Raw genomic sequence first — 56,109 nt, forward strand, 5'->3', positions numbered from 1 at the left:
ATCGGCATCGGACTTCATCAACGCGTCGGCGGCGTAGATCCCGGCCGGTCCGGCGCCCACGATCGCAATGCGGAGCGGACGGGTCGCCGCGGTGTGAGCTTCAGGCCTCTGTTCGGTCATCTCTTACGCGCACCCTTATGGTCGAAACGTTCAATGGCGTCCGTCTTAGCTTAGGCTAAGTTGACGGACCGCTTGTTTGCACCCTGCGCCACGAGCGCTGGTGATGCTGGCTCGTGGCTCCACGGTCCCCAGGTCGCATACGACGGTGCACTGCCATATGGCTACGGCAGCAGATCTCAATCTCGCGATTCTATCGGTGCTACCCATGATCACCCGCGCCGGTGCGGTGAACCAGCCGGCCGCCCACCTGCGCGGGCGTCGCACCGGTTCGCTCTCTTCTCCACCATAGCGGCGTCGAGGGGGCCGCTACGAGGGCCGCGTGGCCCACGGCGGGGCCGGGCGTCGGATACCCGCGCCGACCAGGGATGATCGATCCATGACCGAGCAGCAGTCCCCCGACGAAGACGAACCGATCGTCGTCGATCAGACCGACAAGCGTTCCCTCGCGCCGTTCCTGGCCGCGGCCGTGCTCGCCGTCATCGTGTTGGTGGCCATCGGGCTCGGCGGCGTGCTCTCGCCCGCTGAGAAAAATGTCACAGAGGCCGAGAAGATCGCGGGCGCGGTCGGCAACTTCGTCGAGGGCGCCAACAACACCGATATGGTGCCGCCACCTGGTACCGGCTGCGCCGAATTCGACCCCGCCAAGTCGCCGTTGGCCGGGCAGGAAGGTGTCGGCAAGACAATCGAACTCATCGCCGTCACCGATCAGACCCTCAACGGCGATCGGGCCAAGGCCACGGTGACCACGAGGGTCGACGGCAAGGAGTACACCGCGACCTGGAACCTCACCAGGACCGACGGCAAATGGCTGGTCTGCAATGTTTGACACGGTGACCTCGGTGCAGGCAATCTCAGTCCCTAGGTCATGAGAACCAGCGCCAAGCCCCGGCTGGCTGGTCGGCAACCCTCCTCCGCGGTGGGGTGCTCCGGGTGACGACCTGGCCGCGCACCGAACCTGGTGCGGCAAGTGCGGATTCACAGGAGGTTCCAGATGAGTTATGCCGGTGACATCACCCCGCAGCAGGCGTGGGAAGTGTTGCGCGACAACCCCGCCGCCGTCCTGGTGGACGTGCGCACCGAAGCGGAGTGGCGCTTCGTCGGAGTGCCCGACACCAGTTCGATCGAGCGGCCCACCGTGCTGATCGAGTGGGTGGACGGCACCGGCACGCGCAATCCGCAGTTCACCGAGCAGCTGAGCAAGGCGCTGGAGAGCCGCGAGCCGGAGGCGCCCGTCGTCTTCTTGTGTCGCTCCGGCCAGCGTTCTGCGCACGCGGCCACCATCGCCACCCAGCTCGGCATCGGGCCGTCCTACAACGTGATCGAGGGCTTCGAGGGCTCGCTCGACGCGTCCGGACATCGCGGCGCGACCGGCTGGCGCGCCACCGGCCTGCCCTGGCGGCAGTCGTGATCACCGGCGGCGCGTTCGACAAGCCGCTGCCCGAGGGCGTCGGCCCCGCCACCCTCGGCGTGCGCGGCGGCCTGCGCCGCTCCGGCTTCGAGGAGACCTCCGAGGCGCTGTACCTCACCTCCGGCTTCGTCTACGAGAGCGCGGAAGCGGCCGAGGCCGCGTTCACCGGCGAGGTGGAGCACTTCGTCTACTCCCGCTACGGCAACCCGACCGTTGCCATGTTCGAGGAGCGGATCCGCCTGATCGACGGCGCCGAGGCGGCGTTCGCGACGGCCAGCGGCATGTCGGCGGTGTTCACCGCGCTCGGCGCGCTGCTGAAGGCAGGCGATCGGCTCGTCGCCGCGCGCAGCCTGTTCGGTTCCTGCTTCGTGGTGTGCAACGAGATCCTGCCGCGCTGGGGCGTGGAGACGGTGTTCGTCGACGGTGAAGACCTCGACCAGTGGGAGCAGGCGCTGTCGGTGCCGACCACCGCGGTGTTCTTCGAGACGCCTGCCAACCCCATGCAGACCCTCGTCGACGTGCGCCGGGTCACCGAGCTCGCGCATGCCGCAGGCGCGAAAGTGGTGCTGGACAACGTCTTCGCCACGCCGCTGCTGCAGAAGGGCTTCGAGCTCGGCGCCGACGTCGTCGTGTACTCGGGCACCAAGCACATCGACGGCCAGGGCCGTGTCCTCGGCGGCGCCATCCTCGGCTCCCAGGAGTACATCGACGGCCCGGTGAAGACGCTCATGCGCCACACCGGCCCCGCGCTCAGCCCGTTCAACGCGTGGACCCTGCTCAAGGGTCTGGAGACGATGCCGCTGCGGGTGCGTCACAGCACCGAGTCCGCGCTGCGGATCGCGCGTTTCCTGGAGGGCAACAAGTCGGTCAGCTGGGTGAAATACCCATTCCTGGAATCGCATCCGCAGTACGACCTGGCGCGCGGCCAGATGTCCGGCGGCGGCACGGTGGTCACGTTCGAGTTGAACGCACCCTCCGACGAGGGCAAGAAGCGCGCCTTCGAGGTGCTGAACCGGTTGCGCGTCATCGACATCTCCAACAACCTCGGCGACGCCAAGACCCTCATCACCCACCCGGCCACCACCACCCACCGCGCCATGGGCCCGGAGGGCCGCGCAGGCATCGGCCTCTCCGACGGCGTGGTTCGCATCTCCGTCGGCCTCGAGGACGTCGAAGACCTCCTCGCCGACCTCGACCACGCGCTGAGCTAGGCCCTCGCAGCGGCTTCACACGCTTCACAGGGGTTGTTGCGCCTGCGAAGCGTGTGGAAGGTCTGCGGGGTACCAGCTTCCGATACGGGAAGCGGTACGGAGGTCGGCGGCGCGCGTCAGGCGGGTCAGCCAGGGAGCGTTGGGGGCTTCGAGTTCGGCCCAGGTCCAGCGGACTACGAGCCAACCGAGGGCGCGCAGCGCGTCTTCGCGGGCTTTCTCGGCGATCACCACGTCTTCGGCGGTGCGCGGGCCTCGGTGTGCCGCGCGGTATTTCATGAGGCCGTCGAACTCGCCGACGACGCCGAGTCCGGGAAACAAGAAGTCGACTCGGGCGATACACGTACCCTCCGGTGTGGTGATTCGCGCCTGCAACTCCGGGTTCGGCAGGCCGGCCGCTCGTATGGCGACTCGGCTTCGTGACTCGCCCACGCTTTCGGAGCGGCCGTCCATGGAAGCGATCGCGCGACGGGCGGCGGAATTGCCCGGTCGCCCCTTCGAGCGGCCGAGCTGTTCGAGCAGATCGGCAGGGGTGACCGCACCGAGCCGTAATGCACTGTCGCCGACCACTACTGCCCGCTCGAAGGGGATCGTGCGAGCAAGGTCGACCACTGTTCGCGCCGCACTGGTCATCGTGAGACCGCCGCACCGCACGACCTCGTCGGCCTCGATTCGGGCGGCATGCAGAACGACCTGCCGTGATGTTCGAGCACCCGCCGAGCGGTCGCGGGTCAGGTGCACCCGGTGCGTCGGCACATCCCAATGCGAAAGCCCATGGGCCATCGCGGCCGAGATATGACTGACCACGGCCTTCGGACTGGAAACCTGACATACAGCACGGGCCAGCGCCAAATGCTTCTCCTCGGCCGACAACTCAGCCATCCGCCCGGCATTCAGATATGCGCCGCGCCGCACGCGCCGCCACTCGAGGCCGTGCAACTCCCGATCGGTGAACCCCTCGGCGATCGCCCGCCCCCGCTGTACCGGCACCGGTATGTCCATACCTCGGATCGTCCCGCACACCTACGACCCGAACACCCATCTCCGCCCCCACCTGTGCACAACCCGCCAATTGTGTACAACCCCTCCCAAATCGGGTCCTCGCAGAGACTTCACACACCTCGCAGCGGTTGCTGCTGCTGCGAGGTGTGTGGGCGAGCTGCGAGGACGGATCAGGTGAGGGTGATGCCGAGAATCCAGGTGGCGGTGGCCAGGAGGGCGCCGAGGAGTTCGATGAGCATGGAGAGGCCTACGCCCTTGAGGGCGTGTTTGGTTGCGTGCCAGGCGGGTTGGTTTTGGCCGAGGCGTTGGAGTTCGGAGAGGTAGACGCCGAGGACGAAGCCGACGAAGAGGCCGACGACCGGGATGACGAAGAAGCCGACGACGCCGAGCACCGCACCGAGGAACAGGGCGCGGTTGGAGACGCCGGCGTCCTTCATCTTGCGGCCCGGCCAGGTGTATTTGACGATCCCGGAGAGCACAAGGAAGACCGTGCTGATCGCGAAGACGGTCCACGCGGTGGCGCCACCGGTCATGATCGCCCAGGCCAGGATCGCGCCGAAGACCAGGATCACCCCGGGGAGGATCGGCACGATGATGCCGAGCAGGCCGACCAGGATCAGGAGGCCGATGACGACCTCGCCCCACACGCTCATGCTGGGATTCTCACCTACCGGGCCGCCCGGTGCACGACGGAGGGTTCCGATAGAAAGTGGCGGCGTTATTGTCATACTGTCAATACATCCGCGGGCGCTGCCCGGGGGACCGCACCGCCGGGCGGTGCGCAGGGATCAACGACGAACCGAGGTAGGGCGTGACCACACCATCCACCGCCACCAAGCAGGGCCCGCTCGCGGGCATCAAAGTTGTCGAGCTGGCCGGTATCGGCCCCGGTCCGCACGCCGCGCTGTTGCTGGCCGATCTCGGCGCCGACGTGGTGCGGGTGCAGCGGCCGAATCTGCTGCCCGGGTTCATGGAGCGTCCGCAGTGGCGCGGCCGGACCATCGTCGAGGCGAACCTGAAGGATCCGGCCGACATCGAGAAGGTGCTCGGGCTGATCGAGAAGGCCGACGTGCTCATCGAAGGCTTCCGTCCCGGCGTCACCGAGCGCATGGGCCTCGGCCCCGACGAGGCGCTGGCGCGCAATCCGCGACTGGTCTACGGACGGATGACCGGCTGGGGCCAGGACGGCCCGCTGGCCGACCGCGCGGGCCACGACATCAACTACATCTCGCTGACCGGCGTGCTGAACGCGATCGGCCGCAAGGGCGAGCGACCGGTGCCGCCGCTGAACATGGTCGGCGACTTCGGCGGCGGCTCGATGTTCCTGGTGTTCGGCATCCTCGCCGCACTGGTGGAACGGCAGAGCTCGGGCAAAGGCCAGGTGATCGATGCCGCGATGATCGATGGCGCGCTTGCCCTTTCGCACATGATCTGGGGCATGCGCGGAGTCGGCCTGTGGTCCGACGAGCGCGGCACCAACCTGCTCGACACCGGTATGGCCTTCTACGACACCTACGAGACCTCCGACGGCAAGTACATGGCCGTCGGCGCGATCGAGCCGCAGTTCTACGCCGAACTGCTGAAGGGTCTGGAGATCGACCCCGAGGGCCTCCCGATGCAGATCGACCCGAACGGCCAGGACCAGCTGAAGAAGCTGTTCGCGGAGAAGTTCAAGACCAAGACCCGCGACGAGTGGGCCGCGGTCTTCGACGGCACCGACGCCTGCACCACCCCGGTGCTGACGCTGACCGAGGCCACCGAGAACGCGCACATCGCCGCACGCAACGGTCTGGTCGACATCGACGGCGTGGTGCAGCACGCGCCCGCGCCGCGCTTCTCGCGCACCCCGGCCGCCATCCCGACCCCGCCGCCGACCGAGGCGACGCCGATCGAATCCGTTTGGGCGGACTGATATTTCCGCCGCGAACGCCCCGTGGCCGAACGGTCACGGGGCGTTCGCTTTCGGGTGCGGCCCGCGAAACTCAGTAGCAGGTGAGCGGATTCAGCGGATCGGCAGCGCGAGGGGTGAGCGCCCCGTAAGCGGAGGCGACGGCTTTCACCGCCAGCCGCAGATCGGCCTCCTGATGCGTGAACGGCAGCCGGAGGAACCGCTCGAAAGCTCCCTGAACGCCGAATCGCGGTCCGGCGGCGAGCAATACGCCGTGATTGGGCGCGGTGGCTGCGAGCGCGGTGGACACCGGGGCGGGCAGCTGAGCCCAGACCGACATCCCGCCCACTCCCGAGCTGATCCGCCAATCCGGCAGCTCTTCGGCCAGCGCTTCGCGCAAAGCGGCTCGCTGGCTGCGCAATTGATCGCGGCGGCGGTCGAGAATGGTGTCGGCGTGCTCCAGCAGGTGCACCGTGGCGAGCTGATCCATCACCGGGGTGCCGAGGTCGACAGTGGAACGAATGCCGAGCAGCTTGGTGATGAGTGTCTGGTTGGTGCGAATCCAGCCGACTCGCAGACCACCCCAGAACGACTTGGACGCCGAACCGATCGTGATGATCTCGGCGCCCTTGGCGAACGCGGCGACCGGCGGCGGCAGGGTGTCCACGTCCAGCCCGAGGTCCACCATCGACTCGTCGACGACGACCGTCATGCGGGTCTCGCGCGCGATGGCGGTCAGTTCCGCGCGACCTTCGGCGTCGAGCAGCATGCCGGTCGGGTTGTTGAAGTCCGGGACGAGGTAGGCCAAGGTGGCCGCGGTTTGCCTTGCGGCGCTGCGGATTCCGTCCAGATCCCAGCCCGAGTGCGGGCTCTCCGGCAGCAGCGGCACCGGGACGGGACGCGCACCGACATCGCGGATGGCCTCGATGGCGTTCGGATAGGTGGGGTGCTCGATCAAGACACGAGCGGCCGGTGCGGTGAGCACGTTGAGCAGCAGGCGCAGGCCGTGCTGGGCGCCGAGCGTGATGAGGATCTGCTCGGGCTCGGTGGGCAGTCCGCGCTCGGTGTAGCGGCGGGCCACCGCCTCGCGCAGCGCGAGCACGCCGACCGGATCCATGCCGTGGGTGCCGAGATAGGCCGGAAGTCCTTGCAGCGCGTCGGAATACGCGTCCTGCATCTCGCGCGGCGCGGCCATCGCGGCGTAGGTCATGTCGATGGTGGTCAGCTCGGGCTGCGCCATCAGCGCCAGGATGCTGCGCGCCGGTTTGGTGCCGTCGTGCGGCACCGCAGGGGGCAACGCCACGGTGCTGCGCGAGCCCTGGCGGCTGATCAGGTAGCCGTGCTCGCGCAGCAGCGCGTAGGTGGACGTGATGGTCGTCCGGCTGACGCCGAGCGTGCCCGCCAGGTCGCGTTCGCTGGGCAGGGCGACGCCGAGCGGCGCGCGGCCGTCGTGGATGAGCAGCCGAATGCCCTCCGCGAGGGCCAGGTACGCGGGACGAGCCGCGCGCCGCGCCGGGTCGTCGTCACCGGCGCTGCGCCAGCTGCCCAAATCGCGCGCCAGGCTGGCCGCGCCGATCACTCGTGTCGCCATAAGGTCCAGTATTGAGGGATTGGATATTTATTGGCAAGGCCAGTTGGCGGAACGTGTCCAGTATGACCGCCCTGCTCACCTTCCTCGTCGCCGCCGCGTTCTGCTACGCGATCTACCACTACGCGCCGAATCGCACCAAGGACCTGTTCGAGCTCGAGCGGTTCCGCCCGCTCGGCTCGCTCCTCGACGCCCGCCCCTCGCACTACGATGACCTGCGGCAATACTCGGATCTCGTGGCCATGCGCGGCCGTGACCACGAGCCGGAGCCGGAGTTTTCGCCGTTGCGGCCTTCGCTGGCCGCTGTGCTGCGGCGAAGCCATGACGCGAGCCGGAGCGCGGTTAAGGCCAGTTCTGAAAAACTGGCCTGATATCCGGCAACAACGGGTTTTGTCGGTGCCGGGGTGCACACTGACGGTATGAGTGAGTCCGCTCGCCCGGCCGTCGCGGCGCTGTTCGACACCGAGATCGGGGTGTGCGCGATCGCTTGGAGCGGTGACGCCGTGTTCCGGTTCCAGCTGCCCGAGGCGGACCGGGAGGCCACTCGCGCCCGCATCACCCGGCGGCGTGCGGGCGCCGAGGTGCCCGAAGACGCACCGACCCCCGTGATCGCCGAGGCCATCGCGGGCATCCGCGCCCACCTCGCGGGCGAGCTGGACGACCTGCGCTGGATCCCCCTGGACACCAGCGCGATCCCGGAATTCCACCGCGCCGTCTACGCGGTGACCCGCGCCATCGACCCCGGCCACACCCTCAGCTACGGCCAGGTCGCGAACCGCGTCGGCGCGCCGGGCGGCGCGCAGGCGGTGGGTCAAGCGTTGGGGCGCAACCCGATTCCGCTCATCATCCCGTGCCATCGGGTGCTCGCCGCAGACAACGCGCTGCACGGGTTCTCCGCGCCGGGCGGCATCTCCACCAAGGCACGACTGCTGGAGATCGAGCGGACGCCGGGGTTCGGGGAGCCGACGTTGTTCTGACGCTCGGAGGGTCCCGGCGGATACCGAAACCAGCGTTGATGCGTGGTCTTCGCACCGGGCGGCTTGCGCCGTTCTCGCCGACGACGGACTCCGGCGGCGTCGTACCCGCCCACGGCGGATAGCGTTGCTCATTGCGAATGATTCGGCGAGTTCGCGCCGTCCGACGACCGACCGAAAAGGAGCGCAGGCATGGAGACAGTCACTTCCGCGGACGGGACGACGATCGCGTTCGACCGCGTCGGCGACGGCACGGCAGGCACGGTGATCCTGATCGGCGGGGCGTTCGGGTATCGGACGTTCCCGAAGATGGTGCAGCTGTCCGAGGCGCTGGCCGAGGGGTACGGACTGACCGTGATCAACTACGACCGCCGGGGTCGCGGCGACAGCGGGGACACTCCCGGCGTGTACGACGTGGACAACGAGATCGACGACATCGCCGCGCTGGTGCGGGCGGCGGGCGGGTCGGCGGCGTTGTTCGGCTGGTCGTCGGGGGCGGTGCTGGCGCTGCGCGCGGCGAGCTCGGGACGGGTGCCCGGCATCACGAAGGTGGTGGCGTTCGAACCGCCGATCGTGGTGGATCGCTCCGAGCGCGTTCCGCCCGCCGACCTGGACGTCCGGCTGCACGAATTGATCGCGGACGACAAACGCGGCAAGACGGTGCGGTACTACATGACCAAGGCGATGGGCGTGCCGTGGACGATGGTGACGGCCATGCGGATGACGCCGTTCTGGAAGAGCCTGAAGGCGGTGGCGCCGTCGACCGCGCACGACTGGGCCGTCGTGCGCCAGTACATGCGCGGTGAGCGGCTGCGCGCGGCCGACTGGTCGGGCGTCACCGTGCCGACGTTGGTCGTCGCGGGCGCCGACAGCGCCGCGCTGCTGAAGAACGCGGCCAAGGCCGTCGCCGCGGCACTGCCCGACGCGAAGCACCGCGAGCTGGCCAAACTCGGCCACGACCCGAGGATCGACATCCTCGCCCCCGCGGCGGGGGAATTCCTCACCACAGCCCAGTGATGAAGTACCGCAGCGCAGCGACGAAGTACCCCAGCGCAGCGACGAAGTACCCCAGCGCAGCGATGAAGTACCCACGCAGCGATGAATTCGCATCCGCAGCGATGAAGACCTAGCGGAGCGATTAGTTCGCGGGCGGGGCGCCGTCTACACCCGTGACGGCCCGAAGCGGCCGATGACAACCCCGCCGAGGAGTACTCATGAAGACCGAAAAGCTTTTGGCCGCAGGCATTCTCGCCACCCCGATGTTCTTCGTCGTCGCGCTGGCCCAGGCGTTCACCAAGGACGGATTCGACCTGCGCGAGCACATGATCAGCCAGCTGGCGATCGGCTCGCTCGGCGGAATCCAGATCGCGAACTTCCTGGCGACGGGCGCGCTGTTCGCGCTGATGGCGGTCGGGCTGCGCCGCCGCCTCACCACCGGGATCGGAAGGGTGTGGGTGCCGCGCCTGGCCGGGGTGTTCGCCGCCGGGATGATCGGCGCGGGGGTCTTCGTCTGCGACCCGTACCAGGGTTACCCGGTGGGCGCCACCGAGGTGATGACCTGGCACGGCACGCTGCACGGGGTGTGCGCGGCCGTCGCCGGACTGTCGCTGGTCGCGGCCATCGTGATCCTGGCGCGGCGGTTCCGCAGCGAGCGGCGCACTGGGGCGGCCGTACTCGGCATCGTGATCGCGGTGGTCTACATCGTGCTTCCGGTGTCGATTCCGGCGCTCACCAGCATCACCTTCGCGATCGCCTCGTTCCTGGCCTGGGGTTGGGTCGCGGTGTTCGCGGCCGGGTTGCGCACCGAGCGGGTCGCGAACCCTGTCGTCCCGTCCCGTGGGTTGCAGCCCGCCTGAGTGCCGATGGACGAAGCCCCGGGCCCCTGATTTTCGAATCAGGGGCCCGGGGCTTTCCCGTTCACTGTTCCGGCGGATGCTGCCGGTAGAACTCGCACGCCTCGCCGGTGAGATAGCCGTCCATGCAGGCGAAATACGTCTGGATGCAGCTGTTGGTCGTACAACCGAGCTCGAGCAGTCGCTCGTGGATGCGCCGGTTGCGCTCCTGCTGGGGGTTGAGCGCGGGCGCGGTGCTCACCACGGCTGACGAGGGCACGGGCGTCCCCGACTGGGTGCACCCGGACAGCGCCGTGAGCGCGACCGCCGCCACACCCATCGCCACTGTCCACCGCACCATGCTCGACAACCCTTCTCGATCGCTTAGAGGTGACCGTACCCCGTCGGCCCCGGTCATTCGATCCGGTAGCCAGTAGGTGGCCAGAGATCCGACGCACGCCCGAACGCTCCGCGCTGTGGATGCCGCAGCTCGACGAACGCGGCTGCCCACGACCAGCTCGAAGCGCTATGCGGACGATTCCCCACGCATCAACGCCCCCAGCGACTCGCGGTCGGTGACGTCCATCTTGATGCACGCCCGATACAGATGCCCCTCGACGGTGCGGACGGAGACGGTGAGCCGGTCGGCGATCTGCCGGTTGGACAGACCGGCCGCGACCAGATTCGCGATCTCGCGTTCGCGGGCGGTGAGCGGCAGCGGTTGAGCGGCCTTGCGCAGGGCGGGGGTGGCGGCGCCGCCGCAGGCCGCGGCGAGTCGGTTTGCGGCCGCGGCGGATTCGAGGAGGCGGCGGCGGTCGCCCGCCCGCTCGTGCGCCGACGCGGCCTGCGCGGCGGAGTCGGCGGCCGAGAGCACCGCGCCGATGGACTCGAATTCTGTTGCGGCGGCGTCGAGTCCGGGGCCGTCGTGGGCGGCCAGCGCGACCGCGTGTTTGGCCTGAACCTGGACGAGCCGACCGTCCACCCGAGCCGCGAGGTCCGCGAGCCTGCCCGCCACCGAGTGGTCACCGAAGCGCGCTGCGGTGTGCAGCGCCATCGCCTCGATCGCGTGCTGGTGCGAACGCGCTGCCGCGTCGGCCGCGCCGATCGCCAGCCGGACGGCGGGGGTGACGGTGCCCTCGGCGCCCGCCACGCAAGCCTTGGCGATCTCCAGCTGCGGTTCGTAGACGGCGCTGTGCCTGCCGCCGCGCCGTACCGCCTCGGCCACCGATTCGGCGGCGTCGTGCGCCCGGCCCAATGCCGAATACGCTTCCGCCAGACGGATTCTCGCCGGGAACAACCACGCCGCCGCACCCTCGGTGGTCAGCGCGGCCAGTGCCTGCTCCAGATGTTCGATACCGTCGATGAAACGTCCCTGCGCCACATCGACGGTGCCCTGCAAGATCTTGGACATGCCCCACGCCAGATACTGACCGGGCGCGGTGTAACCGAAATACGGTGTGGCGCAACGCCTCGCGGCCTCGAACTCGCCGCTGTAGATCAGCGCCAGCACCTCGGCGTGGGTGGACATGAACCGGTTGAGCCCGTCGATCTCGAGCTCCACCTCGTGCCCGCGGGCGGCATACTGCCTGGCCGCCTCGGCCTTGCCCATCAGCGCCAAGGCCAGCCCGCCGCCGAAGGACGCCCACCAGACCGCCCAGTGCGGAGCGCCTTTGGTGGTCATCACCGACTCGGCCTCGGAGAACGCGTCCTCGATGCGGTTCTCGTTCACCGCGCACGCCGAGGCCAGCCCGGCGAACGTGGCGATGATCTTCGGATGCCGCACCCGCTCCCTGACCTGGGCGAGCACCTCGTCGGCGCGATCGGCATCGCCCATGGCCCATAACAGGTTCGACACCCGGGTGCTGCCCCAGCGGGCCAGCTGCACCTCGTTGAGGTTGTCGGCGTCGAAGCTGGCCAGCGTGCGTTCGGCCTCGATCCGATGCCCCTGCCACAGCAGCGCCCTGGCCAGCAGGTCGGCCGACTCGACACCGCCGCGCCGCTCCACCGCCGCCCTGGCGAACCGTTCGCCGAGCGGCAGGTTGGCCAACCCGATGGCGTCGGCGGCGGCCGCCTCGAAGAGCTCCAGATCGGCGGATTTGTCGCTGTCCAAGGCCAATTCGGCCAATCGGATGCGGTCGGCGGCCGAATTGATGCGGCGCTCCTTGAGCGAGGAGTACAGCCTGCCGCGCAGCCGCCGCGCCGACGCGATGCCGAGCCTGCGCCGGATCACCTCGCCGAACAGCGGATGGTTGTAGCGCACGATGAGCTGGTGAGCGTTCTCCACAACCCGGATCACACCGCGGGTTTCGGCGGCCTCCACCGCGTCCTCGCCCGCCAGCTCGGCGAGCACGTCGAGGTCGATCGGTTCGCAGAAGGTGAGCAGCTCGAGCACCCGAAGCACCTGCTCGGGCAACTGCTCGACCCGATCCTCGAGCAGCGCAGCCAATTCCGAGGTCACCGCGGCGCGGCCGCGCAGCTGCCAGACGCCGTTGACCTGGCGCAGGGTGCCCGCCTCCAGCGCGCCCTCCACCAAATGCCGCAGAAACAGTGCGTTTCCGCCGGAGGACTCCCACATCAGATTGGCGGTGAAGCCCTCGAGCTGACCGCCGAGCATCGACTCCACCAGGTCGACGCTCTGCGACTGCGTGAACGGGTTGAGGTCGACGCGCAGCAGGTGCCCATCCTTCCACAGCGAGGTCACCGCGTCGGGGACCTGCACCCCGCTACGCACGGTGGCGACGATATGGGCGGCTTTGTCGATGGCCAACTGCAGCAGCAAGGTTGCGGACAGTTGGTCCAGAAGATGCGCGTCATCGACGCCGATGATGGTGTGCCCGTCGGCGAGCAGGGCCTCCCGCGCCGCGGACATGAACGTGACCGGGTCGTGTGCGGTGTAGACGCCGACCATGTGCGCGAATACGCCCAGCGGAATACTGCGGGCCGACTCCGTGCCCGCTACCCACCGAATATTCCCGCCGACCGCCGCGGTCGCCTGTCTGGCCAGCGTCGTTTTGCCCACCCCGGCGTCACCGGTCAGGACCGCACCCACATACGCCGATCCGGTGAGCGCGGACCGAATCGCCTCGAACTCGGTCTCGCGCTCGATCATCGGCCAGTTCCGAGCCATGATCTAACTGTAGTTCTTCGCCGTTCATGATCGAAGGGAACTGCGAACGGCAACCGCTCTCAGCGCGTCGTGAGCGGAAAAACGCTGTGGTTCAGCCGAGGACGTCGTGTCGAACGATCGTTTGGTCGCGGCCGGGCCCGACGCCGATGCAGGAGATCCGCGCACCCGAGAGCTCCTCGAGCCGCCGCACGTACGCCTGCGCGTTGACGGGCAGGTCCTCGAAGGTTTTCGCGCCGGAAATATCCTCCCACCAGCCGGGCATTTCCTCGTAAATCGGCTTGGCGTGGTGGAACTCGGTCTGTGTGGTCGGCATCTGCTCGACGCGCTGACCGTCGATCTCGTACGCGACGCAGATCGGCACCCGGTCCAGGCTGGACAGCACGTCCAGCTTGGTGAGGAAGTAGTCGGTGATGCCGTTGACGCGCGTGGCGTAGCGGGCGATCACCGCGTCGAACCAGCCGCACCGGCGCGCACGGCCGGTGGTGACGCCGACCTCGCCGCCCTGCTTGGCGAGGAATTCGCCGTGCTGATCGAACAGTTCGGTCGGGAAAGGACCCGAGCCGACGCGGGTCGTGTAGCACTTCAGGATGCCGAGCACCGTGTTGATCTTGTTCGGTCCGATGCCGGAACCGACGGCCGCGCCGCCCGAGGTCGGGTTGGACGAGGTGACATACGGGTAAGTGCCGTGGTCGACGTCGAGCAGGGTGCCCTGAGAACCCTCGAGTAGCACGGTTTCTCCGCGCTCGAGCGCCTCGTTGAGCTGCAGCCTGGTGTCGGCGATGCGGTGCTTGAAGCTGTCCGCCATGGAGAGCACTTCGTCCACCACCTGCTGCGGGTCGAGCGCGCGGCGGTTGTAGATCTTCACCAGCACCTGGTTCTTGAACTCCAGGGCGGCCTCGACCTTCTGGGTGAGGATCTTCTCGTCGAGCACGTCCGCGACGCGCACGCCGACGCGGGCCACCTTGTCCTGGTAGCACGGGCCGATGCCGCGGCCGGTGGTGCCGATCTTCTTGTTGCCGAGGAAACGCTCGGTGACCTTATCGATGGCCACGTGGTACGGCATGATCAGGTGCGCGTCGGCCGAGAGCAGCAGGCCCGAGGTGTCGACGCCGCGATCCTCCAGCCCGGCCAGCTCGGCGAGCAGCACGGCGGGGTCGACCACGACACCGTTGCCGATGACATTGCGCACACCCGGAGTGAGGATGCCGGACGGGATGAGGTGTAGCGCGAACTTGTCGCCGTTGGGCAACACCACCGTGTGACCGGCGTTGTTGCCGCCCTGGTATCGGACCACCCATTGCAGCCTGCCGCCGAGCAGATCGGTTGCTTTGCCCTTACCCTCGTCGCCCCACTGGGCGCCGATGAGGACGATTGCCGGCATGGTCGTGTCTCCTACGGTTCGACGCGCAACACACTTGTGCTGCAGCTACCTGCCGTACTGAGGCGGTGGCCGGAAGCACAGTTTACCGAATGGCCTAGGGCACCCCGGTGGGAAGGCACCCTACGCCGGTCACAATGCCGACTCGGCCCGGGCACAACGGGTTGAACACGGCTATGGTTGCTGCGGGCGGACCGGGGCAGCGTGCCCGCCTGGATAGGTGCGAGGGAGCCGGCGGGGTGTGCCGGCAGGATCCAAGGAGGGTGTACGGCAGTTTGAGTACCCATGTTCTCCGCTGTGATGGCGCGCCCGTCCCGATCGCCCTCGCCGCACTGCCGACAACTCAGACGGCCGCAATCCCCGACACCGCGGTGATCGACGAGCTCCTCCCGGTGCTCGCCGCCGACAGCCTGCCGCGCCTGATCGTGCTCGGCGAAGACGCGGCGCTGGCCGCGGTGCTGACCCACCTGATGCGCACCGAGCGGCTGCACGTCGAGATCGGTTACGTGCCGATCGACAAGACCTACGGCTCGCGCGTCTACCAGACCGGCACCGGCAACGCCGCCGCCAAGCGGGCGATCGAGGGCAAGGCGACCGAGACTCCGCTGGTCCGCGACGACACCGGCAAGGTGCTGATCGGCCGGGCGACCATCACCGGCCCCGGGGGCGCGAAGCTGGAAGGCGAGGCCTACGTGGACGACACCCAGCTGTTCTCCGGCAAGGTCGCCGCGATGCACGTCTCCCCGACCCTGGACCTGCCCGGTGTCCGGGCGACCGTGCGGAAGGGTCTGCGCAAGCGCCGCTGGGTCGCGGGCCGGGCCGCGCAACTCGGGACGCCGGGTGCGGTGGTCACTCGTGACGGCATTCTCACCGAGCGCCCGGTGCCGCGCTCGACCTTCTACCGGCACAACGAATCCTGGCTGTTGGTGCGATGAATTACTCCTTCCCGCAACGCCGAACGGGTCTCGGCGCGGTTCGCCCGAGCCCGGTGTTCCTGCTCGTCGTCGCGATCACCATCGTGGGCGGCGTGCTGGCCTGGGCGTCGGACTACGGCTCGACGCGGGCCGACGTCGGCGTGTTCGTGCTCGTGGTGGCGGGCTGGATCGTGACGCTGTGCCTGCACGAGTTCGCGCACGCGTACATGGCTTGGCGCGCAGGCGATCACGAGGTGGAGCTGCGCGGATACCTCACGCTGAATCCGTTGAAGTACTCGCACCCGCTGCTGTCGATCGTGCTGCCAGTGGTTTTCATCGCGCTCGGCGGATTCGGTCTGCCCGGCGGCGCGGTGTACGTGCACACGCACAGCGTCAGCGCACGGATGCAGCGGCTGATCAGCGGCGCGGGCCCCGCGGTCAACGCGGCCTTCGCGGTGGCGCTGCTCATCGTGGTCGAGGTGTTCGGCAGCCAGACCTCGCACGCCGCATTCTGGTACGGGCTGGCGTTTCTCGCCTTCCTCCAGGTGACCGCGGCGGTGCTGAACCTGCTGCCGATTCCCGGTCTCGACGGATACGGGATTCTCGAGCCGTCGCTGAGTTATCAGACCAGGCGCTCGCTGGATCAGCTCAAGCCACTCGGCATGCTGCTGCTGTTCGCGCTCATTCTGACGCCCGCGGTCAACGAACCGTTCTTCGACGCGATCTACACCATCTGCGAGGTGTTCGGCGTCGAGTCGTCGTGGATCGCCAGAGGCGCAGGCGCCGTGCGTTTCTGGTTGTGAGAATCGGCCGCCCGGCCCTCGCCGGGGCCGGGCGACCTTGCTCCGCACGACGTCGCCGCGCCGCTACCCGCCCGGCCACCACAACCGCTATGGCCGGTGCGTCGCCGCATCGTCGTGCGAAGTGTTCGACCGCAACACCCCTCGTTGTCGCGGTCACGAAACGAGATTAGGGAGCGGGGCGCGGCCGGGCGCGAGTAGTGGACTACCCGAAGATCGGCTCGGCGGTGCCGCAGCAGCCGCCGAATACGTCGCGGGCGGTGCGATTGTCCGAAAACCGCTGAGTAGCTGAGTCAATCCTCCGGGCGCACATAGGGATTCGGGACCGTCGGCGGCAACAGCGCGATCGCCGAGATCCGTTTCATGCCACACACCTGCATCAGGTCGACCACGATCGAACGCACCTGCGCGAACACCACGTGCGCCGAAAGTCCGGCTCCCGCCACGAGTTCCGGCCGCGCGCCCTTGGCGACCGTGCGCAGCACCCTGGCCGCCTCCGCTTGATCGGGCTGCTCACCGGGGTCGGCCAGCATCATCTTGCGCACCACCTCGACGGCCTGGGCGAGCCGCTCCACCTCGTCGACCAGGCGCGGGTCGAGGATTTCGTCGTCGCGCACCAGGCTGAGCGAACGACGCAGCAGCACCCTGGTATTGCGGACGGCGTTGTCGAGCGGGTCGGCGGTGGCGTGAATGCGCTCCAAGCGGGGCCGAGAGTTCCAGTACAGCGGGGAGATTCGGCTGATCTCGCGTCCGCCCTCCAGGCTGGAGCGCAGCGAATCGATCTGCGACTGCGTCGCGCGCGCGGCCGAGAGGCCTACGCGGATCTTCTCCGGATCCTGCTCGAGCAGACCGTCGGCGCACTGGGTCAGCGATTTACCCATCACCGCAAGGATTTCCGCCGCGTGCTCGCGGGCGCGGCGCACCGGATGCAGCGGAATCGCCGCGACGATCACGACCCCGACCAGCCCGCCGATCAGCGCGTCGATCATGCGGTCGAAGCTGCCGCCCGCCGAAGGCGGCATCAGTGTGGCGACCAGCACCGCCGAACCGGCCGCCTGCATGGTGATGATGGACCCGCCGTCGAGGAACACGGCCAACGCCATGGCCACCGCGACCACCAGCGCGATCTGCCAGACGCCGGTGCCCGCGCTGGAGATGAACAGGTCGCCGATGCCGATGCCCACCGCGACGCCGACCACCAGCTCGATGGCGCGCTTGAGCCGAGCGCCGAACGAGATGCCGATGGAGACGACCGCGGCGGTCGGCGCGAAGAACGGCACCGGATGGCCGACGATCTGGTGCGCGATGAACCAGGCCAGCGCCGCGCCCAGCGCGCACTGCACGATCGGGAGAGCCGACAGCCGCAGGCGCGCCCACGCGCCGCGCAGTCGCTCGGCGCCGCCTGCCGTGGCGACGCCGAAACGCGAATCCGGGTCGATCAACTACGACTCAGTCGAGGCCGAGCTCTGCCGCGGCGCGCGGGTCGCAGTCCTCCAGCAGGTCCAGGCAGCGCGCGTATTCCTCGGTCTCACCGATCGCCTTGGCCGCCCTCGCCAGCGCGCCGACGCTGCGCAGGAAGCCTTGGTTGGGTTCGTGGCTCCACGGCACCGGGCCGAAACCCTTCCAGCCGTTCCGGCGGAGCAGATCGAGGCCGCGGTGGTATCCGGTGCGGGCGAAGGCGTAGGCGGCGACGATGTCGTGGTTCACCACGGCGTCCGCCTCCCCCGCGCCGCCGCGCTCGAGAGCGGCCTCGGCGAGGTAGGCCCAGGCGATCGACGCCGCCGGGTGCGCGGCCGCGACCTGCACCGGATCGGCGTTGTCGAGCAGCGCGTCCTCCGCCTCGGGGTTTTCGGGTAGCAGTACCGGTTGCGGGCCGAGCAGATCACCGAACGAGGTCATGCGGTTCATTGTGCACTCCGGCAGGGCGGGCGCGCCCGCGGGCCGTGGCGAGGGCGGTGCCTCGGTGTTTGCTGCGGCCGGGCGCGGGTTATTGACGGACCTCGCCCGGCCGTTCCTATTAGGCTGGCCGTCGACTTGCACAGATCTTAGGAGCGAGGGGTAGTAGGTGTCCGACCCGAACGACGAGAAGAACCCGGCGCGCGACGCCGGTTCCGCCGATCAGGCGGGGGCGCGGGACCCGCGCGACCAGCGTCCCGTCGTGCCGGAGAACCCGCAGGCCACCACCCCCACGCAGCCCATGCCCGCCGCGGGTTCGGGCCAGTCGCGGATCATCTCCGGCGGAGGGTTCGGCGCAGCCTGGGACCAGGACGAGAGCCCCACCGATTCCGCTGCCCCGAGCGCGTCGGCCGACCGCCCCGGCGCATCGCAGGCCGGTCAGCAGGGAACCTCCGCCGCCGCAACCGCCGACCGCCCCGGCGCTGATGCCGCGCAGTCCGGCGCACCCGACGCGGCGACCACGGAAATCCCACGCGGCGGCTCGCCCGCAACCGAATGGGATCGACCGACCGTCGCGGGAACCGCAGCAACTGGAGCCGGGACCACGACCGCCCAGGCGCGGCCCGCCACCGCTGGTGGTGCCCAGTCCGGAGAGCCGAATGCCGCCCCGCAGCAGGGCGACTTCGAAGGCAGACCGGACACGACGCCACGACAGCGTGATGCCGCAACGACCCCCGCCGCAACCACAGACCGCCCCGGCGCTGACCCCGCGCACCCCGGGCGACCCGACGCGGCGACCACAGAAGTCCCACGTGGCGGCTCCACCACATCCGAATGGGAGCGACCGGGACCCGCAGCACCTGCCGGCACAGGAGCGGGGAGCGCCGTAGACACGACCGCCGCCCGGCAGGGCGCACCCGGTTCCACGGCCGCCGCTCAGCAGGGCGCACCCGGTTCCACGGCCGCCGCTCAGCAGGGCGCACCCGGTTCCACGGCCGCCGCTCAGCAAGGCGGGCCCAGTTCCACGCGCGCCGCTCAGCAAGGCGCACCCGGTTCCACGGCCGCCGCTCAGCAAGGCGCACCCGGTTCCACGGCTGCGGCGCAGCAAGGCGCGGCCGGAGCCAACGCTGCTCAGGCCGGCACCCCTGCCGCCACTCAGCCCAGCGCGGCCACGACAGCAGACTCCAGCGCCGCCGCAACCGGTTCCGACGCCGCTGGATCGGGCGCTCCCGGAGCCGACGCTGCCGCCGGACAACAGGGCACGGACGCTTCGCAGGCGACCTCCAGCGGCCACGGCACCACCCCGACGCAGGGCGCTGCTGCCACACAATCCGGCGATGCCGATCGACGAGGTGCAGGCGCTCAGCAGAGCGCTCCTGCCGCACAGCAGGGCGCATCCGCACCCCGAGCCGGTGGCGTTCAGCAGGGTGGACCCGCCGCACCGCAGAACCCGGGCGCGGCCGACGTGGGTCGCCCGGCGGCAGCCGCAGCAGGGGGCGCAGCTGCCGGACAGCAGGGCGCTGCCGCGCCGCAGGCGACGTCCGGAGGTCAGGGCGCGGCCTCGACGCACGACGCTGCCGCCGCACAACCCGACGCTGCCGCCGAACAGCGAGGTTCAGCCGGTCAGCAGAGCGGACCCGCCACGCAGCAGAGCACACCCGCCGGACAAGCCGGTGGCGTTCAGCAGAGCGGACCCGCTGCGCAGCAGGGCGCACCCGTCGCCCAAGCCGGTGGCGGTCAGCAGAGCGGACCCGCCGCACCGCAGCGTCCGAACTCGGGAGGCGCGGGTCGCCCCGCCGCGGCCGCAGCAGCTGCGGCCGCCGCGCAGCAGGGCGCGGGTTCGCGACCGCAAGGTTCTGCCGCGCAACAGGGCGGACCCGCCGGACAGGGCGCGGCCGTCGACAACCAGGCTGCCGCGCAGCAGGGCACCGCTCCCGCTCGGCAAGGCGGCCCCGCCGAACAGGGCTCCACCCCCGCGCAGGGCGCTCCCGCCCAGCCCGCCGCCGAAGCCGAAACCACCGAGATTCCGCAGAACCGGCCGGGTGCCGGAGCCGGTGCGGACGAGCAGGGTCCCGCACCGTCGAGTGCCGACTACGAGACCGTGGTCATGCGGCGGGTCGATCTGGTCGGCCAGGACGACGAGGAGGACGAGCCCGGTCCGGCAGGCGCGGAGGCCGCGACCGTGGTGATGCGGCGTGAGCCGCAGGACGCGCGGGCCGATATCGCCGGGGCCGACGCCGCGACGATGGCGATGCGGCGTGAGCCGCAGGATGCACAGGACGATATCGCCGGGGCGGACGCCGCGACGATGGCGATGCCGATCGTCCGGCCCCTCGGTGACGACGACGCGAAGACGATGGCGCTGCCGATTCAGCGTCCGGCGGGCACCGACAAGGTGCAGGGGCAGCGGCCGCTGTCGAAGCCGCCGACCACCCCGCGTCCCGCGCCGGGTCCGAAGCAAGCCGGTCCGCAGGGTCCGGCGGGTCCGCACCAGGCCGGTCCGCAGGGTCCGCCGCCGAGCTCGCCCGACGAGGTCGAGGACACCCGGCCTTCGCCGCCGCGCCCGGCGCCCCAGCAGCGCCAGGTCGCGTCCGCGCCCTCGCCCGCCGACCTCAACGCGACCCGTCCGGCGCAGTCGGTGATGGACGGGGCGGGTCAGCGTCCGCCCCAGCAGCACCCACAGCCGCAGCAACCACGCCCGATGGCCCAGCCGCAGCGCGTCCCCCCGGCTCCGCCGACCCAAACCCCGGCCGCGGAACCGGCGCCGGCGGGTCGCTCGAAGCGCTGGCTGCTCGTGGCGGGCGCCGCGGCCGCGGTGCTGGTGCTCGTTCTCGTCGGGTTGTTCGCGTTTGCGGGCAGTGAAACCGAGGAGGACAAGGTCCGCACCGCGATCGGCGACTACACCAGCGCGCTGCGCGACGGCGACCTCCCCACGCTGCGCGACAGCACCTGCGGGCCGCTGCACGACTTCTACCAGAACATCCCCGACGACCAGTTCGCGGGCGTGCACCGACTCTCCGAGGAACGCAAGAACATCCCGGTGGTGGACAGCATCGACGCGATCCGCATCACCGACGGCACGGCCATCGCTCAGGCCACCGTCTACACCGATGCCGATCCGAGTAAACGTTCGGCGCGCACCTTCGATTTGGAGCGCACCGACAACGGCTGGAAGGTGTGTGATCCGCCCGCGGGAACTCCATAGGCGTCAAGCCGGGTGAGCGGTGCCAGTGATCACACTTACCTGGTCAACGGACCGGTACGGCCAGTAGCATGGCCCGGATCATGCGCAGGGAGCAGACGATGGCGGAGCCGGGAGCCGTGGATACGGCGTCGCTGGCAGGACGACGATTCCAGGTTCGGGACCACTACCAGGTCGGCCGGGAGAAGGTGCGCGAGTTCGCGCGAGCGGTGCAGAACCATCACGACGCGCACTACGCCGAGCCGGGCGCACGCAGGCTCGGCTACGACAGCGTCGTCGCGCCGCCCACCTTCGCCTCGGTGATCGGCATGGCGGGCACCAATGCCCTGCTGGACACGGTGCTCACCGACTACGACCTGACCCAGATCCTGCAAACCGATCAGGTCTTCGAGATGCACCGGCCGATCCTGGCCGGTGACTCCATCCGCACCCAGATGCTGATCGAGTCGATCCGGCAGTTCGGCGACAACGACTTCATCACCGTGAAGTTCGAGCTCGCCAACCAGCACGACGAGATCCTGCAGGTCGGCTCGACCACGATCGTGGCCCGCCGCGGCGCCGAGGTGGACCCGAACCTGATCGAGGCGGTCGACAAGATCTTCATGCACTCGCGTCCGGAGCCGGAGCCCGGTGATCCGTTCCAGCACGACACGCTCGTCCCGATCGAGTCCGACACGGACGAACAGACGCGCATCCCCCCGCCGCGGGCCGTGCACACGGGCCCGAACTTCGACGAGCTGACCGTCGGCGGCCAGCTGCCCCCCGGGACCGCCTCGCTGACCCGAGGCGACCTGGCCAACTACGCGGGTGTCGCGGGCGATCCCAATCCGATTCACTTCAGCGAGCGCGCCGCCGAGCTGGTCGGGCTCCCGACCGTCGTCGCGCACGGCATGCTGACCATGGGCCTGGCCGCCGAGTACCTGACCGCCTGGCTCGGCGATCCCACGGCCTTCGAGAAGTTCAGCGTCCGCTTCTCCGGTTTCGTTCCGGTGCGCGCCGACGCGGCGAGCACGATCGAGTTCACCGGCAAGATCAAGTCGCTCGACCCCGAGCGGCGGGCGGGCACCATCGTGCTCGGCGGCACCGCCGAAGGCCGCAAGCTTTTCGGCCGCGCCGTCGCCGAGGTGCGCTTCTCCTGATCGTCACTCCTCGATGGCGGCGTGCATCAGGTAGACGTTGTAGTCGCTCCAGGTCGAGATCTTGAAGTACAGATCCGAGCCCGTCGACCACGGGTGGATGAAACCTCCGTACAGCTCGGGGTAGTCGAGCACGGTGACTGTCGGCGTGCCCGCGGACCACACGCCCTGCGGCGAATCCGCTTCGCGCACAACGATGGCGGCGCGCGCGGTGTCGAGATAACTCATCTGCCATACACCGCGCGCCGCGTCGTAGCGGACCGAGAGTTCGCCTGCGGGCGCGTCGACGATCGGTGTCGCGCCGCCCGATCCGCCCACGGGCGTCCACTCGCCGTCTCGCCAGTACTGATAGGCGGTGGTGTTGAGGATCTGGTCCTTCGCGACCCTCGCCAGGCCGACACTGCCGAGCCGAGTATTGGGCGTGCCGAACACGTAGACGTGATCGCCGTGCGGAACCATCGCGCTCACTTGGAAATTCGCGAGCCCGAAGATGTTGTCCCAGCGCGCGTGCGGGTCCTTGGTCCAGGTCTGGCCGTGATCGTCGGAGTAGGCGATGCCGCCGTAGTTGGTGAAGAACGTGCCAGGCACGCTGTGCCAGGTGCGCATCGACATGTAGCTCAGGTACTGCCGATCGCCGAGCGCGAAACCGGAGGTCGGGATGGTGGTGATCTCGACGTTGTCGAGCTTGCGGCTGGACAACACCTCGGCGGCGTGGCACCGGCCGTCGGTGACCATCCGGTCGTAGGTCATCCCGTCGGACAACTCGCGGTCGGTGCTGAAGGCGAGCACGTTGCTGCGCCAGTCGCCGCCCATGCCGCCGGGCGGATGGAACCCGCGGCCGACGGTGTCGCCGAACGCGACCGCGATCTCGCCCGGCGCGCTCTCCCACATGATGCCGAGGTCGGTGCCGTCCACCTGCCAGCGCTTGTCGGTGCGGTTCACCGAGTTGGCGCCGGTCTGTTTGGCCACCTCGCGCACCGCGGTGATGCGCGGCGCCGGGCGCTCGGGCGACTGCGCCGCGGGTTCGACGGGCGGGACGACGCGCGGCGGAGGCGGCGGCACCGGACCTGGATCCGGGCCGGGGCCGGGCACGCCGAAGTGGAAAGGCTTGGGGCTCAACAGGATCTCGGGGATGCCGAGCCGACTTGCCAGGCCGGGCGGAGGCGGCGGGCCGTCGGTGAGATCGGGGCACGGGTTCACGCACGGGTCCTCGGGCAGCGCGACGTCGGTGCGCACCGGCACGGGGTCGGGCTGCTGGGGCGGCAGCACGGTGATCACCGGATACGGGATCGGCACCTCGAGGGTCTTGGGAACGAGCGGTTCGTGAACGGGCCGAGGGTCACTCACGCACGGGCCGCTGCCCGGCACACCCGCCGCGACGCCCGGCGGTGGTGCCGCCTGCGCGAGCGGTCGATCGCCGTACACCAACGCGCCGGCCCCGAACACCACGGCGCCGACCGCGGCCATCAGCCGCATGGCCATATGCAACCCCTCGACGTTTGACGGACTCACGGTCGGGTCGACCCTACCGGCCATCACCCGCAGACCAGGAGATACTTTTCGAAATCCCCTGGACAGCCGAGAGTGTCGGCCGGTCGCCGAGGCTGTTGACGGACTCCGTCCTGAGGCGCACGTTGGATGCGTGAGCACTTCAGTGATACGCCGCTGCGCCGTCGCGGCCTTCGGCGTTATGAGCGTGATGGGCGTCGCCGCACCCGCTGTCGCCGAGTCGCCGCCGTTTTCGGTGGTGTCGGGCCCGCGGGATGCCGATCCCGGACCGACGTACCGACCGGGACCCAAGGGCAACAACGTGCCGCCGCCGGAGGAGAACGACGAGCGTCCGCGCCGGTACTACACCGACTGCGATCAGGTGCGCGCAGAAGGGGCCTGGCCGCTGTACCGAGGCCAGCCCGGCTACGCGTCGTACCTGGACACCGACGGGGACGGCATCGCCTGCAACTGAGGCGTACCCGCCCTACTGCACCGCCTGGAAGACCAGGACGGTCGCCCCGATCCGGATGACGTCGCCGTCGGCGAGCAGCGCACCGCTCTCGATCGGCTCCTCGTTGATGTACACGCCATTGGCGGAATGCAGGTCCTTGATGAGGAGTCCGGCCCGGCTCGGCATGATGTGCGCGTGGTAGCGGCTGGCCTTCGGGTCGTCGAGCACCAGGTCGTTGTCGGTCATCCGGCCGATCCGCATGCCGCCCAACGCGATCGGCTGCACCCGCCCGTCCGGCATGCGCAGCTGACCGCTGCGCACCGAGCGCGGCAGCTCGGTGACGGTCTCGGTCATGGCGGCGGCCAAACGCTCGGTGCGCTTGAACTCCACGGTGTTCAACGGCTCCTGGCGCAGCACCCGCTGCTCCAACTCGACCAGCGCGGGGCCGGGGTCGATACCGAGTTCGTCGGCGAGCACGGTGCGCACCCTGCGGCACGCGTCGAGCGCGTCGGCCTGACGGCCGGAGAGGTAGAGCGCGGTGATCAGCTGACCCCACAGCGGTTCACGCAACGGATGCTCGTTGGTGATCGAGACCAGCTCGCTGATCACCGAAGACGTACGCCCGCAGGCGATCTCGGCGTCGATGCGGGCCGAGACAGCGAGCAGCCGCTCCTCGTCCATCGCGGTGGCGAAGCCGTCGGCGAATTGCAGACCGGCGAGGTCGGACATCGCCCGGCCGCTCCACTCGCGCAGGGCGTTGCCGAACAACTGTGCCGCGCCCGCGTGATCGCCGACGCCCGCGGCTTTGGCCGCGGCATCTCTGGTGGCCTCGAAACGGCCGAGGTCGCAGGCCTCCTCGGGGATCTCCAGGCGGTAGCCCGAGGACTCGGTGCGCAACACCTGCGCCGGATCCACACCCGAATTCCGCAGCGCCTTACGGATGTTCGAGACGAACACCTGCAAGCTGGCGGCGTAGGAATCCGGCGGATCCTCGTTCCACACCATGTCGGCAAGTGCGGCCGATGCCACCGCGCGCCGCCGATTGACGGCCAACGCGGCAAGCAACGCTCGCGGCTTGGGCCCGCCGACCGCCACCGGCTCACCACCGACGAGCAGCCGAACGGGCCCGAGCACACGCACATCAAGACTCATGAGCTCGGGCCCCCGGAGAGACAGGGGTCAGGCGCTGATCGACCGCCCCGCAGACTTCAGATCATTGCACGCCTCGAGGACGCGCGCCGCCATCGAGGTCTCGGCCTTCTTCAGGTAGCTGCGCGGGTCGTAGGTCTTCTTGTTGCCGACCTCGCCGTCGATCTTGAGCACACCGTCGTAGTTGGCGAACATGTGCGCGGCGACCGGACGGGTGAAGGCGTACTGGGTGTCGGTGTCGACGTTCATCTTCACCACGCCGAAACGCAGCGAGTCCTCGATCTCCGACTTCAGCGAGCCCGAGCCGCCGTGGAAGACGAAGTCGAACGGCTGCGCGTCCGAGCCGAGGCCGAGCTTGGCGGCCGCGACGCGCTGGCCCTCGGCCAGCACCTCGGGCTTGAGCACCACGTTGCCCGGCTTGTACACGCCGTGCACGTTGCCGAAGGTGGCGGCGAGCAGGTACTTGCCGTTCTCGCCGGCGCCGAGGGCGTCGATGGTCTTCTCGAAGTCCTCGGGCGAGGTGTAGAGCTTCTCGTTGATCTCGGCCTCGACGCCGTCCTCTTCACCGCCGACGACGCCGATCTCGACCTCGAGGATGATGTTCGCGGCGGCGGTCGCCTTGAGCAGCTCCTTGGCGATCTCCAGGTTCTCGTCGATCGGGATCGCCGAGCCGTCCCACATGTGCGACTGGAACAGCGGAAGGCCGCCCGCGTTCACCCGCTCCTGGGAGATGGCGATCAGCGGACGGACGAAGCTGTCCAGCTTGTCCTTGGGGCAGTGGTCGGTGTGCAGCGCGATTGTCACGTCGTACTTCGCGGCGACCACGTGCGCGAACTCCGCCAGCGCGACCGCACCGGTGACCATGTCCTTCACGCCGAGGCCGGAGCCGAACTCCGAACCACCGGTGGAGAACTGGATGATGCCGTCGCTGCCCGCGTCGGCGAAGCCCTTGATGGCCGCGTTGATCGTCTCCGACGAGGTGCAGTTGATGGCCGGGAAGGCAAAGGAGTTCGCTTTGGCCCGACCGAGCATCTCGGCGTAGACCTCCGGAGTCGCGATGGGCACTGTGAAGACCTCCGTGTCGTGCGGCAAAAGGCGGTAGCCAAATTCTGTCAGGCCATACCCTAAGGCAGGGGCGTTTCGCGACCTATACGGCCCGGTATCGCGGGCGGGTCAGTCGGGGCAGCCCGGAACGAACCGGGCGGCCCGTCCGGTTGTGATCCGGACCACGGCCGACCACGGCTCTCGGTCACAGCAGCGGTGCGATCCGCCTGGTTGATCGAGGGTAATTTCTCGCTCGACGGGGGATTCTCAGTCCGACCCGGTACTGTGGGCCGGGTAATTGCGCTGGCAGCTTCCGACGCGGTGGCAAGCAACGTATATAGGCCAGCCGCATCCCGGGACAGGAGGCCGCGTGATTCTGCAGGCAGCGACCGAATCGGTGACGACGAACCTCGCGCTGACCCAGTTGCTGGACCCGATGTACCTGCTCCAGGAGACGTGGCTCAAGAACGCGGTATTGCCCGCGATCCTCGTGATCGTCTTCATCGAGACCGGTCTGCTGTTCCCGCTTCTGCCCGGCGACTCACTGCTGTTCACCGGCGGCCTACTGGCCGCGCAGGACCCTCCGGTGGTGTCAATCTGGGTGCTGGTGCCCGCCGTCGTCTTCATCGCCTTCGCGGGTGACCAGTGTGGTTATTGGATCGGACGCGCCATCGGCCCGGCGATCTTCCGCAAGGAGGACACCCGCTTCTTCAAGAAGTCCTACGTGACGGAGACGCACGCGTTCTTCGAGAAGCACGGCCCGAAGACGATCATCCTGGCCCGGTTCGTGCCGATCGTGCGCACCTTCATGCCGGTGCTCGCGGGCGTGTCCAAGATGGATTACCGCAAGTACGTCGCGTTCGACATCATCGGCGCCGTCCTGTGGGGCGGCGGCGTCACCATCCTCGGCTACTTCCTCGGCGGCGTCGACTTCATCCGCGAGCACGTCGAGGCGATCTTCCTGCTCATCGTGTTCGTCTCGATCCTGCCCGGGATCGTGGCGGTGGCGAAGAAGCTGACGAACCGCGGCGCCGCCGAGCCCGAGGTCGTCGAGCCCGAGCTGACCGCCTCGGCGAACGAGACCACCCGCTGAGGCCGGTGTCCAGCGCGTCGTCGCCCCTCGCGGTGGGCAGTTTCGATCCGCTGATCTCGGCGGGCCCCGCGCTCGTCTGGACGGTGGTACTGACTTTCGTCTTCCTGGAATGCGCGTTCATCATCGGGCTGTTCCTGCCCGGTGACTCGATGCTGATCACGGCGGGCATCGTGATGGCCTCGCACGCCACCGGCGAAGCGCAGGTGTGGGCGCTCTCGGTGGGAGCGATGGTCGCCGCGATCTCCGGCAACCAAGTCGGGTACGTCATCGGGCAACGCACGGGCCACCGCTTGGTGGCCCGCAAGGACGGCCGATATATCAACGCCCGCAATCTGCAACGGGTCTCCGAGTTGCTGCAACGGCACGGTTTTCTCGCGGTGCTGGTGGCCCGGTGGATTCCGTGGGTGCGGACACTGTGTCCGATGGTCGCGGGCGCCGCGGGGATGGAGCACCGCAGATACACCGTCGCCAGCACCATCGGCGCCATCATCTGGGCCCCGGTGCTGCTGCTCATCGGCTTCTACGCGGGCAGCTTCCTGGAGCGCGTGCCGTGGCTGATGCCCGGCGTGATCTGCACGCTGGTGCTCGGCCTGATCATCGGCACCATCCTCGGCATCCGGCACTACCGCCTGGAGATGGCGAAGCCCGCGGAGGAGTTCGACGTGGACGTCGACGCACCGACCGTGGTGCTCCCCCGGGTCGAGTACTGAGAACCGGCGGACCAGCACACGAATCGAGCGCTCGGCGTCGTCGCCGAGCGCCGAAAGTGGATCAGAGCCCGGCCGCGCTCACCTGGTAGGCGGCCTCCATCAGCAGCCAGCCGGACAACTGCACCGACAGATCGCGCTCGGGCACCTTCGACGAGGTCACCGAGCCGCCCGAGGTGAAGTAGCCCGCCCCGGCCGTGCCACCGGGCAGCTGGGCGGGCTTGCTCCAGTCGGCGCCGAACAGCGGCTCGCCCTCGACCTCGAGACGATTCGCCCAGGCCGCCGTGGCCGAGGCTCGCACGATCGCGGCCGCGGCCTGTCGGTCCGCGACCTGCTGGCGATCGTCCCCGGGCAGCATCATCGCGACCACCGCGAGGTAGCGGGCGAGGATCCCGTTGAACAGTCCGCCGTCGCCGCCACCGCCGCCCTTGATGACGCCGCCCGCGGTCATGTGGTCCTCCACCGCGACCAGCAGCCGGTGCACCCGCTCCAGGTGCCGCTCCTCACCGGTGTGCATCGCCAGCTCGGCCTCGACACCGAGCACCACGCCCTGGCAGTAGGTGAACGTCGGGCGCTCGATCACCCCGGAGGGCAGGTGGATGCCATCCAGGATCAGGCCGGTGCCGGGATCGCGCAGGGTCGCGTCCAGCCAGTCCGCCATCTCCTGCGCACGGGTGTGCCGACCGAGGCGGTTGAGCGCGATGGCCGCGGGGCCGTTGGCGGGCGCGTTGTAGTAGTCCGCGCGGACCCGCCACGGGATGCCGCCGCCGACCTCCGGATTCCACGCCTCGTACAGCTTCTTCTCCAGCGCGACCAGCGCGCCGCGCGCCTCGGTGACGCCCTGGGTCCGCTCGGCACGCTCCAAAGCGATGGCGAGCCAGGCCATGTCGTCGTAGTAGTTGTTGGTCCAGCCGGTGATGTTGCGAATGCGGTGCGAGCGCACGAGTTCGCCGATCCGCTTGCGCCGCACCGATGTCGGCGCACGGTTGGCCGCGTCCACCGCGCAGTCGATCAGGTGCGCCTGCCACCAGTAGTGCCAGGACACGAAGGCGCGCTCACGCTTGGTGGCCGGCCAGCCGACGACGCCGAGTTCCGTTCTGGGACAAGCCCACAGGGCCCGCAGGTGCCGGGAGACGATCGCGGATTCCGCCATATCCGCCCGCTCCGACCAAAGCGCGGGCGTTGGTGCAGCATCCTGCCCAGTCCGTGGGCTCCGCGAGGTCATCCCTCAATGGTGCCAGTTGGAAGCCAGTTCCCGCCGCCGAATTGTTACCCGGCCGACGCCGAATCGTGCACACCACAAGATCGTTCACCACGCCGTCGCGAGATCGGCGTGCTGGCGAATCCACGCGTGCATGGCGATCCCGGCGGCCACCCCGGCGTTGATGCTGCGGGTGGAACCGAACTGGGCGATCGAGACCGTCATCGCCGCCGCGTCTTTCGCGTGCGCGGTCACGCCGGGACCTTCCTGCCCGAACAACAGCAGGCAGTCGCGCGGCAACTGCGCGGACTCCAACGGCACCGAGCCGGGGACGTTGTCCACGGCGACCACGGTGAGACCCGCGCGCTCGGCGAAGGCGAGCAGTTCGGCGAGGTCGGTGTGGTGCTCGATGTGCTGGTAGCGGTCGGTGACCATGGCGCCGCGGCGGTTCCACCGCCGCCTGCCGACGATGTGCACCGCGGCGGCGGCGAAGGCGTTGGCGGTGCGCACCACGGTGCCGATGTTCGCGTCGTGCCCGAAGTTCTCGATGGCGACGTGGAACGGATGCCTGCGCGCGTCGATGTCGGCGACGATCGCGTCGCGCGACCAGTAGCGGTAGGCGTCGACCACGTTGCGGCGGTCGCCGTGCGCCAGCAGTTCGGGATCCAGCCGCGGGTCGTCGGGCGGCGGGGCGCCGTGCTCGTCGAGCCACGGACCGACGCCGTGCGGGTGCTCGCCCCACTCGGTGGGCCCGGGGAGGTGCTCCCCCGGGGAAAGGTCCGTGGTGTCCGACGACGAGTAACTCACCTGGACGATGCTAGTTCCGGCGCGCAAACGCACCTCGGCCCGCGCTCCCGACTGCGCGGCGCCGCCCGCGGTCGTCGCCGGGCTGCGCCGCTCAGTAGGACGACGACGAGTTCGCGGCGATGATCGAGATCACGATGACGGCGATGATGCCCACGAGGTAGACGAGCATGATGATCGTGCCGACGATGCCGCAGACATAGCCCGCCTTGACGTTGCCGCGTCCGCCGATCGCGCCGCCCGACGCGTCGATCTCGTCGAGCGCCCGCTTGCCCATCACCCAGGCGAACGGCGCGCAGAGCTGGCACAGCACCAGCCCGAGGATGCCGAGCACCAGGATCGTGGTGGACTGCGGGTGGTCCGGCGGCGGACCGTACGGATTACCGTAGGGCTGCTGCGGATAGCCGTACGGCGGTGGGTAAGTCATGCGGGTGATGCTAGTTCCAAAACCGGCCGGGCGGCCCGGACAACCGCACCGGCCGGTCGCGCCGCTCACGGTCGCGCGATGGTGTAGCTGGCCACACCCTCGATTCGGCGGTCAGCTCCATCGAGAACGCCGAGGTCGGCGAGAAACATGGAGCCCATGACCGAGACACAAGCCGAACCCACCCTCGTGCTCGACAAGCAGGCCGCACCACGCGAGCGGACCGGCCGCGCAGCGCTGTCGGCCGTCCTCCGCGCGCCGATCCAGGCAAGGACCTGGAAGGAGTTCGCCTATCTGATCGCCGCGTTCGTGCTCGGATGCCTCGCCGTCTGCTACCTGTTCTTCGGTTTCGGCGGCGGGCTCTACGCGTCGATCGTCCTGGTCGGCATCCCGCTGCTCGCGCTCGTGCTGCTCGGCGGCCGCGTCTGGGGACGGGTCTACCGGACGCTGTGCCGCGGCCTGCTCGGCACGCCGGTGGAAGCGCCACCGGCGTTCACCCCGCAGCGCGGGCTGTTCGGGTTCCTGAAGAGCGCGTTCACCGACCGGGCGAGCTGGCGGGCGATGCTGTTCCTGCTCGCGCAGTTCGTGCTGGGGGTGGTGATCGGTTATCTGACACTGATCGTCGTCGCGATGGTGGTGTTCATCGCGATCTCGCCGATCCCGTGGGCGCTGTTCGATCCGATCAACGTCGACGAGAACGGGGTCGAACACCATTCGCTCATGCAGTTCGGTTCCTTCTACGTCGACTCCTGGCCGCGCGTGCTCGTCGTCGCCGCACTCGGCGTCGTCGGCTGCTTCGCGCTGCCCTGGCTGGTGCGCGGCGTCTGCCACCTGCACCGGCTGCTCACCGTCTGGCTGCTGGCGGCCACCGTGCGAGACCGTCAGCTGGTCGAGCTGCGGGCCAGCAGGCGCGCCGCCGTCGAGGACGCGGCCGCCACGCTGCGGCGCGTCGAGCGCGACCTGCACGACGGCACCCAGGCCCGGCTCGTCACCATCGCCATGGCGCTCGGCAGGGCCGAGGAGCGCATCGCGGCGGGCGGCGACGCCACCGATCTGATCGCCGACGCGCACGCGAGCTCCAAGGAGGCGCTGACCGAACTGCGCGAACTGGTGCGCGGCATCCATCCGCCCGCGCTGGAACTCGGCCTCGGCCCGGCGCTGGAGACGCTGACCGCCCGCAGCGCGGTGCCCGTCGAACTGCGGGTGCACCTGCCGCGGCGGCCGAGCCCGGCCATCGAGGCCATCGCCTACTTCTCCGTCGCGGAACTGCTCACCAACGTGGTCAAGCACGCGCACGCGGACCGGGCGTGGGTCTCGGTACTGCCCGACAGTCTGCGCACCATCGCGGTCACCGTGCGGGACAACGGAATCGGCGGCGTGCTGCCTCCGGCCGAAGGCGCACAGGCCGGGGGAAGCGGCCTCGCGGGTCTCGCGGCGCGGGCGCGCGCGGTGGACGGCACCCTTGCCGTGCACAGCCCCACCGGCGGGCCGACCGTGGTGACCATCCTGCTGCCGAAAGGGGACCCGCAGTGAGCGCGCCGCTGCGCATCGTGATCGCCGAGGACAGCGCCATCCTGCGCGATGGCCTGGCCGGTCTGCTGGTCGAGCGCGGCCACGAGGTGGTCGCGATGGTCGGCGACGCGAGCACGTTGAGCGACGTGGTCGGGGAACACCACCCCGATGTGGCGGTGGTGGACGTGCGGATGCCGCCCTCGTTCACCGACGAGGGCTTGCTCGCCGCCATCGAACTGCGCAGGAAGTACCCCATGACGGGCGTGCTGGTCTTCTCCCAGTGGATCGAAACCCGTTACGCCACCGAGCTTCTCGCCGGTGGCGCCAGCGGCGTCGGCTACCTGCTCAAGGACCGGGTCGCCGACGTGCGCGATTTCGTCGACGCCCTGTACCGCGTCGCCACCGGCGGCACCGCGCTCGACCCCGAGGTGGTGAGCCAGCTGATGGGTGCCTCCCGCCAACAGGATTCGCTGGCCAGGCTCACCCCGCGCGAACGCGAAGTGCTCGAGCTGATGGCACAGGGCCTGTCCAACAACGCCATCGCCGACGCCCTCACCGTCACCGAGCGGGCCGTCGAAAAGCACATCGGCAACATCTTCGCCAAACTCGATCTGCCGCCATCGGATACGCACCATCGGCGCGTACTGGCGGTGCTGCGGCTGAAGGGTTAGACGCGGCGCACGCCTACCGCGCCATCGTGCAGGCCGCGGCGATTTCCTTCGTATCCCAGTAGAACGGGCGGATTTCCGCGATCCGCCCGTCCTCGACGCGAAGCGTCTGCAAGATCGGGAAGCGCAGCTCGCGGCCGGTCGCCCGGGCCCGGGCGCGCACGTCGGTGCGCACCACGGCCGTCTCCCCGGTCGCCAGGAGCTCCTGTGCGACCATCTCGAACGACTCCCATACCGCCGCCATCGCCACGAAGAATCGCTCCAGCCCGGCATGCCCTCGCCAGATCCCGCCGTACGGCATCCCGTCGGCCTGGTACAGCACCACGTCCTCGGCGAAGAACGGGGCCAGAGTGGTTGCGAAGGGTGCGCGGCCGGGGCCGCCCGCGGCGAAGTACGCGGCCTCCGCGGCATACATTCCGGTCAGCACGTCGGTAGTGGTTGCGCTCGGCATGGGAACAGCGTGGCGCGCGAGGCGCGCCCGGCGCTGGCGGAGATCGGACAGGGCGATCGGGGGTTCGACGGGCTCGCGGAGGGAGCGACCGCCACCGCACGACCACGCTACGAAACCGATATTCGCAAGGAACCGAATCGGAGCATGGTGGCCGCCTATGCTTGAAGTACGAGGTCAGGAGGGGTGTACACCGACTGGCGCAGCCGGACGAAGTCCGTTCGAAGACCCGGGCACGACCGGACGAAGTCCGTCCACAGACCGCACAGCCGGACGACGTCCAGCCACGACCGCACACAGCCGGACCGAGTCCCCACAGATGCGCACGGCCGAGAGAAGGCGGGAGGCACGCATGGATCACGCACGGATTCTGCGCACGGTGCTCGGCGTCACCGCCGCGTACCTGATCATCCTGTGCTTCTGGCTGGGTTGGCTCGTGCACCGCACGCCGCCCGGCACGGTCCCGTTCCAGATCGTCGCCCTGGTCGGCGTCTTCGGCTCCTGCGTCGGCATCGGCATGATGCTGGCCGCCCGCCCCTCCCGCGCCGACCGCCACCTCTGGCGCCACGGCCTCGAAGGCTGGGCCACCGTCGAAGGCGTGCACCCGCTCGAGCGCACCGACCACCACAGCGAACTCACCGAGATCGACCTCGAGCTCACCGTCCCCGGCTCCGAAACCTACCGGGGTTCTATAGTTTTCGACGTCATGCCCGCCGACAAGCCGAAACTGAGCCTCGGCGAGACCATTTCGATCCGCGTCGACCCGGCCAACCGCGACCGGATCATCCTGGTGCTGTGAAGGCGGTGGGCATTCGGTCGGGCGTGTCCTGAACCGCCGTCACCGGACCGGCCGGGGAATGCCGAGAACAGATCGTCCGGTACCCGACGCAGCGGGTTCAGCGTGCGGCGAACCTGCCGTTGCGCACGCCCTCCACAAGGTGATTGATCCGCTGTTGCACGGTATTGATCAAAGCCTGCTGCGGCGCGGGTTTGGCGACGACCTTGTCCTCGCCGAAACTGATGTACCGCCCATCGCCCTCGAAGTCGTTGACCTGAAAGTCCTGCCTGCCCGCGATGTGTCGATTGTCGACACTGCCCAGCGGATACACCGCCACGTGCGCGATACAGGTGGTCGGCCGGTTGAAGAAGCGATCGAATTCGTCCTTCGGTCCGCGCCGCCACGGGTCGGTGTTCACGCCGCGCGGACCGGCCAGATCGCGGACATCGATGGAGAGCGAATCACCGCGTCCGGGAGGGCATTTCGGCAACGCGCCGATGATCGCGGGCGCGACCTGATCCGCGGTGAGGAACGCGAGCTCCACCTCGCCGCCGTGATCGTGATCCACACCCGGCCGCTGCGTGACGATCGCACCGTGCTGGTAGTGCACCCCCGCGTGCGCTCGAATCCGGTGCTCACGCCGCAGACCACGGAATCCTGCCACCTCGACGCGCGCCTCGGGCCGCAGCAGAACGTCCAACGCGCGCAACAGGTTGTCGTCCATATGCGTCCACACCGCCATGGCCGCCACCTGCCAGGCACGACGGAAATCCTCCGGCACACCGGTGTCCTGCCATCGATGCCCCAAGGGGTACGGGAGCACGTCCCGACCCGTCGACTCCCACAGCACCCGAAACTCCAGCGCGCTGAACCGCCAGCGCGTCACCCCGCTCAGCATCGGCTCCGACTCACTCCCCGATCACCGGCGGAACCGTCTTCGGCGCATCGGTCAACCCGGTGAGTTCGTCGCCGTGCTCCTGCGTGATCAGGTAGTCCGGAATACCCTTCGTCGACTCGTCGTCCCCCTTGCCGCGCGCCCCCGGCGCACCCATACCCGGCATACCGCTCATGCCCGTGCGGGCGTTGGCCGCGGCCGGGCGGGTCGCCGCCGGATTCGCGCCACCCGGAATGCCGGGCATGCCCGGCACGCTCGAGCCGGGGCGGCCGGTCGGGGTCCCTGGACCGCCGGGCCCGGGACCACCCGGACCTCCCGGAAAGCCAGGGGTGCCGGGCGTTCCCGGGGCGGTTGGCGTGGTCGGCGACGTCGGCGACGCCGAAGCCGGAGCAGTCGTGCCGGTGGGCGTCGTCGGCGTCTCGGTGGACGCGGCCTGCGTGTCGTCGTTCGACTGTTGCTGCTGCGAATTCTGTTGGCCCTGTGAGGGATCCTCGGTCTCGCCGGATTGGGTCGTGTCGTCGTTCGTCGTCGGCTGGCCGCCGTCGTTCGTGCCGCCGGGTTGGACGCCGGTGCTCGTTCCACGTGGTCGCCCACCGTCGTTCTGGCCCGGGTCGACGTTGTTCGCGGTGGGGTTGTGTGGTTTCGGGATCACGGGGACGCGATCGGTTTCCCGAAGCACGGGGTCGTAGACAGTGCGAAGTACACGCTTGGCCTCGGCCCACGCGGTGTTGTACGCCTCCTCGTTGTCCCGCCAGCCCCGACCGGCAATCCACCGCCGAGTGTTTTCCCAGTTGGTGTTGTGTTCGGGGACGTGCGGGACCAGTTGCAGTGTTGGAGCGAGACCTGTGTAAAGCTCATCGACCTTCTTCGCCATCAGCTGCGCGGCTTGCGATGCTTTCGAAGCTGAGGACAGGAACGTGGCGACACCGTCCGCCGCGGCTGCCGCAGATTTGCCGTGCCACACGTTTGCGTTCAACGCGCGCTGCATCTCCAGGTCGAAAGCCTTCTGAGCATCAGCGGTTCGGCTACCGATCTGCTCCCATGCGGTCTTCAGATCGTTCACTGCTGTTAGGTCGATCTTTTCGACTTTCTCCCGGAGCTGCTCCAGGGGCGCCTCGTAATCTTCACGACTCTTGATTCCCGACTTGTAGTCACCGACGAATCCGATCTCCGACGCCCGACCGCGTACAGCTTCTCGCTGCTGGTTGAATCGGCCTTGAACATCGCCTGGCCTGGTGCCCGCTTCGATATCCTCCCCGGCAATCCAGTTGGTGAGACTGTGAAACATATTCTCACCAAAAGTGTAGTTCTCGAAGAATCCCAACCCCGGTAGTGACATCTAGCGATCCCCCAGCTCGTTGGTAACGCCCGCGATCTGCGATGCGTGGTCGACCACCTGCTCTTCGATTCGGTCCATCGAAATCTGCATAATCTCACGCATAGCTTGGACTACTTTGATCGATTCCAGAACGACTGCGTCGATGGAGTCAGACTCACCGGTAGCTTGCTTCAGGAAGAGTGCAGCGAGTTCACCGGCTATGTTGAAGTCGCCAAACCCAGACACACGTGCGGCATTTCGAGTAAAGGTGAACAGGCCGTCGTAAGCCGCTAGGAGTCCGTCGCAGGCAGTAAGACACGCAGTTGCCGCATCCTTATCCAAATAAAGATCGCCAGCTCGAGCCTGGTCGGCGAAACGTTGCCACTGAGAAAGATCTTGCTCGCTCATTTGCCAATCCTCTGCCTAGTACTCATCTGGGAAATTCCGAAACCAGGTACTCGGCAGCCCGCGCAGATAGTGCACACGGGTCTACGTGGCCATTCTGACTCGGCTTGTTACCGACCTTGACAGATATGGACCCTTGCTGAGCGCTGAAAGCAGTGTCACAGTCGAGCGCCTTACCCGCACCTTCGACTCGATATCGAAGACCACCCCTACCGGCTATCTGAATCTCTTCAAAATCCACATTCCCCGGTTTGTTCCGAATCTCTTGCTCTGTTCGATCCGAGGAAAATATGGTCAAGTAGTATTTGGGCGCCGCCCAAGTGCAGATCTCCCAGCCGGACTGGTCCACGCCGGCAAGCCCCTTTTCCTCGGTCGCCGGATCGACGCCGATCTGCCGCAACAAGTCATCCGGCACCTCTGTGCACGGATTCCACAACGCCGCCTGCGCCGCACTGGTCGAAGTCGTCGCCGCCCCCTCGGTCGACCCCCCACAAGCCGCCACCCCCGGCACCAACACCGCCGCACACAGAGCCAACATCACACGCCGCGCCATCCGCTCCCCCTCAGGGTTATCGACCTGCCTGTCCATGCCACCCTACCGAGCCGCCGATACGGGTGGAATCGCTGCGCAGGGCAGGTTGCGTCTTCACTGTCTTGGACGCGACAGCCCCGCAATCGGTTCCATCGAAACGCGCCGCGCGTCCGATCCACGGCGCGGTCGACGATGTCGGCGGCCGAGTAGCCCTCCGGCGAGTGTCCCTAGGAACGGTCGAGTGACGTCCTGGCGTGGGCTTGCGGGTCGGCCAAAAGGTATTGGGCCGCAGCGTAAGTCGCGAGGATGACGCCCTCCGCCGCACGGCGGGAGCGGGACGTGTGGGTGAAGAGGCGGCGCAGGACGATGAGGCCGTCGGAGAGGGTGAACAGGAGGGCGCCGAGGCCGAGGCGGCTGCGCGGGTCGGCGTCGGGGATGTTCAGGCCCGCAACGTTTTTCGCGCCGGGGGCGAGGCGGGGATCGGACGCGAGGACGGCGGCTGTGCCCAGGGTGGCGCCGTAGGCGGTGAGCGGGGCCGCGACGGTCGGAGCCTTGGCGCGCAGCAGACCTGCGGCACCGAGCCAGGCGACCACCCGGGGCAGGGCGATCGCGGGGAGGGGACGCGCGCCGCGCCGCCACCACAGCGTCGAGTAGCCCGCCTGCATGACCGCGAACGACGACGCGCCCGCGATGAGACGGCGGTCGTCGTCGGGTTCGATGAGCAGGATGTCACCGACGGTCGCGGCGCCGAGCGAGCCGAGCAGGATGGTGCGCTCGGTGGGGTCGGTGTCGACGCCGCTGGTCGCCACGTCGGCGGCGAGCAGCGGCATCATCAGGGGTTTGGCGACCCACTGGAGCCGGTCGCGGCCGGTGACCGCCCCGAAGACGGTCACGGCGGCGGCAGCGAGGAATCCCGTGCGAAACGGACGCCCCGCGCCGGGGAACGCCGGGGCTCCGGAGGAGCTCATGTCAGAAGCTCGCCTCGGTGGGCGCGGGCGGCAGCGTCACGACCTGACCCGCGTAGCTCAGGCCGGCGCCGAAGCCGAGCAGCAGCGCGAGCTGTCCGCCCTTGGCCTTGCCTGTGACCAGCATTTCCTCCATGGCCAGCGGGATCGAGGCGGCGGAGGTGTTGCCGGTGTTCTCGATGTCGTTGGCCATCGGGATCTCGTCGGCCAGGCCGAGGTTCTTCTTCATCAGGTCGTTGATGCGGGCGTTGGCCTGGTGCGGGATGAAGACCTCGATGTCCTCTTTGGCCACACCGGAGGCCTCCAGCGCATCAGACAGCGCGCGCGGCAGGGTGACGGCGGCCCAGCGGAACACCCGCGGGCCCTCCATGCGCAGCGACATCCGGCCGACCGGCTCGATCGCGGGATCGATGCCCTGCATGGCCTGGGCCTTGTTCATGTACTCCAGGAAGTCGACGTCCTGGGCGATCGCCTCGGCGTTCTCGCCGTCGCTGCCCCACACCGTCGGGGAGATGCCGTTCTCCTCGCTCGGGCCGACGACGACCGCGCCCGCGCCGTCGCCGAAGATCATGGCGGTGCCGCGGTCGGTCGGGTCGAGTCCGACGGTCATCGTCTCGGCGCCGATCACCAGCACGTAGTCGGCCGAGCCCGCCCGGATCAGGTCGGCGGCGACGCCGAGTCCGTAGCCGAAGCCGCCGCAGCCGGAGGTCAGGTCGAAGGCCGGGATGCCGTTGATGCCGAGATCGGCGGCCACGCTCGGGGCGCCGTGCGGGGTGAGTTTCAGCCAGCTGGACGTACAGAGGATGAGCGCGCCGATCTTGGACCGGTCGATGCCGGTGTTCACCAGCGCGCGTTCGCCCGCGGCCGCGGAGATCGACCGCAGCGTCTCGTCACCACTGATCCAGCGCCGGTTGCGGATACCCGTGCGCTCGTAGATCCACTGGTCGGTCGAATCGAGGACCTTGCACACCTCGTCATTGCTGACGATGCGCTGCGGTCGGTAAGCACCGATTCCGAGCATCGCAACATTTTCGCGACTCTTGTTTACTGCAATGCTCACCACTGGTGACTCACACGTCCCTCAACTGTCGGACAAACTTGACCCGCGTCCAGGCTAACCCAGGGCAAGATCCTTGAGGCCGAGGATCGACCGATACTCCAGTCCCTCGGCCGCGATCACCTGATCGGCGCCCGTCTCCCGGTCGACCACGGTGGCGACGCCGACCACGGTCGCGCCCGCCTCGCGCAGAGCGCGCACCGCGGTGAGCGGCGAGTTGCCGGTGGTGGTCGTGTCCTCGACGACCAGCACCCGCTTGCCGACGACGTCGGGTCCTTCGATCTGGCGCTGCATGCCGTGGCTCTTGGCGGCCTTGCGCACCACGAACGCGTCGATGGGGCGGCCCGGCGCGTGCAGCACCGCGAGCGCGACCGGGTCGGCGCCCATGGTGAGCCCGCCGACGGCGTCGAAATCCCAGTCCGCGACGAGCTCGCGGAGCAGTTTGCCGATCAGCGGCCCCGCGCGATGGTGCAGGGTCGCCCGGCGCAGGTCGATGTAGTAGTCGGCCTCTTTGCCCGAGGAAAGCGTCACCTTGCCGAGCACGACGGCGAGCTCGCGCACCAGCGCGGCCAATTTCTCGCGGTCGGCGCCGAGCGCAGAGTCGTTGGTTGTCGCCTCGTCGATCATGTCTAAGTCCTTCCGCGTGAATTGAACAGGCCCCGATTCATTCGGACCTGCAGGGTTCGCGGGATGAGTCCGACCGCCGCGGTGATCGCCTTGTACTGCGCACCGGGCACGCTGATCACCCGGTCCTTGTCCAGATCACTCAGCGAACCGGCGACGACCTGCTCGACGGAAAGCCACAGCGGTTTCGGCAGCGAGGACATCTCGATACCGGCTCGCTCGTGGAATTCGGTGTGGACGAACCCGGGGCACAACGCCTGGATCCGGACCCCGGTTCCAGCGAGTCCGCCCGCCAACCCTTCCGTGAAGGATACGACGTAGGACTTGGAGGCCGAGTAGGTCGATCCCCGACCCGGGACCAGACCCGCGACGCTGGCCACGTTGACGATCGACCCCTTGGCCTTGGCGATCATCGACGGCAGCGCCGCGTGGGTGAGCTGGAGCACAGCGGTGACGTTGACGTCGAGCTGCGCCTGCAACTGCTCGTAGGGCAGCGTCCAGAATTCTCCTGAATGCGCGAAACCCGCGTTGTTGACCAGGAATTCGATGCCCTCGGCAGCGCGAGCTGCCACCCGCTCCCGGTCCGCGGCCTGCGCGAGATCGGCGACGAGCACCTCCGAGCGGGTGGCGTATTTGCGCTCCAACTCGGCGGCCAGCGCCTCCAGCCGCTCGGCGTCCCTGGCGACGAGCACCATGTCGTAGCCGAGCGACGCCAGCCGTAGCGCGAACCCGTGACCGATGCCGGACGTCGGTCCGGTGATCAGTGCGATAGGGCGGGTCGCGCCGGGCAGGCGCGCGGGAGCAGAGCTGTCGGTCATCGAGGCACTAATCCAATCGAGCGGTCACTGCGGCACAGGGCCCTGGTACGGACGGAATCCTGGGTGGAAGGGGCCGCCGGCGCGGTCCGCCTCGTCGGCGCGGGCCCCTGGGCGCGGATCCTCGTCCCAGTCGTCGGCGCGGCCGGGTTCCGGCCGCCAGTCGTTCTCGGGCTCGTCGTCGGACCAGCGTTCCTCGCGTCCCCTGGCGTCGGGGACGACGGCCAGCGAGGGACGTCGCGGCTGGTCGCCCGACTCGTCCTCGTCGTCGTAGCCGTCGCTGTCGTCGAAATTCCGATCGTCGCGATCGTCGTAGCCGCGGTCGTCGTCGCCGGCGCCGGGCGGCAGAACGCGGGAGGCCCCGCGTGCGGCGGACGCCTGCGACTCCTCGGCGCGGCCGCGCGTCCTGGGATGCGGGCGGCCCGAGTCGTTATCGGCGTTGTCGGCGCCGCGCGAGTCGCTGACCGGCGGCAGCACGTGCAGCAGACCGGACAGGCGCAGCACCGAGTCGATGGCGGACTCCCAATCCTTCGAGGCCGTACCGACATTCAGCATGCCGAGAGTCCAGTTGCCCTCGCTCCAGAGCATCTGCACGGTGTCGGGCAGCGTCTCGATGAACGCGACCATCCGCTGATCGACCGCGTGCCTGGCGATCTCCGGGTTCGTCGCGAAGACGACCCGGCCGCCGATGGCGCCGAGCAGTTCCAGATCCGCGTCCTTCGGCGGGGACGCGGTCTTGAGCCGCATGTCGACATCGATGTCCGAACCGATCTGGCGGCGCACCGCGACCAGCGTCGCGGCGTCCTCCAGATCGAACAGAACGAACTTCTCGCCCTTGCGAATACCGGAAACCACGTCGACCGCCGACAGATAGCCGAGCTTGGCCAGCGCACCGCGCCGCCACGTCGACGGGAGTGCCGGTTCCACCGACACGTAGGTGTATCCCTGGGCCTTGGCCCACACCTGGCGCGCGTGACCGGACCGCTGCCGCTGGACCCGATCGAAATACAGCAGCACGATCGCGCCAACAAGCGCGATCGCCGCCAACCCGAACCACATAGCCGTCATCGCGGTCTACCCTAATAGGCCCGGCCGGTGGAGGGCCTTCTTTGGTGCCGCGCCGGGCCGTACGTCTTGTGCCGCCGCACGAAGTCCCGCCTCGCCGCTCATCTTCCGCCGCCGGGCAGCGCGGTGCTGATGATGATCTTTGCGCGGATCGATCCGTCCGGTCCCTTGTCGCCCTGCACCATGACCATGTCGCCGACGGGCAGGTCGGCGGGCTTGGCGCCGGACAGCGAGATCACCTGGGTGAGTTCGTCGGTCCGGACGGCGACGGTGTTGCCGGAGACGGTGTCGATGGTGAGCTGGCCGCCGTCGTTGGCGCTGATGGTGCCCATGGTCGCGCCGATGCCGTCGAGTCCGGGCAGACCGGGCAGACCGCTCGGCGATGGCTGGCGGGGCGACGGGTTCTGCGTGGGGAAGGCGCCGCCGGTCGGGAAGTTCGCGGTGGTGTTGCCGCCCGCCGTGGTGGTGGACGAGTCACGGCCGCCGAGCACCAGCCCAGCGACCACCCCGGCCACCGCGACGAGCGCCACGACGCCGAGCACGAGCGCGATCCACAATCCCGTATTGCGTTTGGGCGGTTGCTGATCCGTGGGCGGGCCACCCGGCGGTGCCGCGCCCGGCGGCATGGCCGCGTGGTGCGGATCCGGCGGACCGGGGTACTGCTGGCCCGGGTACTGCTGGCCGTAGCCGCTCTCGTAGGCGCCCCACTGGCTCTCCATCGGCGGGAGCTGCTTGGTGGCGTTCGCGGGCGGCGGGCCCCACTCGAATTGCTCGGTCGAGGGGTATCGAGTGGTGTCCCCGGACGGGTCGTAGCCGGACGCACCCGGCGGACCGAGGTGTTCGGTCGGCGCATCCTCCGGCCGCTGCCCCCAGGGATCCTTCGGGTTCGTCATGCCCTCCAGGGTAGGCGTACCTTCGCCGTCGCTCCGGCCCGTGCGCAAGGTCAATGCCGGATTTCGTCCGGCAGCGCCCCTCGTGCGTACCGCCACGGAGTCGCCGCCCGCGACCCGCCGATGACGCTTCAGTCGAAGAGCTGCTCGACGTCGGTGATCGTCACCGCCCGCCGCAACCATTCGCTCAGCTGGTCGAGATCGGTGCACGAAGTGATCCTTCGCCGGGCCGCCTCGGAAACAGGCACAGCGGCGTGCCGCCAGGCGACACGCGGAACCGCCGGGAGTCGCGCCGATTCGGCGAGATACGCGGACGCCCCCGCCCCACTCGGAGCGGGGGCGTCCGGCGCACTCAGCGGCCGACGATCAGGCCGTCGCCGTCCTTGCTGACGCCGACCTTCACGGTGTCGCCGTCGGTGACTTCGCCTGCGAGCAGTTCCTTGGCGAGGGTGTCGCCGATGGACTGCTGGATCAGCCTGCGCAGGGGGCGGGCGCCGTAGGCCGGGTCGTAGCCGCGCACCGCGAGCCAGAACCTGGCCGAATCGCTGACGTCCAGCTTGAGCCTGCGCTGCGACAGGCGCTTCTGCAGCTGGTCGAGCTGGATGTCGACGATGAGTTCCAGCTGTTCCTCGTCGAGCGCGTGGAACATGACCACGTCGTCGAGCCGGTTGAGGAACTCGGGCTTGAACGCCGAGCGCACCGCGTTCATGACGAACTCCTTGTCACCGCCCGCACCCAGGTTCGAGGTGAGGATGAGGATGGTGTTGCGGAAGTCCACCGTGCGGCCTTGGCCGTCGGTGAGCCGACCCTCGTCGAGCACGGCGAGCAGGATGTCGAACACATCCGGGTGCGCCTTCTCGATCTCGTCGAACAGCACCACCGTGTACGGCCTGCGCCGCACCGCCTCGGTGAGCTGGCCGCCCTGGTCGTAGCCGACGTAACCGGGCGGCGCGCCGACCAGGCGGGCCACCGCGTGCTTCTCGCTGTACTCGCTCATGTCGATCCGCACCATGGCGCGTTCGTCATCGAACAGGAAGTCCGCCAACGCCTTCGCCAGTTCGGTCTTGCCGACGCCGGTGGGGCCGATGAACATGAACGAGCCGGTGGGGCGGTTCGGGTCGGCGACGCCGGCGCGCGCCCTGCGCACCGCGTCGGAGACCGCCTGCACGGCCTCACGCTGCCCGACCACACGACGCCCGAGCTCCTCCTCCATGCGGAGCAGCTTCTGGGTCTCGCCCTCCATCAGCCTGCCCACCGGGATGCCGGTCCACGCGGACACCACCTCGGCTATGTCGTCGGGGCCGACCTCCTCCTTGAGCATCACCTCGCCGTCCGGCGCGGCTCCGTTGGCCTTCTCGGCCTTGGCCAGCTCCTTCTCCAGCGTGGGGATTCGGCCGTAGCGCAGTTCGGCCGCCTTGCCGAGATCGCCGTCGCGCTCGGCGCGCTCCGACTCGCCGCGCAGGCTCTCCAACTGCTCCTTGAGGGTGCGGACCTGGTCGATGGCCTTCTTCTCGTTCTGCCACCGGGTCGTCAGCTGGTTGAGCTTCTCCCGGTCGTCGGCCAGTTCCTGGCGCAGCTTCTCCAGACGCTGCTTGGAGGCCTCGTCGGTCTCCTTGGTCAGCGCCACCTCCTCGATCTCGAGGCGGCGCACCGCGCGCTCGACCTCATCGATCTCCACCGGGCGCGAGTCGATCTCCATGCGCAAGCGCGAGGCGGACTCGTCGACCAGGTCGATCGCCTTGTCCGGCAGGAACCGCGAGGTGATGTAGCGATCCGAGAGAGTGGCCGCGGCCACCAGCGCGGAGTCGGTGATGCGCACGCCGTGGTGCACCTCGTAGCGCTCCTTGATGCCGCGCAGGATGCCGACGGTGTCCTCCACCGAGGGCTCGCCGACCAGCACCTGCTGGAAGCGGCGCTCCAGTGCGGCGTCCTTCTCGATGTGCTTGCGGTACTCGTCCAGCGTGGTCGCGCCGACCAGGCGCAGTTCGCCGCGGGCCAGCATCGGCTTGATCATGTTGCCCGCGTCCATCGCGGATTCTCCGGTCGCGCCCGCGCCGACGATGGTGTGCAGCTCATCGATGAAGGTGATGATCTGTCCCGCGCTGTTCTTGATCTCCTCGAGCACGGCCTTGAGCCGTTCCTCGAATTCGCCGCGGTACTTCGCGCCTGCCACCATCGCACCGAGATCCAGTGCGACGACGGACTTTCCGCGCAGCGATTCCGGCACGTCGCCCGCCACGATGCGCTGGGCGAGCCCCTCGACGATCGCGGTCTTGCCGACGCCGGGCTCGCCGATCAGCACCGGGTTGTTCTTGGTGCGGCGGCTCAGCACCTGGACCACGCGCCTGATCTCGGTGTCGCGCCCGATGACCGGGTCGAGCTTGCCGGAGCGCGCGGCCGCGGTGAGGTCGGTGGAGTACTTCTCCAGCGCCTGGTAGCTGCCCTCGGGGTCGGGGCTGGTCACCCTGGCGCTGCCGCGCACGGCGGTGAACGCGTCGCGCAGGGCGTCGGCCGTCGCGCCGTGCTTGGTGAGCAGCATGGTGACGTCCGAGTCACCCTCGGCGAGGCCGACAACGACGTGCTCGGTGGAGACGTACTCGTCGCCGAGTTCGGTGGCCAGCCGCTGGGCCGCGGTGATGGCGCCGAGCGCCTCGCGCCCGAGGTTCGGCGTCGTGGTCGCACCGGTCGCCCTCGGCAGCCGGTCGACAATGTCCTGTGCCTCGCGCCGGACCGTCGCCGGGTCGACGCCGACGGCCTTCAGCAAGGGTGCGGCGATGCCGTCGGTCTGATCCAGCAACGCCACCAGCAAGTGCGCCGGACGAATGTCCGGGTTGCCCGCGGCCGACGCCGCCTGGAGGGCCGCGGTCAAGGCCGCCTGGGTCTTGGTGGTGGGATTGAACGAGTCCACGAGTCACCTTCCTACTAGTCGATTCCCCAGCATCGAGTGCCCTTCCCGCGCGCGATGACGCACAGGCTCGTGCTGTTCCTATCGGTCTCAACGTGGGAGAGGTTGAGTCTGTTCCGCTCAAGTTTGAAAATTTTGCGACAGCCCGCCGCCGGGCCGATTCGGCGACTCAACGCTACGCCGCGCCATCGTCGAATGCCGTGAATCGCAGCGCCGGTGGTGTAGGGATGCATACGAGCACCAAGACGGTTAGTGATGCATCACCCTTCAGCCGAACCGAGGAGCGAAACCGATGCGCGCGATCGTGGTACGGAAGTTCGGAGATCCCGTCGAGCTGGCCGAGATGCCGGTGCCCGAGCCCGGCCCGCAGACGGTCAAGGTGCAGCTCGACGCCGCGGGCGTCAACCCCTTCGACCTGAAGATGTCCAAGGGCATCCTGGAAGGCAAACTGCCGCACGACTTTCCGGCGATCCTGGGGGTGGACGGCGCGGGCAGCGTCGCCGCGGTCGGCCCGGGCGTCACGAAGTTCACGGTCGGCGACCGCGTGGTCGGCAAGTTCCTGGTGCCGCCCGCAGGCCACGGCAGCTTCGCCGAGTACTCGGTGCTGCCGCAGGACGCGACGCTGGTGCCCATCCCGGAATCGATCACCACGCTCGCCGCCGCGGCCCTGCCGACCGCGGGCGTCACCGCGCAGGACCTGGTCGACGCGGCCCAGATCCGGCCCGGCCAGAAGGTGCTGATCGTCGGCGCGACGGGCGGCGTCGGCTCCTTTCTCGTGCAGCTGGCCAATATCGCGGGCGCGCACGTCATCGCGACCGCGCGCGGCGACACCGCCGATCGGATGGCCAGGCTCGGCGCGGCCGAGACGGTCGACTACAGCCAGGCGCCCGTCGCCGATTCGGTGCGTTTCACCAACCCCGACGGCGTCGATGTGCTCTTCGACCTGGTCAGCCCGCCCGAGGCGCTCGCGCCGCTGACCGAACTCGTGCGTGAGGGCGGCGCGGTGTACTCCATCGTGTTCTCGGCCGACGAGGCCGCGCTGCGCGAGCGCGGCCTGCGCGGCGGCAACTTCGAATCCAAGGGCCGCGCGCCGGAACTGACCCGGCTGCTGACCCGCGTCGCGGCGGGCGACGTGGTGGTGCCGATCGACGCGACCGTCCCGCTGGAGGAGGCGCCGGCCGTCCTCGGCGCGGCGGGCGCACGCGGCAAGACCGTGCTGGCCATCTGAGCAGCCGACCGAGGGCGATCCGAGGCAGCAGGTCCGCCACTACGTCGAGCAAGTCGCACCCGCTGTTCGCGCCACCGTTGCCGGGGCATCCTGACATCGGGCCGCCGGTGATGCGGTCAACTTGTGCGTAGACGGCGCACGAGCAGCCCCTGTCCTCCCGTTGCAGGTACCCATCCAGAGAACCACACCGTGGGCAGGTTCACCTGCCCCCGCTATCCTGGTCGGTGGCCCAACCATGGGGCCGAGCGCAGCGAGGCAGCAGCGGGCGCGTGAGCGCCGCGAGCCAGCCGGGCAGACGTCCCGAGCTGCCGACTTAGCCGAGGGATAACCGGAGCGGTCGAGAGCATGCTGCGCATACCCACACGACCACGGACTTTTCGGGGATACTTGTCCGCGAAGGACCGCCGGTTAGGGGCACGTCCCTGCGCAGCAGTCGATAGCGGATGCGCAGCTATAAGCGGGAAGAGAGGAAATCTCGTCGTGGATGCGCGTTCGGCAGCGCTGGTCCGCGCCAACTTCCGTTCGGTGACCGAGTCACCAGGCGGACCCGAGCGGTTGATCAGTGCGTTCTATGGTCATCTGTTCGCCGAGAATCCACGCCTGCGCGAGCTGTTCCCACCCGCGATGGACATGCAACCGAAGCGGTTGTCCACGGCCATCCAGTTCGTGCTCGACCACCTGGAATACTGGGATCGCGCGCAGAAGTTTCTCGAGCAGTTGGCGCGCGACCATCGAAAGTACGGCGTCGAGGCCGCCCATTACGATCAGGCGGGCCGCGCGTTGCTCGCCGCGATCCGCGTGTACAACGGCGCGGCATGGAGCCGTCAGCTCGAGGAGGGCTGGCGCGACATCATGATCTTGATATCGGCGTCGATGGCCATCGGCGCGAACTCGGACAAGTCCCAGCCGTACTGGGAGGCGACGGTGGTCGGCCACCGCAGGGTGCTCGAAGACCTGGCCATCGTGCGCTTGCAGTCCGACAGCCCGGTGCCCTACCAAGCCGGGCAGTACGTCCCGATCGCCGTGCCGCAGCGGCCCAAGATGTGGCGCTACCTCTCGCCCGCGATTCCGTCGAATCCCTACGGCGAGATGGAATTCCACGTGCGCAAGATTCGCGGCGGATGGGTGAGCCCGGCCATCGTCAACGAGACGCAGGTGGGCGATCGCTGGCTGATCGGCGGCCCGCTCGGCGGACTACACGTGGACCGCGACACCGGGCGCGACGTGCTGCTCATCGGCGCGGGCACCGGCATCGCCCCGCTGCGCGCCCAGCTCATCGAGATGAGCCAGCGCGGCATCAACCCGCGCGTGCACTTCTTCATCGGCGGCCGCTACCCGTGCGACCTGTACGACGTGGAGAACATGTGGCAGCTCTCGCAGAGCAATCCGTGGCTCACCATAGTCCCGGTCTGCGAGCAGAAGACCAATCCGTGGTGGTACCCGCACCCGGCCTCCGACGCGCCCTACGGCATGCACCGCACGCTGGTCGGCAACCTGGGCGCGGTGGTGGCCAGCTTCGGCGCGTGGGCCGACCGCCAGATCCAGATCGCGGGCTCGGCGCGGATGATCGCCGACACCCGGAGGGCGCTCATCGCGGTCGGCACGCCCGAACACGTCATCAGCTGCGATCCCGTCTGATCCGCCGCGGCCACGCGCCGCGGCACCCCACAACAGCAGAGGAGTTCCCATGACGGAGCCGGGCGCGCTCGGCAACGGAGTCGCGCAACAGGAGTGGACCTCGACCGTCGTCGGCCACCATCGTTTGCGCCACGACGTAGCGGTGATCCGTCTGATCGGCGAGTTCGTGCCGTTCGTCGCGGGCCAGTCCGTCGAGGTCCGGGTGCCACAGCAGCCCGGAGTGCGCCGCAGGCTCTCCCCCGCGCTACCGCCTTCGCTGGACGGCAAGCTGGAATTCCACGTGCGCACCGTGCCGGGCGGCTGGCTGAGCGGCTCGTTGGTCGCCGACACTCAGCAGGGCGACGAGTGGCGGATCGCCGCGCCGCAGGGCGCGTTCACCGTCGATCCGGCGGGTGACGAGGTGGTGATGATCGCGGGCGGCACCGGTCTCGCGCCGATGCGCGCGCAGATCCTGGAACTGGCCAGGCTGCCCGAGCCCCCGCGCACCTACCTGTTCGTCGGCGGCAGGTCCCCGCGCGACTTGTACGCCTCCGACATGCTCGTCCTGCTCGCCGAGGAGCTGGACTGGCTCACCATCGTGCCGGTGGTGGAGAACCTGGAGGACCCGAACTGGGAGGACGAGTGGTACGAGCACACGCGCGTCGACATCGGATTCCCCGTCGACGAACTGCTGCAAGGCACGCTGGCCGACGTGATCGGCTCGCACGGCGCGTTCGACCGTCACCAGGTGCTCGTCTGCGGTTCGCCCGCGATGACGCGGGCCACGGTGGACCGGCTCGTCGAGACCGGCACGCCCGCCGAACGCATTCAGTACGAAGGCCTTTGACCGCCGTCGTTCCGGCGAAGGCAGGGATCCAGTCGAAGACTCGCGGATAGTCGTCACCCGCTTGGATCCCGGCCTTCGCCGGAACGGCGAGGGCGTCCGCTAGAACAGCGGATCGTGGCGGATGTGTTTGGTCTGGGTGCCCGCCGCCATCAAGCGGAACTTGGTGGTCTGCACCATCGAGGGCGAGCCGACGATCTGCACGTCACGATCGGCCCACGAGCCGTAGCTGGCGACGACCTTGCCGAGCTGGCCGGTCATGCGCGGCTCCAGTCCCGGCCATATTCGCTCGACCTCTCCGGATTCGTAATACCACCACGGGTTTTCGTCGCTCTCGCTGACCGGCGTCACGGTCAGCCAGCGGTTGGCCATCGCCAGCTTGCTCAGCGTCTCCAGATCGTAGAGATCGCACGGGTGATGGCCGCCGATGAACAGGTGCACTTTCGGATTCGTTCGCCGCAACGCCATTTGCATCAGCTGGGCCCGCAGCGGCGCGATACCGGTGCCGCAGCCCACCATGAGCATCTTGCGCTTGGTGTTGCGCGGCACGCCGAGCCCACCGAGGGGCGAGCCGATCAGCCACTGGTCTCCCACCTGCGTCTGGCCGATGATGGCCGGGCTGACCCAGCCGCCGAGCACGCCGCGCACGTGAAATTCGATCTCGCCGTTGGCGTTCGCGGGCACGGCGGGCGAGAGATAGCGCCACATCCGCGGCCGCGAAGGGATCTGCACGCTCATGTATTGACCCGCGGCGTATTGCATCGGCTGGTCGAGTTGTAATCGCACGATCGCCAGATTGCGCAGGACCAGCCGGTTCTCCAGCACCCGGCCGGACCAGACGGCGGGCGTGGCCTCCTTCTCGGCGGCGCCCATCATCGTGTCGCCGATGACGGTCAACCCTTCGTCCCACGCCTTCTCGACCTCGTCGGTCCACATCTCGGTGCCCGCGAAGCGGCGCATCGCGATCTTCAGAGCGGTGGCCACCGCGGCGTAGTGTTCGGCCTGCACACCGTATTTGCGGTGATCGCGGCCGAGCTGGGCGAGGAACGGCAACAACTTGTCGGGCTCCTCGAGCCGGTCCAAGGCGTAGCCGATAGCTTTGACGAGGCGGTCGCGCTGTGAATCCATCGCAGCGGGGAAGAAATCACGGACTTGCGGGTAGTCCGTGAACAGGATCGCGTAGAACGACCTGGCCAGCCTTTCCGGCCCGCCGTCTTCCGCAGCAACCGCCTTGAACGTTGTTCTGATCAAAGCGACAGTCCGCGAATCCATTTGTGTCACAACCCCATTTCGCACTAGAACGCAGAGCGCGCCGGCGAGTGAAAGTGCTGCGGGACACTCGACAGCAGCCGATGCCAAGGAGTGTAGGCGAGGTTTGCCAGCAACGGAACGCAACGAATAAACATCACGCGTGGAATTCCGTGGAAACAAGAAACGGAAGCGCAAAACTCGCGAATAACAGACCGAAAGACCGTACTAGAGCGGTGAATTCAGTCGCACACTCACCGAATTCGCGCGCCTCGGTTTGCAAGCCTCGTCCAGTTGACCCGAGCGGAGCGATCTTGTGGCAACTCCGCGATCGGAGCCGAGAGTTGCTGCGGGGCAATCTTTGCGCATCCCAGGGCGACAGCGAAAGCGGACCGGTCGGTTGCTCATGTGGCGAACCATGATCATCGGAATCCACTGCGTCCCAGCAAACTCGGATACTCGCACAGCAAACTCGAACTCGCCGGTAACAACATTCGCCTCGGCTTTTCCTCGTCTTTTCGGCCGAGGAAAAGCCCCGGAATTGAGAAAGGGCCCCGCCGCGGACCCGAAAACGAGTCGGCGGCGAGGCCCGAATTCCACTCGCCTCAGCGCTGGTTGCGTGGTTTCCACACCACCAACGCCGTACTGCGTTGCGGCGGAGCGAGATCCGGGCGATAACTCGCCCGCAGCCGCTCCACCTCCGCGCGCATCTCGGCGAGCTGCTCCCGCAATTCCTCGACCTGATTGGTGAGTTCGATGATGCGTTTGATGCCCGCCAGGTTCACGCCCTCGTCCTGGGACAGCCGCTGCACCTCGCGCAGCAGCTCGACGTCCCGCGCCGAATAACGTCGCCCGCCGCCCGAAGTGCGTTGCGGCGTCACCAGTCCCAGCCGGTCATACGTGCGCAGTGTCTGCGCGTGCATGCCCGCCAGCTGGGCCGCCACCGAGATCATGAAGAACTCGGCTCGCGACCCACCGGACGCCTTCTTCGGATCAGTGGACATCACGCACCTGCCCATCCCGCACGAGGATCGAATCCGCTGGACCGCTCCGCCTCCTGGTAGCGCTTGAGCGCGTCGGTGGCATCGCTGTCCAATTTCTGCGGCACCGCGACCTTGACGGTGACCAGCAGGTCACCGGCGCCGCCGCCGCGCTTGGGGACGCCGCGGCCACGCACCCGCAGGATCCGCCCGTCGGCGGTACCGGGCGGCACCTTGACGCCGACGCGCCCTTCCAACGTCGGCACGGAGACCGTTGTGCCGAGCACCAATTCAGCGTAACTGACCGGCAGCACCAGGGTCAGGTCGTCGCCGTTACGGCCGAAGACCTTGTCCTGGCTGACGTGCACGGTGACGAACAGGTCGCCCGAAGGCGCACCGCGCAGTCCCGCCTCACCCTGTCCGGCCAACCGGATCCGCTGACCGTCGCCGACGCCAGGCGGAATCCGCACCGTGATGGTCCGGGTGCGGTTCTGGATGCCGCTGCCGTGGCAGTCGACGCACGGGTCGTCGATGATCGAGCCGGAACCCCGGCACTCGTCGCACGGTTCGCTGAATCCGAACGCACCCTGGTTGCGGCTGACCACCCCGGTTCCGTTGCAGTTGGCGCAGACCCGGGGACTGGTCCCCGGCTTGGCGCCGCTGCCGTGACATGTGGTGCACGGCGACGGACTGGTCATCCGCAGCGGAACGGTCACGCCCTGCGCGGCCTCGCGGAAGCCGAGCGTCGTCTCGGTCTCCACATCGGCGCCGCGCCGCGGACGGCTCGTGGTGCGAGCGCCACCCCGGTTGAACAAGCCGCCGAGCAGGTCGCCGAGCCCGCCGTCGCCCGTGGTGGCGCCGCCGAAGATGTCGCCGATGTTGAATTCCTGCGAGAAGCCGCCCGTGCCGCCGGGAGTGAACCCGCCGCGCGGATAACCGCCGCCCGCGAAGAGCTTTCGCGTGTCGTCGTACTCCTTGCGCTTGGCCGGATCCGACAGCACGGCATGCGCCTCGCTGACGGCCTTGAAGCGCTCCTCGGCCTTGGTGTCACCCGGATTGGCGTCCGGGTGCAGGTCGCGGGCGAGCTTGCGGTAGGCCTTCTTGATCTCGTCCTGCGAGGCGCTGGAGGAGATACCCAGCTCCTTGTAGAAGTCCTTTTCGATCCACTCCCGTTGGCTCACCGAGTATCTCCTCCTCCCAAGGTGTTAATTGTCGTCCGCATTGGCATCTACATCCGATGCCTCGGTCTCGGCCAGATCGGCCACGCCATCGGTTACCCCGACGAGCGCGTGCCGCAGCACCCGATCGCCGAACCGATAGCCCTTGCGCATCACGACACCGAGCACCGGATCCGCGCCGGAACCCTCGTGCTGCACGGCCTCGTGCAGGGTCGGGTCGAAGGGCTCGCCCTCCGCGCCGAACTCCTCGAGGCCTTGCTTGCGCAGCGCCTCGACCAGCTTGTCCGCCACCGACTTCAGCGGTCCGGACTCGAGGTCGCCGTGGGCCCTCGCGCGATCCAGATCGTCGAGCACACCGAGCAGTTCGGTGACCACGGCAGCCTTGGCGCCGTCGATGGCGGTCTTGCGATCGCGCTCGACGCGGCGCCGGTAGTTGGCGTATTCCGCGGTCAGCCGCTGTAGGTCGGCGGTGCGCTCGGCGAGCTCGACACCGATCGTCTCGGCCAGCGCTTCGGCTCCCTCCGGAGTCAGAACGCCATTGCCTTCAGCACCGTTCCCGCCCTCGGGGCCGGGGCCGGCCGCGGTGTCCGCGACCGGTTCCCGAACCTCACCGGTGGCCGGGTCGACCTTGCGCTTGTCGACGAAGGTGATCGGTTCCTGTGCCGAATCGGCCTGGTTGCCCTCAGTCACTTCTTCTCCGTGTCGACCGGCTCGTCAACGACCTCGGCATCCACGACCTGGTCGTCGCTCGCGGAGCTGGACGCGCCGTCGCCGGACGCGGCCTGCTCGGCGGCGGAGGCCTCGTAGATGGCCTGGCCGAGCGCCTGCGACTCGGTGGCGAGCTTCTCCACCGCGGACTTCACGGCCGCGATGTCGGTGCCCTTCAGCGCCTCGTTGGCCTCGGCGATGGCCGCCTCGACCTTGGACTTCACGTCCGCGGGCACCTTGTCCTCGTTCTCCTTGATGAACTTCTCGGTCTGGTGCACCAGCGACTCGGCCTGGTTGCGGGTCTCCGCCTCCTCGCGACGCGCCTTGTCCTCGGCCGCGTGCGCCTCGGCGTCCTTCACCATCCGGTCGATCTCCTCCTTGGACAGGCCGGAGCCGTCCTGGATCTTGATCGTGTTCTCCTTGCCGGTGCCCTTGTCCTTGGCGGTGACGTGCACGATGCCGTTGGCGTCGATGTCGAAGGTGACCTCGATCTGCGGCACGCCGCGCGGGGCAGGCGGGATGCCGGTCAGCTCGAAGGAGCCGAGCAGCTTGTTGTGCGAGGCGATCTCGCGCTCACCCTGGAACACCTGGATCTGCACCGACGGCTGGTTGTCGTCGGCCGTGGTGAAGGTCTCCGAACGCTTGGTCGGGATGGTGGTGTTGCGCTCGATGAGCCTGGTCATCACGCCGCCCTTGGTCTCGATGCCCAGCGACAGCGGGGTCACATCGAGCAGCAGGACGTCCTTGACCTCACCCTTGAGCACGCCGGCCTGCAGGGCGGCGCCGACGGCGACGACCTCGTCCGGGTTCACGCCCTTGTTGGGCTCCTTGCCGCCGGTGAGCTCGCGGACCAGGTCCGAGACGGCGGGCATACGGGTCGAGCCACCGACGAGGACGACGTGGTCGATGTCGGCCACGTTGATGCCCGCGTCCTTGATCACGGACTGGAACGGCGCACGGGTGCGGTCCAGCAGGTCCGAGGTGATCTTCTGGAATTCGGCGCGGGTCAGCTGCTCGTCGAGGAACAGCGGGTTCTTGTCCGCGTCGACGGTGATGTAGGGCAGGTTGATCGAGGTCGACTGCGACGAGGACAGCTCGATCTTGGCCTTCTCCGACGCCTCGCGCAGGCGCTGCATGGCCATCTTGTCCTTGGTCAGGTCGATGCCCGAGCTGGCCTTGAACTTGTCGACCAGCCACTTGACGACCCGCTCGTCCCAGTCGTCGCCACCGAGGTGGTTGTCACCGGAGGTCGCGCGAACCTCGACGACGCCCTCGCCGATTTCCAGCAGCGAGACGTCGAAGGTGCCGCCACCGAGGTCGAAGACCAGGATGGTCTGTTCCTTGTCGCCCTTGTCCAGGCCGTACGCGAGCGCGGCCGCGGTGGGCTCGTTGACGATGCGCAGCACGTTCAGACCGGCGATCTGACCGGCTTCCTTGGTGGCCTGGCGCTGCGAGTCCTCGAAGTACGCGGGCACGGTGATGACCGCGTCGGTGATCTCCTCACCGAGGTAGGCCTCCGCGTCGCGCTTGAGCTTCATCAGCACGCGCGCGCTGATCTCCTGCGCGGTGTACTTCTTGTCGTCGATGCCGACGGACCAGTCCGTGCCGATGTGACGCTTGACGGAGCGAATGGTGCGGTCGACGTTCGTGACGGCCTGGTTCTTCGCAGGCTGACCGACCAGCACCTCGCCGTTCTTCGCGAACGCGACGATCGACGGGGTGGTACGCGATCCTTCCGAGTTGGCGACCACGACCGGCTCGCCGCCTTCGAGAACGGCGACGACCGAGTTCGTGGTCCCGAGGTCGATTCCGACCGCACGAGCCATGTTTGTTTCCTCCTAGTTGACGTACTTGTGTGTCGGTGCCAGGCGAGACAGCTCGCCCTGCGGCGTGTTCTGTCGACCGCCGCGAGACCTCGCCCCTAGCACCTCACGGAGCACGGTCCCAGCAACGCTGAGCGTGGTCGGCTCAATCCTGCACCCAATCCACACCGGGCGTCAAACGAAACTTGAGTCCGACTCGCTCAACATTGTCGAAAACCTCAACCGGCGACCCGTGCGCGATATTCCCGGCAGCCGCGGTATCGGACTCGCGACGGCGCGCCGCCTGACCGCCGAGGGCGTACGCGCGGTCGGCGGGGCCCGCCAACCCACCGCCGAACCCGAGGCGACGGGCGCGACGGCCGTTGCGGTCGACCTCGCGACGCCGGGCGGCGCGGACGAACCGGTGGCGCGCGCGACGGCCGGAGGCTGGCACGTGCACCGGTTCTCTCGATTCCACTGTGTAACAACCTTTTCCGCGTCATCGATGCAGGCAGGTCAGCACAATGCTCGGGGATGAGGGACGAATGCAGATCGCAATCGGGATCGCCATGATGACCTTGGTCGGCACGCTCGCCTACAAGAAGGGATTGCAGCCGTTGGCCTGGCTGCTCGCGGCCGGTCCGATCGGCTTCATCGTGTTGTTCTTCCTCCCCTCGGCCAAGGAGGAGGGACTGGACAAGGCCACCCGCGCGTCCCGGACCGAACTGGGAAACACGATCGGATGGGGCATGTCGGGCCTCGTCGTCCTCGCGACGGCCGTCCTCTTCGC

54 protein-coding genes and 1 riboswitch (1 of these 55 only partly in view) are annotated in these 56,109 nt (G+C 68.7%); of the genes, 23 read left to right on the forward strand and 31 right to left on the reverse strand.

Translation table 11 applies throughout. The features are described 5' to 3' along the window. Nucleotides 1-496 precede the first annotated feature (496 nt). The 3 genes from ACRWNM_RS15615 (at nt 497) to ACRWNM_RS15625 (ending at nt 2,739) form a co-directional block, all read left to right on the forward strand. A complete protein-coding gene (locus tag ACRWNM_RS15615) occupies nt 497-946 on the forward strand; it encodes a hypothetical protein (protein ID WP_431968014.1) in 450 nt (149 codons plus the stop codon). A gap of 35 nt (nt 947-981) precedes the next feature. Next, nucleotides 982-1,096, forward strand: a riboswitch (SAM riboswitch). Nucleotides 1,097-1,111: 15 nt separating this feature from the next. Further along, a complete protein-coding gene (locus ACRWNM_RS15620) occupies nt 1,112-1,528 on the forward strand; it encodes a rhodanese-like domain-containing protein (RefSeq protein ID WP_431968016.1) in 417 nt (138 codons plus the stop codon). After that, a complete protein-coding gene (locus tag ACRWNM_RS15625) occupies nt 1,525-2,739 on the forward strand; it encodes an O-succinylhomoserine sulfhydrylase (RefSeq protein WP_431968018.1) in 1,215 nt (404 codons plus the stop codon). The genes ACRWNM_RS15620 and ACRWNM_RS15625 overlap by 4 nt, the downstream gene beginning before the upstream one ends. Nucleotides 2,740-2,763: 24 nt before the next feature. Here the strand turns inward: ACRWNM_RS15625 and ACRWNM_RS15630 are convergent, their stop codons facing one another. Next, nucleotides 2,764-3,738, reverse strand: a complete 975-nt coding sequence (locus ACRWNM_RS15630; protein ID WP_431968020.1) for a hypothetical protein — start codon at nt 3,736-3,738, stop codon at nt 2,764-2,766. 170 nt (nt 3,739-3,908) lie between these two features. After that, a complete protein-coding gene (locus ACRWNM_RS15635) occupies nt 3,909-4,391 on the reverse strand; it encodes a DUF456 domain-containing protein (protein ID WP_431968022.1) in 483 nt (160 codons plus the stop codon). Between the two features lie 158 nt (nt 4,392-4,549). Here ACRWNM_RS15635 and ACRWNM_RS15640 point away from each other — a divergent pair, with 158 nt between their 5' ends. After that, the gene (locus tag ACRWNM_RS15640) at nt 4,550-5,650 is read left to right on the forward strand and encodes a CaiB/BaiF CoA transferase family protein (RefSeq protein WP_431968024.1); all 1,101 of its coding nucleotides are present in this window, start codon (nt 4,550-4,552) and stop codon (nt 5,648-5,650) included. A 70-nt stretch (nt 5,651-5,720) separates the two neighbouring features. Here the strand turns inward: ACRWNM_RS15640 and ACRWNM_RS15645 are convergent, their stop codons facing one another. Continuing rightward, nucleotides 5,721-7,217, reverse strand: a complete 1,497-nt coding sequence (locus ACRWNM_RS15645) for a PLP-dependent aminotransferase family protein (protein WP_431968026.1) — start codon at nt 7,215-7,217, stop codon at nt 5,721-5,723. Between the two features lie 62 nt (nt 7,218-7,279). On the opposite strand from ACRWNM_RS15645, the gene ACRWNM_RS15650 reads away from it, so the two are divergent. From ACRWNM_RS15650 to ACRWNM_RS15665, 4 genes are all read left to right on the forward strand, one after another. After that, nucleotides 7,280-7,585 carry a hypothetical protein gene (locus ACRWNM_RS15650; protein WP_431968028.1) on the forward strand — a complete coding sequence of 102 codons (306 nt, stop codon included), beginning with the start codon at nt 7,280-7,282 and terminating at the stop codon, nt 7,583-7,585. Between the two features lie 48 nt (nt 7,586-7,633). Next, nucleotides 7,634-8,191, forward strand: coding sequence for a methylated-DNA--[protein]-cysteine S-methyltransferase (locus ACRWNM_RS15655; RefSeq protein WP_431968030.1), 558 nt, complete (start codon nt 7,634-7,636; stop codon nt 8,189-8,191). A 189-nt stretch (nt 8,192-8,380) separates the two neighbouring features. Further along, nucleotides 8,381-9,205 carry an alpha/beta fold hydrolase gene (locus ACRWNM_RS15660; protein WP_431968032.1) on the forward strand — a complete coding sequence of 275 codons (825 nt, stop codon included), beginning with the start codon at nt 8,381-8,383 and terminating at the stop codon, nt 9,203-9,205. Nucleotides 9,206-9,402: 197 nt separating this feature from the next. Next, the gene (locus ACRWNM_RS15665; RefSeq protein ID WP_431968034.1) at nt 9,403-10,044 is read left to right on the forward strand and encodes a DUF998 domain-containing protein; all 642 of its coding nucleotides are present in this window, start codon (nt 9,403-9,405) and stop codon (nt 10,042-10,044) included. Nucleotides 10,045-10,105: 61 nt separating this feature from the next. Here ACRWNM_RS15665 and ACRWNM_RS15670 read toward each other — a convergent pair whose 3' ends face one another. The 3 genes from ACRWNM_RS15670 to ACRWNM_RS15680 form a co-directional block, all read right to left on the reverse strand. Beyond that, nucleotides 10,106-10,381 (reverse strand): hypothetical protein, encoded by a 276-nt coding sequence (locus ACRWNM_RS15670; protein ID WP_431968036.1) that lies wholly within the window; start codon nt 10,379-10,381, stop codon nt 10,106-10,108. Between the two features lie 165 nt (nt 10,382-10,546). Then, nucleotides 10,547-13,147 carry a LuxR C-terminal-related transcriptional regulator gene (locus ACRWNM_RS15675; protein WP_431968038.1) on the reverse strand — a complete coding sequence of 867 codons (2,601 nt, stop codon included), beginning with the start codon at nt 13,145-13,147 and terminating at the stop codon, nt 10,547-10,549. A 91-nt stretch (nt 13,148-13,238) separates the two neighbouring features. Next, nucleotides 13,239-14,528 carry an adenylosuccinate synthase gene (locus ACRWNM_RS15680; protein ID WP_431968040.1) on the reverse strand — a complete coding sequence of 430 codons (1,290 nt, stop codon included), beginning with the start codon at nt 14,526-14,528 and terminating at the stop codon, nt 13,239-13,241. A 272-nt stretch (nt 14,529-14,800) separates the two neighbouring features. On the opposite strand from ACRWNM_RS15680, the gene ACRWNM_RS15685 reads away from it, so the two are divergent. Further along, entirely contained in the window at nt 14,801-15,460 is a 660-nt protein-coding gene (locus ACRWNM_RS15685; protein ID WP_431968042.1) for a hypothetical protein, read from the forward strand. After that, nucleotides 15,457-16,242: a site-2 protease family protein gene (locus ACRWNM_RS15690; RefSeq protein WP_431968044.1), complete on the forward strand. Its 786-nt coding sequence runs from the start codon at nt 15,457-15,459 to the stop codon at nt 16,240-16,242. The genes ACRWNM_RS15685 and ACRWNM_RS15690 overlap by 4 nt, the downstream gene beginning before the upstream one ends. 290 nt (nt 16,243-16,532) lie before the next feature. Here ACRWNM_RS15690 and ACRWNM_RS15695 read toward each other — a convergent pair whose 3' ends face one another. After that, nucleotides 16,533-17,681, reverse strand: a complete 1,149-nt coding sequence (locus ACRWNM_RS15695; protein WP_431968046.1) for an FUSC family protein — start codon at nt 17,679-17,681, stop codon at nt 16,533-16,535. A gap of 7 nt (nt 17,682-17,688) precedes the next feature. Next, the gene (locus ACRWNM_RS15700; RefSeq protein ID WP_431968048.1) at nt 17,689-18,138 is read right to left on the reverse strand and encodes a DUF3151 domain-containing protein; all 450 of its coding nucleotides are present in this window, start codon (nt 18,136-18,138) and stop codon (nt 17,689-17,691) included. Between the two features lie 166 nt (nt 18,139-18,304). Here ACRWNM_RS15700 and ACRWNM_RS15705 point away from each other — a divergent pair, with 166 nt between their 5' ends. After that, entirely contained in the window at nt 18,305-21,340 is a 3,036-nt protein-coding gene (locus tag ACRWNM_RS15705; RefSeq protein WP_431968050.1) for a hypothetical protein, read from the forward strand. Nucleotides 21,341-21,438: 98 nt separating this feature from the next. Beyond that, complete coding sequence (locus ACRWNM_RS15710) at nt 21,439-22,476, forward strand: fused (3R)-hydroxyacyl-ACP dehydratase subunits HadA/HadB (protein WP_431968052.1); 1,038 nt, start codon at nt 21,439-21,441, stop codon at nt 22,474-22,476. A gap of 3 nt (nt 22,477-22,479) precedes the next feature. Here ACRWNM_RS15710 and ACRWNM_RS15715 read toward each other — a convergent pair whose 3' ends face one another. Next, nucleotides 22,480-23,955, reverse strand: coding sequence for a DUF4185 domain-containing protein (locus ACRWNM_RS15715; protein WP_431968543.1), 1,476 nt, complete (start codon nt 23,953-23,955; stop codon nt 22,480-22,482). 160 nt (nt 23,956-24,115) lie between these two features. Between ACRWNM_RS15715 and ACRWNM_RS15720 the strand changes: the two genes are divergently transcribed. Then, nucleotides 24,116-24,436 (forward strand): excalibur calcium-binding domain-containing protein, encoded by a 321-nt coding sequence (locus ACRWNM_RS15720; protein ID WP_431968054.1) that lies wholly within the window; start codon nt 24,116-24,118, stop codon nt 24,434-24,436. A gap of 12 nt (nt 24,437-24,448) precedes the next feature. Here ACRWNM_RS15720 and ACRWNM_RS15725 read toward each other — a convergent pair whose 3' ends face one another. Together ACRWNM_RS15725 and fbaA are read right to left on the reverse strand one after the other, a co-directional pair. Then, nucleotides 24,449-25,567: a BTAD domain-containing putative transcriptional regulator gene (locus tag ACRWNM_RS15725; protein WP_431968056.1), complete on the reverse strand. Its 1,119-nt coding sequence runs from the start codon at nt 25,565-25,567 to the stop codon at nt 24,449-24,451. Between the two features lie 27 nt (nt 25,568-25,594). Then, a complete protein-coding gene (gene fbaA, locus ACRWNM_RS15730) occupies nt 25,595-26,629 on the reverse strand; it encodes a class II fructose-bisphosphate aldolase (protein ID WP_431968058.1) in 1,035 nt (344 codons plus the stop codon). A 415-nt stretch (nt 26,630-27,044) separates the two neighbouring features. Here fbaA and ACRWNM_RS15735 point away from each other — a divergent pair, with 415 nt between their 5' ends. Next, nucleotides 27,045-27,701, forward strand: coding sequence for a DedA family protein (locus ACRWNM_RS15735; RefSeq protein ID WP_431968545.1), 657 nt, complete (start codon nt 27,045-27,047; stop codon nt 27,699-27,701). A 5-nt stretch (nt 27,702-27,706) separates the two neighbouring features. After that, nucleotides 27,707-28,411, forward strand: a complete 705-nt coding sequence (locus ACRWNM_RS15740; protein ID WP_431968060.1) for a DedA family protein — start codon at nt 27,707-27,709, stop codon at nt 28,409-28,411. A 61-nt stretch (nt 28,412-28,472) separates the two neighbouring features. Here the strand turns inward: ACRWNM_RS15740 and ACRWNM_RS15745 are convergent, their stop codons facing one another. The 3 genes from ACRWNM_RS15745 to ACRWNM_RS15755 all read right to left on the reverse strand — a co-directional run bounded on the left by ACRWNM_RS15745 (nt 28,473) and on the right by ACRWNM_RS15755 (nt 30,840). Further along, complete coding sequence (locus ACRWNM_RS15745; protein ID WP_431968062.1) at nt 28,473-29,561, reverse strand: glycoside hydrolase family 76 protein; 1,089 nt, start codon at nt 29,559-29,561, stop codon at nt 28,473-28,475. 156 nt (nt 29,562-29,717) lie between these two features. Beyond that, nucleotides 29,718-30,416 (reverse strand): TrmH family RNA methyltransferase, encoded by a 699-nt coding sequence (locus tag ACRWNM_RS15750; RefSeq protein WP_431968064.1) that lies wholly within the window; start codon nt 30,414-30,416, stop codon nt 29,718-29,720. A 91-nt stretch (nt 30,417-30,507) separates the two neighbouring features. Further along, on the reverse strand, nt 30,508-30,840 hold the full coding sequence (locus tag ACRWNM_RS15755) for a DUF4190 domain-containing protein (protein ID WP_431968066.1): 333 nt from the start codon (nt 30,838-30,840) through the stop codon (nt 30,508-30,510). Between the two features lie 156 nt (nt 30,841-30,996). On the opposite strand from ACRWNM_RS15755, the gene ACRWNM_RS15760 reads away from it, so the two are divergent. Together ACRWNM_RS15760 and ACRWNM_RS15765 are read left to right on the forward strand one after the other, a co-directional pair. Beyond that, a complete protein-coding gene (locus tag ACRWNM_RS15760) occupies nt 30,997-32,370 on the forward strand; it encodes a sensor histidine kinase (RefSeq protein WP_431968068.1) in 1,374 nt (457 codons plus the stop codon). Further along, on the forward strand, nt 32,367-33,020 hold the full coding sequence (locus tag ACRWNM_RS15765; RefSeq protein ID WP_431968070.1) for a LuxR C-terminal-related transcriptional regulator: 654 nt from the start codon (nt 32,367-32,369) through the stop codon (nt 33,018-33,020). The genes ACRWNM_RS15760 and ACRWNM_RS15765 overlap by 4 nt, the downstream gene beginning before the upstream one ends. Nucleotides 33,021-33,033: 13 nt before the next feature. Here the strand turns inward: ACRWNM_RS15765 and ACRWNM_RS15770 are convergent, their stop codons facing one another. Continuing rightward, entirely contained in the window at nt 33,034-33,468 is a 435-nt protein-coding gene (locus tag ACRWNM_RS15770) for a nuclear transport factor 2 family protein (RefSeq protein WP_431968072.1), read from the reverse strand. Nucleotides 33,469-33,817: 349 nt separating this feature from the next. On the opposite strand from ACRWNM_RS15770, the gene ACRWNM_RS15775 reads away from it, so the two are divergent. Then, the gene (locus ACRWNM_RS15775) at nt 33,818-34,264 is read left to right on the forward strand and encodes a hypothetical protein (RefSeq protein WP_431968074.1); all 447 of its coding nucleotides are present in this window, start codon (nt 33,818-33,820) and stop codon (nt 34,262-34,264) included. Between the two features lie 97 nt (nt 34,265-34,361). Here the strand turns inward: ACRWNM_RS15775 and ACRWNM_RS15780 are convergent, their stop codons facing one another. The 11 genes from ACRWNM_RS15780 to clpB all read right to left on the reverse strand — a co-directional run bounded on the left by ACRWNM_RS15780 (nt 34,362) and on the right by clpB (nt 45,717). After that, complete coding sequence (locus ACRWNM_RS15780) at nt 34,362-35,129, reverse strand: ESX secretion-associated protein EspG (protein ID WP_431968076.1); 768 nt, start codon at nt 35,127-35,129, stop codon at nt 34,362-34,364. Nucleotides 35,130-35,151: 22 nt separating this feature from the next. Then, the gene (locus tag ACRWNM_RS15785; protein WP_431968078.1) at nt 35,152-36,477 is read right to left on the reverse strand and encodes a hypothetical protein; all 1,326 of its coding nucleotides are present in this window, start codon (nt 36,475-36,477) and stop codon (nt 35,152-35,154) included. Continuing rightward, nucleotides 36,478-36,864 carry a hypothetical protein gene (locus ACRWNM_RS15790; RefSeq protein WP_431968080.1) on the reverse strand — a complete coding sequence of 129 codons (387 nt, stop codon included), beginning with the start codon at nt 36,862-36,864 and terminating at the stop codon, nt 36,478-36,480. It lies immediately after the preceding gene. Between the two features lie 22 nt (nt 36,865-36,886). Next, nucleotides 36,887-37,450, reverse strand: a complete 564-nt coding sequence (locus ACRWNM_RS15795) for a DUF3558 domain-containing protein (protein WP_431968082.1) — start codon at nt 37,448-37,450, stop codon at nt 36,887-36,889. Between the two features lie 170 nt (nt 37,451-37,620). Next, nucleotides 37,621-38,361, reverse strand: a complete 741-nt coding sequence (locus ACRWNM_RS15800; protein ID WP_431968084.1) for a lysoplasmalogenase — start codon at nt 38,359-38,361, stop codon at nt 37,621-37,623. A gap of 1 nt (nt 38,362) precedes the next feature. Next, nucleotides 38,363-39,421, reverse strand: coding sequence for a beta-ketoacyl-ACP synthase 3 (locus ACRWNM_RS15805; protein ID WP_431968086.1), 1,059 nt, complete (start codon nt 39,419-39,421; stop codon nt 38,363-38,365). A gap of 51 nt (nt 39,422-39,472) precedes the next feature. Beyond that, complete coding sequence (gene pyrE / locus ACRWNM_RS15810) at nt 39,473-40,042, reverse strand: orotate phosphoribosyltransferase (protein ID WP_431968088.1); 570 nt, start codon at nt 40,040-40,042, stop codon at nt 39,473-39,475. Nucleotides 40,043-40,044: 2 nt separating this feature from the next. Then, nucleotides 40,045-40,857: an SDR family NAD(P)-dependent oxidoreductase gene (locus tag ACRWNM_RS15815; protein ID WP_431968090.1), complete on the reverse strand. Its 813-nt coding sequence runs from the start codon at nt 40,855-40,857 to the stop codon at nt 40,045-40,047. Nucleotides 40,858-40,881: 24 nt separating this feature from the next. Further along, nucleotides 40,882-41,922 (reverse strand): hypothetical protein, encoded by a 1,041-nt coding sequence (locus ACRWNM_RS15820; RefSeq protein ID WP_431968092.1) that lies wholly within the window; start codon nt 41,920-41,922, stop codon nt 40,882-40,884. A gap of 98 nt (nt 41,923-42,020) precedes the next feature. Then, on the reverse strand, nt 42,021-42,812 hold the full coding sequence (locus tag ACRWNM_RS15825; RefSeq protein ID WP_431968094.1) for a DUF5666 domain-containing protein: 792 nt from the start codon (nt 42,810-42,812) through the stop codon (nt 42,021-42,023). A gap of 349 nt (nt 42,813-43,161) precedes the next feature. Beyond that, complete coding sequence (gene clpB / locus ACRWNM_RS15830; RefSeq protein WP_431968096.1) at nt 43,162-45,717, reverse strand: ATP-dependent chaperone ClpB; 2,556 nt, start codon at nt 45,715-45,717, stop codon at nt 43,162-43,164. 289 nt (nt 45,718-46,006) lie between these two features. Here clpB and ACRWNM_RS15835 point away from each other — a divergent pair, with 289 nt between their 5' ends. The 3 genes from ACRWNM_RS15835 (at nt 46,007) to ACRWNM_RS15845 (ending at nt 49,406) form a co-directional block, all read left to right on the forward strand. After that, a complete protein-coding gene (locus ACRWNM_RS15835; RefSeq protein WP_431968098.1) occupies nt 46,007-46,942 on the forward strand; it encodes an NADP-dependent oxidoreductase in 936 nt (311 codons plus the stop codon). A 480-nt stretch (nt 46,943-47,422) separates the two neighbouring features. Beyond that, nucleotides 47,423-48,580 (forward strand): FAD-binding oxidoreductase, encoded by a 1,158-nt coding sequence (locus ACRWNM_RS15840; protein ID WP_431968100.1) that lies wholly within the window; start codon nt 47,423-47,425, stop codon nt 48,578-48,580. A 49-nt stretch (nt 48,581-48,629) separates the two neighbouring features. Continuing rightward, entirely contained in the window at nt 48,630-49,406 is a 777-nt protein-coding gene (locus tag ACRWNM_RS15845) for an FAD-binding oxidoreductase (RefSeq protein ID WP_431968102.1), read from the forward strand. A 99-nt stretch (nt 49,407-49,505) separates the two neighbouring features. Here the strand turns inward: ACRWNM_RS15845 and ACRWNM_RS15850 are convergent, their stop codons facing one another. The 5 genes from ACRWNM_RS15850 to dnaK form a co-directional block, all read right to left on the reverse strand. Next, nucleotides 49,506-50,675 carry a globin domain-containing protein gene (locus tag ACRWNM_RS15850; protein ID WP_431968104.1) on the reverse strand — a complete coding sequence of 390 codons (1,170 nt, stop codon included), beginning with the start codon at nt 50,673-50,675 and terminating at the stop codon, nt 49,506-49,508. Between the two features lie 581 nt (nt 50,676-51,256). Then, nucleotides 51,257-51,655 (reverse strand): heat shock protein transcriptional repressor HspR, encoded by a 399-nt coding sequence (locus ACRWNM_RS15855; protein ID WP_431968106.1) that lies wholly within the window; start codon nt 51,653-51,655, stop codon nt 51,257-51,259. Further along, nucleotides 51,655-52,812, reverse strand: a complete 1,158-nt coding sequence (dnaJ, locus tag ACRWNM_RS15860) for a molecular chaperone DnaJ (protein ID WP_431968108.1) — start codon at nt 52,810-52,812, stop codon at nt 51,655-51,657. Before dnaJ ends, ACRWNM_RS15855 begins: the two co-directional genes overlap by 1 nt. A gap of 24 nt (nt 52,813-52,836) precedes the next feature. Continuing rightward, nucleotides 52,837-53,499, reverse strand: coding sequence for a nucleotide exchange factor GrpE (grpE, locus tag ACRWNM_RS15865; RefSeq protein WP_431968110.1), 663 nt, complete (start codon nt 53,497-53,499; stop codon nt 52,837-52,839). Continuing rightward, a complete protein-coding gene (gene dnaK, locus ACRWNM_RS15870) occupies nt 53,496-55,343 on the reverse strand; it encodes a molecular chaperone DnaK (RefSeq protein ID WP_431968112.1) in 1,848 nt (615 codons plus the stop codon). The genes grpE and dnaK overlap by 4 nt, the downstream gene beginning before the upstream one ends. 133 nt (nt 55,344-55,476) lie before the next feature. On the opposite strand from dnaK, the gene ACRWNM_RS15875 reads away from it, so the two are divergent. Both ACRWNM_RS15875 and ACRWNM_RS15880 read left to right on the forward strand, forming a co-directional pair. After that, nucleotides 55,477-55,857: a hypothetical protein gene (locus tag ACRWNM_RS15875; protein ID WP_431968114.1), complete on the forward strand. Its 381-nt coding sequence runs from the start codon at nt 55,477-55,479 to the stop codon at nt 55,855-55,857. A 7-nt stretch (nt 55,858-55,864) separates the two neighbouring features. Further along, nucleotides 55,865-56,109 carry the 5' portion of a hypothetical protein gene (locus ACRWNM_RS15880; RefSeq protein WP_431968116.1) on the forward strand. It continues 10 nt past the right edge of the window, so only the first 245 of its 255 coding nucleotides appear in the window; the start codon lies at nt 55,865-55,867; its stop codon lies beyond the right edge, outside the window.

The organism is Nocardia sp. bgisy134 (assembly GCF_965341865.1).
Taxonomy (GTDB): domain Bacteria; phylum Actinomycetota; class Actinomycetes; order Mycobacteriales; family Mycobacteriaceae; genus Nocardia.

Excerpts from the sequence above, each read along its gene's own strand:
- ACRWNM_RS15645 (WP_431968026.1), bottom strand. The coding sequence starts at position 7,217 with ATGGCGACACGAGTGATCGGCGCGGCCAGCCTGGCGCGCGATTTGGGC.
- ACRWNM_RS15775 (WP_431968074.1), top strand. The coding sequence starts at position 33,818 with ATGGATCACGCACGGATTCTGCGCACGGTGCTCGGCGTCACCGCCGCG.
- ACRWNM_RS15825 (WP_431968094.1), bottom strand. The coding sequence starts at position 42,812 with ATGACGAACCCGAAGGATCCCTGGGGGCAGCGGCCGGAGGATGCGCCG.
- ACRWNM_RS15650 (WP_431968028.1), top strand. The coding sequence starts at position 7,280 with ATGACCGCCCTGCTCACCTTCCTCGTCGCCGCCGCGTTCTGCTACGCG.
- ACRWNM_RS15770 (WP_431968072.1), bottom strand. The coding sequence starts at position 33,468 with ATGCCGAGCGCAACCACTACCGACGTGCTGACCGGAATGTATGCCGCG.
- ACRWNM_RS15715 (WP_431968543.1), bottom strand. The coding sequence starts at position 23,955 with ATGGCCATGCGGCTGATGGCCGCGGTCGGCGCCGTGGTGTTCGGGGCC.
- ACRWNM_RS15835 (WP_431968098.1), top strand. The coding sequence starts at position 46,007 with ATGCGCGCGATCGTGGTACGGAAGTTCGGAGATCCCGTCGAGCTGGCC.
- ACRWNM_RS15660 (WP_431968032.1), top strand. The coding sequence starts at position 8,381 with ATGGAGACAGTCACTTCCGCGGACGGGACGACGATCGCGTTCGACCGC.
- ACRWNM_RS15690 (WP_431968044.1), top strand. The coding sequence starts at position 15,457 with ATGAATTACTCCTTCCCGCAACGCCGAACGGGTCTCGGCGCGGTTCGC.
- ACRWNM_RS15680 (WP_431968040.1), bottom strand. The coding sequence starts at position 14,528 with ATGCCGGCAATCGTCCTCATCGGCGCCCAGTGGGGCGACGAGGGTAAG.
- ACRWNM_RS15745 (WP_431968062.1), bottom strand. The coding sequence starts at position 29,561 with ATGGCGGAATCCGCGATCGTCTCCCGGCACCTGCGGGCCCTGTGGGCT.
- ACRWNM_RS15760 (WP_431968068.1), top strand. The coding sequence starts at position 30,997 with ATGACCGAGACACAAGCCGAACCCACCCTCGTGCTCGACAAGCAGGCC.
- ACRWNM_RS15790 (WP_431968080.1), bottom strand. The coding sequence starts at position 36,864 with ATGAGCGAGCAAGATCTTTCTCAGTGGCAACGTTTCGCCGACCAGGCT.
- ACRWNM_RS15815 (WP_431968090.1), bottom strand. The coding sequence starts at position 40,857 with ATGACCGACAGCTCTGCTCCCGCGCGCCTGCCCGGCGCGACCCGCCCT.
- ACRWNM_RS15620 (WP_431968016.1), top strand. The coding sequence starts at position 1,112 with ATGAGTTATGCCGGTGACATCACCCCGCAGCAGGCGTGGGAAGTGTTG.
- pyrE (WP_431968088.1), bottom strand. The coding sequence starts at position 40,042 with ATGATCGACGAGGCGACAACCAACGACTCTGCGCTCGGCGCCGACCGC.
- ACRWNM_RS15670 (WP_431968036.1), bottom strand. The coding sequence starts at position 10,381 with ATGGTGCGGTGGACAGTGGCGATGGGTGTGGCGGCGGTCGCGCTCACG.
- ACRWNM_RS15615 (WP_431968014.1), top strand. The coding sequence starts at position 497 with ATGACCGAGCAGCAGTCCCCCGACGAAGACGAACCGATCGTCGTCGAT.
- ACRWNM_RS15845 (WP_431968102.1), top strand. The coding sequence starts at position 48,630 with ATGACGGAGCCGGGCGCGCTCGGCAACGGAGTCGCGCAACAGGAGTGG.
- ACRWNM_RS15665 (WP_431968034.1), top strand. The coding sequence starts at position 9,403 with ATGAAGACCGAAAAGCTTTTGGCCGCAGGCATTCTCGCCACCCCGATG.
- ACRWNM_RS15755 (WP_431968066.1), bottom strand. The coding sequence starts at position 30,840 with ATGACTTACCCACCGCCGTACGGCTATCCGCAGCAGCCCTACGGTAAT.
- ACRWNM_RS15820 (WP_431968092.1), bottom strand. The coding sequence starts at position 41,922 with ATGACGGCTATGTGGTTCGGGTTGGCGGCGATCGCGCTTGTTGGCGCG.
- ACRWNM_RS15800 (WP_431968084.1), bottom strand. The coding sequence starts at position 38,361 with ATGAGCTCCTCCGGAGCCCCGGCGTTCCCCGGCGCGGGGCGTCCGTTT.
- ACRWNM_RS15795 (WP_431968082.1), bottom strand. The coding sequence starts at position 37,450 with ATGGACAGGCAGGTCGATAACCCTGAGGGGGAGCGGATGGCGCGGCGT.
- ACRWNM_RS15675 (WP_431968038.1), bottom strand. The coding sequence starts at position 13,147 with ATGGCTCGGAACTGGCCGATGATCGAGCGCGAGACCGAGTTCGAGGCG.
- ACRWNM_RS15785 (WP_431968078.1), bottom strand. The coding sequence starts at position 36,477 with ATGTCACTACCGGGGTTGGGATTCTTCGAGAACTACACTTTTGGTGAG.
- dnaK (WP_431968112.1), bottom strand. The coding sequence starts at position 55,343 with ATGGCTCGTGCGGTCGGAATCGACCTCGGGACCACGAACTCGGTCGTC.
- ACRWNM_RS15635 (WP_431968022.1), bottom strand. The coding sequence starts at position 4,391 with ATGAGCGTGTGGGGCGAGGTCGTCATCGGCCTCCTGATCCTGGTCGGC.
- ACRWNM_RS15655 (WP_431968030.1), top strand. The coding sequence starts at position 7,634 with ATGAGTGAGTCCGCTCGCCCGGCCGTCGCGGCGCTGTTCGACACCGAG.
- ACRWNM_RS15855 (WP_431968106.1), bottom strand. The coding sequence starts at position 51,655 with ATGTCCACTGATCCGAAGAAGGCGTCCGGTGGGTCGCGAGCCGAGTTC.
- ACRWNM_RS15630 (WP_431968020.1), bottom strand. The coding sequence starts at position 3,738 with ATGGACATACCGGTGCCGGTACAGCGGGGGCGGGCGATCGCCGAGGGG.
- ACRWNM_RS15710 (WP_431968052.1), top strand. The coding sequence starts at position 21,439 with ATGGCGGAGCCGGGAGCCGTGGATACGGCGTCGCTGGCAGGACGACGA.
- ACRWNM_RS15850 (WP_431968104.1), bottom strand. The coding sequence starts at position 50,675 with ATGGATTCGCGGACTGTCGCTTTGATCAGAACAACGTTCAAGGCGGTT.
- ACRWNM_RS15725 (WP_431968056.1), bottom strand. The coding sequence starts at position 25,567 with ATGAGTCTTGATGTGCGTGTGCTCGGGCCCGTTCGGCTGCTCGTCGGT.
- ACRWNM_RS15700 (WP_431968048.1), bottom strand. The coding sequence starts at position 18,138 with ATGACCTCGTTCGGTGATCTGCTCGGCCCGCAACCGGTACTGCTACCC.
- ACRWNM_RS15735 (WP_431968545.1), top strand. The coding sequence starts at position 27,045 with ATGTACCTGCTCCAGGAGACGTGGCTCAAGAACGCGGTATTGCCCGCG.